This window comes from Bacillus sp. AFS040349, assembly GCF_002577655.1.
Taxonomy (GTDB): Bacteria; Bacillota; Bacilli; order Bacillales; family Bacillaceae; genus Metabacillus.
Map to the genome: position 1 here is coordinate 1 of NZ_NUMC01000042.1, position 43,969 is coordinate 43,969.

At 35.1% G+C, this 43,969-nt stretch carries 37 protein-coding genes and 1 pseudogene; 8 read left to right on the forward strand and 30 right to left on the reverse strand.

Going from position 1 to position 43,969, the window contains the following annotated elements:
• Positions 1-54 precede the first annotated feature (54 nt).
• From ppc to COD11_RS10125, 4 genes are all read right to left on the reverse strand, one after another.
• On the reverse strand, positions 55-2,817 hold the full coding sequence (gene ppc / locus COD11_RS10110; RefSeq protein WP_098796689.1) for a phosphoenolpyruvate carboxylase: 2,763 nt from the start codon (positions 2,815-2,817) through the stop codon (positions 55-57).
• Between the two features lie 228 nt (positions 2,818-3,045).
• Positions 3,046-3,831 carry an alpha/beta fold hydrolase gene (locus COD11_RS10115; RefSeq protein WP_098796690.1) on the reverse strand — a complete coding sequence of 262 codons (786 nt, stop codon included), beginning with the start codon at positions 3,829-3,831 and terminating at the stop codon, positions 3,046-3,048.
• Between the two features lie 138 nt (positions 3,832-3,969).
• Positions 3,970-6,174, reverse strand: a complete 2,205-nt coding sequence (locus COD11_RS10120; RefSeq protein WP_098796691.1) for a HAMP domain-containing sensor histidine kinase — start codon at positions 6,172-6,174, stop codon at positions 3,970-3,972.
• Complete coding sequence (locus COD11_RS10125) at positions 6,152-6,844, reverse strand: response regulator transcription factor (RefSeq protein WP_098796692.1); 693 nt, start codon at positions 6,842-6,844, stop codon at positions 6,152-6,154. Before COD11_RS10125 ends, COD11_RS10120 begins: the two co-directional genes overlap by 23 nt.
• 405 nt (positions 6,845-7,249) lie before the next feature.
• Here COD11_RS10125 and COD11_RS10130 point away from each other — a divergent pair, with 405 nt between their 5' ends.
• The 4 genes from COD11_RS10130 (at position 7,250) to COD11_RS10145 (ending at position 11,405) form a co-directional block, all read left to right on the forward strand.
• Positions 7,250-8,278 (forward strand): LacI family DNA-binding transcriptional regulator, encoded by a 1,029-nt coding sequence (locus COD11_RS10130; protein WP_098796693.1) that lies wholly within the window; start codon positions 7,250-7,252, stop codon positions 8,276-8,278.
• A 103-nt stretch (positions 8,279-8,381) separates the two neighbouring features.
• Positions 8,382-9,542 (forward strand): Gfo/Idh/MocA family protein, encoded by a 1,161-nt coding sequence (locus COD11_RS10135; protein WP_098796694.1) that lies wholly within the window; start codon positions 8,382-8,384, stop codon positions 9,540-9,542.
• 18 nt (positions 9,543-9,560) lie between these two features.
• The gene (locus tag COD11_RS10140; protein WP_098796695.1) at positions 9,561-10,298 is read left to right on the forward strand and encodes a ThuA domain-containing protein; all 738 of its coding nucleotides are present in this window, start codon (positions 9,561-9,563) and stop codon (positions 10,296-10,298) included.
• A 27-nt stretch (positions 10,299-10,325) separates the two neighbouring features.
• The gene (locus COD11_RS10145; protein ID WP_098796696.1) at positions 10,326-11,405 is read left to right on the forward strand and encodes a Gfo/Idh/MocA family protein; all 1,080 of its coding nucleotides are present in this window, start codon (positions 10,326-10,328) and stop codon (positions 11,403-11,405) included.
• 303 nt (positions 11,406-11,708) lie between these two features.
• Here COD11_RS10145 and COD11_RS10150 read toward each other — a convergent pair whose 3' ends face one another.
• The 5 genes from COD11_RS10150 to COD11_RS10170 all read right to left on the reverse strand — a co-directional run bounded on the left by COD11_RS10150 (position 11,709) and on the right by COD11_RS10170 (position 18,380).
• Entirely contained in the window at positions 11,709-12,743 is a 1,035-nt protein-coding gene (locus COD11_RS10150; RefSeq protein ID WP_098796697.1) for a SepM family pheromone-processing serine protease, read from the reverse strand.
• Between the two features lie 133 nt (positions 12,744-12,876).
• Positions 12,877-15,621, reverse strand: coding sequence for a GTPase domain-containing protein (locus COD11_RS10155; protein WP_098796698.1), 2,745 nt, complete (start codon positions 15,619-15,621; stop codon positions 12,877-12,879).
• 804 nt (positions 15,622-16,425) lie between these two features.
• A complete protein-coding gene (locus tag COD11_RS10160) occupies positions 16,426-16,830 on the reverse strand; it encodes a DUF350 domain-containing protein (protein ID WP_098796699.1) in 405 nt (134 codons plus the stop codon).
• A 147-nt stretch (positions 16,831-16,977) separates the two neighbouring features.
• Entirely contained in the window at positions 16,978-18,096 is a 1,119-nt protein-coding gene (locus tag COD11_RS10165) for a glutathionylspermidine synthase family protein (RefSeq protein ID WP_255301592.1), read from the reverse strand.
• Positions 18,096-18,380, reverse strand: coding sequence for a hypothetical protein (locus COD11_RS10170; protein ID WP_098796748.1), 285 nt, complete (start codon positions 18,378-18,380; stop codon positions 18,096-18,098). Before COD11_RS10170 ends, COD11_RS10165 begins: the two co-directional genes overlap by 1 nt.
• A gap of 172 nt (positions 18,381-18,552) precedes the next feature.
• Between COD11_RS10170 and COD11_RS10175 the strand changes: the two genes are divergently transcribed.
• On the forward strand, positions 18,553-18,999 hold the full coding sequence (locus COD11_RS10175) for a hypothetical protein (protein ID WP_098796700.1): 447 nt from the start codon (positions 18,553-18,555) through the stop codon (positions 18,997-18,999).
• 71 nt (positions 19,000-19,070) lie between these two features.
• Here the strand turns inward: COD11_RS10175 and COD11_RS10180 are convergent, their stop codons facing one another.
• From COD11_RS10180 to COD11_RS10195, 4 genes are all read right to left on the reverse strand, one after another.
• Positions 19,071-20,429 (reverse strand): cadherin-like beta sandwich domain-containing protein, encoded by a 1,359-nt coding sequence (locus COD11_RS10180; protein WP_098796701.1) that lies wholly within the window; start codon positions 20,427-20,429, stop codon positions 19,071-19,073.
• Positions 20,430-20,507: 78 nt separating this feature from the next.
• On the reverse strand, positions 20,508-21,677 hold the full coding sequence (locus COD11_RS10185; RefSeq protein WP_255301593.1) for an ABC transporter permease: 1,170 nt from the start codon (positions 21,675-21,677) through the stop codon (positions 20,508-20,510).
• Positions 21,625-22,365 carry an ABC transporter ATP-binding protein gene (locus tag COD11_RS10190; protein WP_098796703.1) on the reverse strand — a complete coding sequence of 247 codons (741 nt, stop codon included), beginning with the start codon at positions 22,363-22,365 and terminating at the stop codon, positions 21,625-21,627. The genes COD11_RS10185 and COD11_RS10190 overlap by 53 nt, the downstream gene beginning before the upstream one ends.
• A complete protein-coding gene (locus tag COD11_RS10195) occupies positions 22,365-23,354 on the reverse strand; it encodes an efflux RND transporter periplasmic adaptor subunit (RefSeq protein ID WP_098796704.1) in 990 nt (329 codons plus the stop codon). The genes COD11_RS10190 and COD11_RS10195 overlap by 1 nt, the downstream gene beginning before the upstream one ends.
• A gap of 331 nt (positions 23,355-23,685) precedes the next feature.
• Here COD11_RS10195 and guaC point away from each other — a divergent pair, with 331 nt between their 5' ends.
• On the forward strand, positions 23,686-24,669 hold the full coding sequence (guaC, locus tag COD11_RS10200; protein WP_098796705.1) for a GMP reductase: 984 nt from the start codon (positions 23,686-23,688) through the stop codon (positions 24,667-24,669).
• 71 nt (positions 24,670-24,740) lie between these two features.
• On the opposite strand, the gene COD11_RS10205 is transcribed toward guaC, so the two are convergent.
• The 7 genes and pseudogenes from COD11_RS10205 to COD11_RS10235 form a co-directional block, all read right to left on the reverse strand.
• Positions 24,741-25,106: an ArsR/SmtB family transcription factor gene (locus COD11_RS10205; protein ID WP_098796706.1), complete on the reverse strand. Its 366-nt coding sequence runs from the start codon at positions 25,104-25,106 to the stop codon at positions 24,741-24,743.
• Complete coding sequence (locus COD11_RS10210; RefSeq protein WP_098796707.1) at positions 25,107-25,526, reverse strand: SRPBCC family protein; 420 nt, start codon at positions 25,524-25,526, stop codon at positions 25,107-25,109. It abuts the gene before it with no gap.
• A 167-nt stretch (positions 25,527-25,693) separates the two neighbouring features.
• Positions 25,694-26,521 (reverse strand): DUF2935 domain-containing protein, encoded by an 828-nt coding sequence (locus COD11_RS10215; RefSeq protein WP_255301594.1) that lies wholly within the window; start codon positions 26,519-26,521, stop codon positions 25,694-25,696.
• 702 nt (positions 26,522-27,223) lie between these two features.
• Positions 27,224-27,772 (reverse strand): DUF3231 family protein, encoded by a 549-nt coding sequence (locus COD11_RS27860; protein WP_304362978.1) that lies wholly within the window; start codon positions 27,770-27,772, stop codon positions 27,224-27,226.
• A pseudogene (locus COD11_RS27865) lies at positions 27,767-28,156 on the reverse strand (DUF3231 family protein); the annotation flags it as partial. The gene COD11_RS27860 and the pseudogene COD11_RS27865, both read right to left, overlap by 6 nt.
• A gap of 206 nt (positions 28,157-28,362) precedes the next feature.
• A complete protein-coding gene (locus COD11_RS10230; RefSeq protein WP_098796710.1) occupies positions 28,363-28,557 on the reverse strand; it encodes a YwbE family protein in 195 nt (64 codons plus the stop codon).
• Between the two features lie 68 nt (positions 28,558-28,625).
• The gene (locus COD11_RS10235; RefSeq protein WP_098796712.1) at positions 28,626-29,477 is read right to left on the reverse strand and encodes an HAD family hydrolase; all 852 of its coding nucleotides are present in this window, start codon (positions 29,475-29,477) and stop codon (positions 28,626-28,628) included.
• A gap of 135 nt (positions 29,478-29,612) precedes the next feature.
• On the opposite strand from COD11_RS10235, the gene COD11_RS10240 reads away from it, so the two are divergent.
• Entirely contained in the window at positions 29,613-30,479 is an 867-nt protein-coding gene (locus tag COD11_RS10240) for a 3-hydroxyacyl-CoA dehydrogenase (protein WP_098796713.1), read from the forward strand.
• Positions 30,480-30,518: 39 nt separating this feature from the next.
• On the opposite strand, the gene COD11_RS10245 is transcribed toward COD11_RS10240, so the two are convergent.
• The 10 genes from COD11_RS10245 to COD11_RS10290 form a co-directional block, all read right to left on the reverse strand.
• On the reverse strand, positions 30,519-31,766 hold the full coding sequence (locus COD11_RS10245) for a glutamate-5-semialdehyde dehydrogenase (RefSeq protein ID WP_098796715.1): 1,248 nt from the start codon (positions 31,764-31,766) through the stop codon (positions 30,519-30,521).
• A 14-nt stretch (positions 31,767-31,780) separates the two neighbouring features.
• The gene (proB, locus tag COD11_RS10250) at positions 31,781-32,878 is read right to left on the reverse strand and encodes a glutamate 5-kinase (protein ID WP_098796718.1); all 1,098 of its coding nucleotides are present in this window, start codon (positions 32,876-32,878) and stop codon (positions 31,781-31,783) included.
• A gap of 379 nt (positions 32,879-33,257) precedes the next feature.
• Positions 33,258-34,610, reverse strand: a complete 1,353-nt coding sequence (locus COD11_RS10255; RefSeq protein WP_098796721.1) for an MATE family efflux transporter — start codon at positions 34,608-34,610, stop codon at positions 33,258-33,260.
• Positions 34,611-34,861: 251 nt separating this feature from the next.
• The gene (locus COD11_RS10260; RefSeq protein WP_098796724.1) at positions 34,862-35,434 is read right to left on the reverse strand and encodes a TetR/AcrR family transcriptional regulator; all 573 of its coding nucleotides are present in this window, start codon (positions 35,432-35,434) and stop codon (positions 34,862-34,864) included.
• Positions 35,435-35,458: 24 nt separating this feature from the next.
• Complete coding sequence (locus COD11_RS10265; RefSeq protein ID WP_098796727.1) at positions 35,459-36,172, reverse strand: MBL fold metallo-hydrolase; 714 nt, start codon at positions 36,170-36,172, stop codon at positions 35,459-35,461.
• Between the two features lie 156 nt (positions 36,173-36,328).
• Positions 36,329-38,002: a glycoside hydrolase family 13 protein gene (locus COD11_RS10270; protein WP_098796730.1), complete on the reverse strand. Its 1,674-nt coding sequence runs from the start codon at positions 38,000-38,002 to the stop codon at positions 36,329-36,331.
• Positions 38,003-38,207: 205 nt separating this feature from the next.
• Positions 38,208-39,230 (reverse strand): LacI family DNA-binding transcriptional regulator, encoded by a 1,023-nt coding sequence (locus tag COD11_RS10275; RefSeq protein ID WP_098796735.1) that lies wholly within the window; start codon positions 39,228-39,230, stop codon positions 38,208-38,210.
• Positions 39,231-39,332: 102 nt separating this feature from the next.
• Entirely contained in the window at positions 39,333-40,148 is an 816-nt protein-coding gene (locus COD11_RS10280) for a carbohydrate ABC transporter permease (RefSeq protein WP_098796739.1), read from the reverse strand.
• Positions 40,148-41,008, reverse strand: a complete 861-nt coding sequence (locus COD11_RS10285; RefSeq protein WP_098796754.1) for a carbohydrate ABC transporter permease — start codon at positions 41,006-41,008, stop codon at positions 40,148-40,150. The genes COD11_RS10280 and COD11_RS10285 overlap by 1 nt, the downstream gene beginning before the upstream one ends.
• 189 nt (positions 41,009-41,197) lie before the next feature.
• On the reverse strand, positions 41,198-42,508 hold the full coding sequence (locus COD11_RS10290) for an ABC transporter substrate-binding protein (protein WP_098796742.1): 1,311 nt from the start codon (positions 42,506-42,508) through the stop codon (positions 41,198-41,200).
• Between the two features lie 345 nt (positions 42,509-42,853).
• On the opposite strand from COD11_RS10290, the gene COD11_RS10295 reads away from it, so the two are divergent.
• Positions 42,854-43,702, forward strand: a complete 849-nt coding sequence (locus COD11_RS10295; RefSeq protein ID WP_098796745.1) for a dimethylarginine dimethylaminohydrolase family protein — start codon at positions 42,854-42,856, stop codon at positions 43,700-43,702.
• The last annotated feature ends 267 nt before the right edge of the window (positions 43,703-43,969 follow it).

Genomic DNA, 43,969 nt, shown 5'->3' on the forward strand with positions numbered 1-43,969 from the left:
GACTTTTTCAGTGGCCTCGATCTAAGATCGACAGCCTTTTTTTAACATTATAAATCAACCAGTATTACGTAATCCAGCTGCAATTCCACTTATTGTTAATAACACTTCCGTTAAGAGCTCTTCATTTGGTTCTTCTTGTTTACGAAGTTCCTTAATGAGTTCTACTTGTAGGAAATTCAATGGATCTACATATGGATTTCTTCGGTGTACAGATTCTTTAATATTTGGTGTATGATCTAGTAGCTCATCATCACCTGTAATTTGAAGAAGAATCGTTTTAGTTTTTTCAAATTCTTCAACGATATTACCGAAAATACGGTCAGCAATTTCCTTATCATTAACTAAAGATGTATATTCTTTAGCTGTTGTGATATCTGCCTTCATTAGAGCCATTTGCAGATTATCAATTGTAGAACGGAAGAAAGTCCATTCCTTGTACATACGTTGCAGAAGCTTTAAGTTATCTTCACTTTCTGAAGCAAAGCTTTCTAAACCTGTACCTGCTGCATACCACGCTGGTAATAATTGACGACTTTGTGTCCATGCAAAAACCCAAGGAATTGCACGTAAGTCTTCAAAACGATTACGGTTTTTACGTTTCATCGGACGTGAACCAATATTCAATTCAGCTAGTTCATTTAATGGTGTTGCTTCTGTAAAGTACGTTAGGAAATCTGGATCTTGGAAAACAAGTGATTGATACTTTTTAAGAGAAACATTTGAAATTTCTTCCATTGCATCTTCCCAAACTTTTTCACGTAAATGTTGTTGCTCTGAATTCTTTGAAAGATTAACAGATGCCTCAAGTAATGTAGATGTTGCTTGTTCTAGGCTTCGGTAAGCAATATCCTCAATAAGATAGCGAGAAGAAAGCACTTCACCTTGTTCAGTTATCTTCACACCATCTCCTAGTGTTTCAGCAGGCTGAGAAAGAATACTGCGGTTTAATGGACCGCCTCCACGACCTAGTGATCCACCACGTCCATGGAAGAATTTCAAGCCAATCTGATAACTCTTTGCCATATCATGAATTTCGAGCTGAGCTTTGTAAAGCTTCCAGTTTGCTGTAACCGTTCCACCATCTTTACTTCCATCAGAATAACCAAGCATGATTTCTTGGGAATCTCCATGAATTTTTAGGTGGTTACGGTAAACATCCATATTAAATAATGTTTCCATAATTTTTGGACCAGCAATTAAGTCATCTACTGTTTCCAGAAGTGGAGCAACATTTAAATGACTTTCCACTGTACCATCAGCATGAAGACGGTAAATACCTGCTTCTTTTGCAAGTACCAATACTTCAAGCAAATCACTTGCAGATTGAGTCATACTGATAAGATAAACAAGAATTGATTTTTTCCCAAATGTATCATGTGCCTTTTTGATCATTGTGAAAACTTTAATCATTTCTTGCGTTTCTTTTGAGTAATCTTCATTTAATAATAAAACAGGACGAGGATCTTTTAATACACTCTCTAATGTTTTAATTTTTTCTTCTTCACTAAGAGCTGAATAATCGTCTGTAACTTTTACTTTACGTAATATTTCTGTAATTGCTGCTTCGTGCTCCCCACTGTGGTTACGAATATCAAGTGTAGCTAAATGGAAACCGAACAGTTGTACTTGACGAATAAATTTTTTCAACATCTTTAATTCACGTTTTGCAGGCTGATGTGTATCTACACTACGTTGAATAAGATATAAATCCTCTAGTAATTCATCAGACGCTTTGTATCCGATATCTGATTTTCCTACTTCTTCAAGGCGCGCTAATATAATGGCAATTTTTCGACGATATACTTCTGTTTCAACAGGCCATTTTTTATCATTTGATAAGTATGCTTGTTCTTCTTTCTCTACATTTGAAAGAAGTTCTTCACTAACTTGGACCCGTGTACTTGAGTGACTAAAGCGTTTCATTACTTCTATTAATGATTCTTTATATTTCTTTAGAACTAATTCACGATGACTTTCTAATGTTTCCCAAGTCACTTCAGGTGTAACATTTGGGTTACCATCACGGTCTCCACCGATCCATGATCCAAAGCGAAGGAAGTTCGGCACATCCCAGTTATGTCCTGGGAATTGTTCAGAAAGACCTTCTTCCAGATCTTGATGAATCTCTGGAAGTACATCAAAAAATGTTTGTTCAAAATAATATAAGCCGTTACGTACTTCATCCATTACTGTTGGTTTACGATGACGAAGTTCGTCTGTTTGCCAGAGAATTGTTACTTCATTTAATAAGCTATCCTCAAGCTGTTTACGTTCTTTATTAGTAAGCATATTATTATCTAAGCTCTTCAGAATATTACCAATTCGCTTTTGAATTTCAATAACCGAGCGCTTTGTTGCTTCTGTTGGATGCGCTGTTATGATTAACTCTAATGATAACGTGTTCAATACATTTTGAATGGTATTCTCATCAATTTCATTATCTTTTAACGATAAAATGGCACTTTCAATTGATGCTGGTTGAACAACATGATCATCTTGGAGCTGATATTCACGACGGCGACGAATTCGGTGATTAGATTCTGCGGCATTAATTAGATGGAAATAAATTGAAAAGGCACGAATAACTTGTTTTCGCATAGGTGCATCCAGGTTTAAAATTTCTTCCTTTAGTTCCTTATATGTTTGCTCGTCAAAGTTATTTCGAAGCGATTTCGCCATCATCCTTAACTTTTCAACTTTATCAAGTAGCTCCGTTCCCCCATGATGAACAATAATTTCTCCTAGAATATGTCCTAGTGATTTCACATCACGACGTAACGGAAGACTGCTGTCATTTATTTCAGTTCTTGCTGTCATTATGTCACCTTCCCTTAGAATTTATTATTCTATTAAATATTAAGATAATTCTATCATATCATCTTTTTAATGGAATTTCATTAAAAATGTTTGAAATTGATATCTATATGAGATTAATCATATGTTTTTGATCTTATTTTCATATCATTGGCAGAAAGAAAGCGCCTTCTATTAGTATATGTCATTTTTTGTCGATTGGTAAGAATATATTTTTCATTCATAAAACACTTAACATGATGATATGATGTTAAGCATTTTTTGTTGGTTCGTTTTTTCCATTGTATGGTGAACTAAAAAGTTCTCGTATACCTCTCTAAAACAACTTGGTCTGAACAAATTTGCAGCATGACCAGCATGCCTTATTTCCTTATAAATCACGTGGGGAATAATACTTTTCAATTCAGTTAACGTGGATTTATATAAACTATCATGCTCACCCATTACCCATAACACCGGGATCGAAAAACCTGCTAATTGGCTTCTCAAGTCATAATTCAGGCGATGCCCTATAGCATTTCTTAAAATTTGATCATCTAACTTTAACCCGAACTTATAGTAGATTTTTTTAGAAATAGCTGAATAAGGATCTAGTATGCTTTCTTTAGGGTAAAGATCATTAGAATATTTTTTCAGCCATGTATCGTAATCTTCATTACGAGTTTCCCAATAAAATCGAAGAACATCTAATAGCCTGGAAGGTGCATTATAATGTCCACCTATAAAGCACAAGCTTTTCACTCGCTTTTTCCATTTGTTTGCAAATATAGCACTTGGATAACAACTATAGCTTAAGGAACAAATATGGGCTTCCTTTATGCCATTTTGATTATAAAATTCTTCTAATTGTTTTACTAAATTATCCAAAGTAAAATGAACATGTTTTCCTATATGTTCTCCATGACCAAGTAAATCATATGTATAAGTATGATAATCCTGATTAAAGTACTCTATTTGTTTCTTAAATGCACGCTTTGTGCCAGTTAAGCCATGGATAAAGATGATACTTTCCCGCATAAAACACCTCCAAAACAACATTTAGAAAAAGTGGGTACTTAAATTTTAATATATGAATGTAAAGAATAAGTAAGTGACCAGTTAAAATATTGTAAGGAAAAAAATTATAGTCAGCCCCTTTCCGGAGCTGACTATTTGTTATTCTATTTTTTCTAATAAAATGGTAACTTTAAACAAATCACCATCAACATCAATATCTAAATGTCCTTCATGTAAATCTATAATCGATTTGGCAATAGCAAGTCCTAATCCAGATCCATCTGTATGACGTGAAGTATCTCCTCGCTTAAAACGTTCAAATAATTCATCCACATCATCACTAAGCTCATATTTTGAGATGTTTTTAAAGCTAATGGTGATTTGACTATTAGCTTCTTTTATACCTATATAAGCACGAGTATGCTCAAGCGAATATTTAAGAATGTTACCAATTAAGTTATCAAATACCCTCCATAACTTTTGTCCGTCGATAAAAGCATAAACAGGTGAATCTGGATTTGAAATTCTAAAATGGATTGTAGACGCCTGGATTGTTTCATTATATTCTGCCAATGATTGTTGAAGAAGTTGAACAATATCCACCTTCGTTTTTGATAGTTCAATATTGCCACTTGCCATTTTCGATGCTTCAAATAAATCGTCAATTAACACTTTTAACCTTTTAGATTTCCGGTCAATGATTTCAATATATGTGCTACGTTCATCTTCAGTTAACTCTGGATTTTTTAACAACTCTGAATACGTAATGATGGAAGTTAGAGGTGTTCTCAAATCATGACTAACATTTGTAATTAGTTCCGTTTTTAACCTCTCACTTTTCGCTTGCGCTTTTTGTGATGTTTTCACTCCATGCTTCATTGTATTTATATCTTCCGCTAATTTTGCAAGTACAGATTTCCCAGCCACTTTTAAATCTGGTTCAAATTGACCAGAAGCAAGAGCACGTGCATTGCGGGTAATTTTATTAAAATATCCAACTTTTCTTACGATCATAATAAAAACAGGAATACCAATAATGAAAAATGCTGGAACATATGCAATCATAAATTCAGGTTCAATAAAAATCGGACCTGCTCCAAGACCAAACAGATAAACAAACCCTAAAAGAAGTAATACTTGAGTTCCAACTCGACGGTTATAAAAAGCTTCTTTTACAATTTTTAAAAGTCTCCCAGTCATTGTTTTTCTTAGGATTTCTCTGTTTTTAGATAAATCTTTTACAATTGGAAATAAGAAAATCAATTGGATAATTGTTAACCCAAGAAATACACTCATGATAAAGAGTTGATTTAATACATCTCTAAACGTGTAATAGTTGTATAAATTTGGAAAGTCTGTAATAAATACTAGTGAAATTATTACTGTGATTCCTGAGAGAGTAACTGCTAGATCAAGTGGAAGTCTATTATAAGTTTCTCGTAATTTATGAGAACTTATTTTATTTAAAATTTGTATTTTTCTACCTATAAATAAACTAACAAAAAATGCCACAATTGAACCAATTGTATAGATCCAAAATAACTTTCTTTGTTGATCATATTGCTCATATGAAACCATTATGGCATTAGAACTTGAAACTCCTTCTCGAAGACCGATTTTCCCTTCATACAAAGAATTTGCTTGATCTTCAGAAATAAGATCTTCGTATCCATATATAAACGAAAGCTCAGCTATATCTAAATAGCCATTACTTTTTGAAGGAAATTGATCAATATGAAGCATTTTATCTGATGACATATACTTGTCTACTTCTTCTTGATCCTTCGTAGGTAGATTTGTATAAATCTCTCCAGTTGAGGTATTTACCAAGTAATAAGAAAAAGCCTCATCATAAATACGAAAATCCTGCCGGTATGTTGCCAGCTCTTTATAGTACTCATCTACTCTTTGTGCTTTTTCTTTTCTAATTTTTTCTTCAACGTACTCATCACTTTCAAAATTTTTCGTAATGTCCGCTATTTTTGCATCTCTTTCTTTAATATACAAATCTGCTTGATCTTGATTATTATTAGCCTGTGCTTCTTGAATCCTTGATACATATTGTTGCTCTATGCTACTAATCTGATCGGACAATTCACCATACATGAAACGATGCTCATCTATTTCTTCCTTTGATACGGTAATAGCCTTTTTCATATCTTCCTTTGTTTGATAATCTATTTCAAACGCATGTAGATAGCTAACATAAGTGCCCACCGTATCTTTATATTGCGAGGTTTTAAAGTAGCTTGTTTTCATATAGTCTTGATCATTTAATAGTGCTGTTAATACACCACTTACTCCATAAGTAAATAAAACAAGCCATAAGATTAGGATGATCCTATTTTTCCATCTTGTATCCAATGCCCCATACCACCTTTAAATATCTAGGATTTTTAGGGTCGATTTCGATTTTTTCTCTAATTTTACGAATATGCACAGCCACGGTATTTTCCGCATTATAGCAAGGCTCCTGCCATACCTTTTCATAAATTTCAGAAATAGAAAACACTCGACCTGCGTTTACCATTAATAGTTCCACAATTTTATATTCAATTGGAGTTAATTTTACTGCTTCTCCATTTACCGTCACTTCTTTTGCTTCTTGATCGATCATTAAACCATTAAGATCAATTAATTGATTTCTTCCTTCAAAATGACCTAGTTTTACATATCTTCTAAGCTGTGATTTCACTCTTGCAATAAGTTCGAGAGGATTAAATGGCTTTGTAACATAGTCGTCAGCCCCTACCTGTAATCCTAAGATCTTGTCAGTGTCCTCACTTTTAGCACTTAAAATAATAATTGGGATATTTTTCTTTTCACGTATTTTAAAAGTCGCAGAAATTCCATCCATTCTCGGCATCATAATGTCTAAAACAATTAAATGAACTTCGTTTTCCTGTAAACACTCAATTGCCTCAACGCCATCCTTTGCCAATAACACAGTCATGCCTTCATTTCTCAAGTATATTTCAATTGCTTCACGTATTTCTTTATCATCATCTACTACTAAAACGGTATAATTATTCATCATTCTTTCCTCCTTTCCAAAGTATACCATGCGCTATCTGCTAAGGATGAACTCAGTATAAACAAAAGTTCTTAAATTAAAGGTAGGGAAAATATGAAGAAATTCTTAAGAATTTAAGCTATGTTTAAGTTGTTTAGCGTGAAAACGAGAATCCTCTACCGGAGGGTGAAAGAGAACACAAAAGAAAGGCACAAGAAAAAACCTCCATACTATGTATGAAGGCTCCTCAAGTTTTTCATATAGAAAGTATCAGGGGGGATACTGTCTTTTGCTATATACCCGACTAAAAACATGTTAAACCTAAAAATTTTAATTTTTTTATTTTTATTTTTAATTTCCTGGTTTTCATTGACATTTCACCTAAAAACAGAGAAAATGAACGCGTGTACATAATGTTTACAGGGGGTGAATAAATTAGCTAATAGAAAAGATGTTGCAAGGCTAGCAGGTGTTTCTGAGGCCACGGTTTCACGGGTCTTTAACAACATAGCTCCATTGCGAGAAGAAACTAAGCAAAAAGTATTGCAAGCTGCAAAAGAGCTTCATTATTATCCTAACGTAATCGCACAAAACTTTGCTAAAGGTAAAAGCAACAATATTGGAGTGATTGTACCTTATCTACCTAAGGTCAACTTAATGTCTACCCACTATTTTTCAGAGCTAGTTAGTGGAATTGGTGCAAAACTAGGAGAATCTGGTTATGGATTGTTACTATTATTTCAAACTCCTGATCAACCAAAAGATTATGTTCAGCTTTTTCAATCTCAGCGAGTAGATGGCTGCATTATTCTAGGAGCTAAAAATACTCCGAATGAAATAAAGGCACTTGAAGATCTACATCAACAACAATTGCCATATTGTTTAATTAATCAAACTTTTTCAGAACATACCTTTCACTTTATTGATGGAGATCATGTAGATGGAAGTTATCAAGCAACAACTTCTTTACTTAATAAAGGTTTTGAAAGAATTATCTTCTTAAATGGTCCAAAAGAGTTTTCAAATAGTATCGATCGACTTGTAGGCTATAGGAAAGCATTACAACATAAAGGCATACCATTTAGTAATGATCTTATTTTTGAAGGAAATTATAGCCGAAAAAGCGGCTATATGGTAGCTGAGCAAATTCACTCTTTCCTGCATACATCAAAAGCGATTTTTGCAGCAAATGACCGAATGGCTATTGGACTTATGCAAGGTTTGAATGAACGAGGTTTGCTCGCTTCACAGGATTATTTCATTATCGGCTATGATAACTCAGAAATATCGAGAATGACTTCTCCACCATTAAGTACTGTAAATGTACCTTTATATGAAATGGGGCAAATGGCTGCTGAAAAGGTACTCAACTGTATTTCGCACGGTGACAACAAAAATACTAGCCTAAGACTGCCTGTCACTTTAATTGAAAGACAATCCTCACGCAAAAACTAGTGTCATATAAACCTATGCTCCTTCTTTCACCTCAGAAATGACACTAAACGTTATCAAACGAAGTAACTTGTTTTCTACCAAACTTTAAAAAAGGGGAAATATTATGGAGACAATAAAAGTTGGGATGATTGGTTACAAGTTTATGGGGAAGGCACATAGTCATGCTTATCGTGATCTTCCTCTTTTCTTTCCAAACAGTATGCAACCTGAAATGAAAGTAATTTGTGGACGCAATCCAGAAGGTATTGCACAAGCTGCAAAACAATTCGGTTGGGAGGAATACTCAACAGACTGGAAAACTCTTATTGAACGAAGCGATCTTGATTTAATAGATATTAATGCTCCTAGTGATGTACATAAAGAAATAACCATTGCAGCAGCTAGAGCAGGAAAACATGTTTTCTGTGAAAAACCGTTAGCGCTTACATTGAAGGATTCACGTGAAATGCTTGAGGTTGTTGAAGCAGCAGGTGTTAAGCATATGGTCGGCTTTAATTATCGATTTGCTCCAGCTGTTATGCTGGCAAAAAAATTAATAGCGGAAGGAAAATTAGGTGATATCTATCATTATCGCGCATGGTTTTTACAAGATTGGCTGGTTGACCCTAACTTCCCTCTTGCCTGGAGACTTCAAAAAGATATAGCCGGCTCAGGTTCGCATGGAGATTTAGGAGCACACTTAATTGACTTAGCTCACTATCTAATTGGTGATATGACAGAGGTAATTGGGATGAGCGAAACATTTATTAAAGAAAGACCTCTCCCAACAAACACAACAGGGCTTTCATCAGGTGGTCAAACTCAAGAAGAGAAAGGAAAGGTCACGGTTGATGATGCTACTTTGTTTATGACGCGTTTTGCAAATGGAGCATTAGGTAGCTTTGAAGCTACTCGTTACGGCACAGGTCATCGCTGTACAAATTCCTTTGAGATTAATGGAAGCAAGGGTAGCGTCATCTTTGATTTTGAACGAATGAATGAATTACAAGTCTACTTCACTGAAGACAGAGATGATGTTCAGGGCTTCCGACGTGTGTTAGCAACAGACCCTTCACATGCTTATGCAGAAAACTGGTGGCCGCCTGGACATACAATTGGTTATGAGCACACATTTATCCATGAAATAGTAGAGCTAATGGATGCGATTAAGGGAGACCGTCAGCCTGTTCCAAATTTTCACGATGGTGTGAAATGTCAACAAGTTCTAGAGGCTGTTGATTTATCTATTGAAAAACGACAATGGATAACTGTTTCGGAAGTTTAATAGAGAGGAGAAAAAAGAATGAGTGATAAAAACGCATTAATCGTTTGGGGAGGCTGGGACGGACATGAACCTGAGCAAGTTGCTCAAATTTTCAAATCTATTCTCGAAGAAGAAAACTTCTCTGTAGAAGTATCTTCCTCCCTTGAATCTTACGCAGATCCAGAAAAATTAAAATCCTTTGACCTAATCGTTCCACACTGGACAATGGGTGAAATAGATAAGAAATATGTTTTCAATATTTCAGATGCTGTAGTAAACGGTGTTGGCTTAGCCGGATGTCATGGAAGAATGTGTGATTCTTTTCGCAATAATGTTGACTGGCAGTTTATGACCGGTGGAAATTGGGTTGCACACCCTGGTAATGATGGTGTTGAATATATGGTCAATATCAAGCATTCGACAAGTCCTCTTTTAGAAGGTCTATCTGATTTTAAGGTAGTAAGTGAACAATATTATCTTCATGTAGACCCTGCTGTTGAAGTACTGGCTACAACACGTTTTCCAGTTGTTGATGGTCCTCACGCAACAAACAAAGCAGTAGATATGCCTGTTGTATGGACAAAGCGTTGGGGACATGGAAATGTTTTTTATAATTCATTAGGTCATAAAGCTAATATAATTTCCATGCCAGAGGTTACTCATATCATGAGGAAAGGTTTCTTATGGGCAGCAAACGGCAAAAAACGTGCTGAAGAACTAGTTTTATCTAGTAATGAAAACAGTCGTAATTACACTGGAATGGGTGACAGTCAGTAGATTTAATAATTTCTGGAGGGTCTCTAAATGAAAAAGCTAAAAATAGGAATAATTGGCTGTGGAAATATTAGCTCCATTTACATGGAAAACTGTCAAAAGTTCGAACATCTTGACCTTGTTGCCTGTGCTGATCTAGATTTGGAACGCGCCAAATCACAAGCAACAAAATTCGGAATCCCCCATGCTTATTCTGTTCAAGAGTTACTTGATGACTCTGAGATACAATTAGTTATAAACTTAACGATCCCGAAAGCCCATGCCTTAGTCTGTATTAAAGTACTCGAGGCTGGCAAGCATGTTTATACAGAAAAACCACTTAGCATAACTCGTGAAGAAGGTAAGCAAATTTTAGAAACCGCAAAGAAGAACAATCTCTTTGTTGGAAGTGCACCTGATACTTTTTTAGGAGGCGGCATTCAAACAAGCATCTCTCTTATTGAGAAAGGAGAAATTGGAACGCCAATTGGAGCCTCCGCCTTTATGATAAGCCGTGGCCACGAACACTGGCATCCAGATCCTGGGTTTTACTATGAAATTGGAGGTGGCCCAATGTTTGACATGGGGCCGTACTATATAACTACATTGGTATCTCTTTTAGGACCAATTGAACGGCTTTCAGGTTCAGCCCGTATTAGCTATTCCGAACGAATCATAACAAGTGAACCAAAATCAGGTGAAAAGCTTACAGTCAAAACACCAACTCATATTTCCGGTGTTTTAGATTTTGCGTCTGGTGCTGTAGCAACTCTTACGACAAGTTTTGATGCAATGGGCGGCACCTCCCTTCCCCCAATTGAAATATACGGGAGTGAAGGTACCCTACTTGTTCCTGATCCAAATACATTTGGAGGGCCAGTGCGTATTAGAAAACGTGGTGAAAAAGAATTCACTGATGTACCAGTAACATCTGACTATATCAAAAACAGCCGAGGCCTAGGTGTAGCTGACATGGCAAAAGCCATTTTACATGGAGGTAAGTTCCGGGCAAATGGTGATCTAGCTTATCATGTGTTAGAAGCTATGCATGGATTCCACGATTCCTCTAACAGTGGTATTCATTATAAAATGGAAAGCACATGTGAACGGCCTGAATTGTTGGATTTTTAGTGTTATGGTTGTTTAAAACAATGGGACGCTCTGACTGTTCGTTAGAGCGTCCCATTGTTTTTATGAAGACGTTGAAGATGGTGGGGCTTGTTTGTATTTTTTTGGAGGCTGTGACGAGATTGCTTGGAATGTGGTGACGTGACCAACATGCGATTTGACTTGACCACAGGCCTTTTTGACTGGACCAATTGCAGTTTTGACGTGACTCCTCAAATTTGACGCAACCAACACACATTTCAACTTAACCACTAGTTTAAAAACTAAAGAAAGAAGCCCTAAACAGACTTCTTCCACAAAACATATTTAACTTTTCTCCTCTAGCCCCTCTAAATACTCAACAGCTTGAGACAATGTTGCTACTGGCACAACATCTACCTCATAGCCATTCTTCTCCACCTCTGCTATAACCTCTTGTTCATTTCGATCATAGGAAGTTATGTCCTTCGGAGCAAAGAAGATATCAGCTCCGTCTTCATAGGCTGCTGTAATTTTATGAGTGATTCCACCTATTTGACCTACATTTCCGTTATGATCAATTGTTCCAGTTCCGGCAATTTTATAACCTTTAGTTAAATCTTCAGCAATTAGCTGATTAAGAATTTCTAAGGAAAACATAAGACCTGCTGAAGGACCACCAATATCATCACTTTCAATTTCAACCTCTCTAGAAACCGTTGCCGTAAAATCTTCCTCAGGAACAATACCAATTCCTACTTTACTAGTTGATGGGTCCAGTTTCACCATTTCAACTGTTTTCTTTATTTCTTCTCCTCCGCGAGAGATTGTTAATGTAGCTGAATCACCTTCCTTTTTATTTTGTTCTATATACGAAATAAATTCAGTTGCCTCATACATTTTAATGCCATCAATACTTGTGATTACATCTCCTACTTGAAGAGCATTTTTTGCTGGAGAGTCTGTCAATATTGCACTAACAAAAATGCCATGATATTCAATCTTAACCTCTTCTCCAGCTTGCTTAAAACCGGCAACTAACGCATTTTGTTTTGAATTCTTCATCATAAATTCGAGTAATCTATTATACTCCTGATCTGTTAAGTCCCCTTTAACATCCTCTGCCTCTACAATATCAGTATGTGGAGCAACTAGCCCATAAGCCAATATATAAGGATTCATTGCCTTTATTGACAAAATAGTTGTTAAATGGAAGCTTCCGTCTTCCTTTGTGTACCCATCTTCCACCTTAATTTTTGGCTGCAATGCTTCGATCGAACCTGGTTGATATAGGTAGTAAGGTGTTGGAATGAAAGCCACAATAATTAATAAAAGCATGATTAGAAGGGGGATTTTCAAGTTAATCTTTTTATGTTTCACCATATATGTACTCTCCTCAGGTAGTTATGACTTACGTGCCTTAATCGTTATGAATTAATGTTACCCTCATTATATTCTTTTCTCAATTAACTTGCATAAAAAAGAGACCTTCCCTAAGGAATAGTCTCTTCTACATTCAACTTGTTCGACTGTAATCTTTTTTAGCTTGTAAGCTAAATTCCTGCTGAAGTAGGTTTACCTCAAATAATTTTAACGGATCATAAAAGACCTCAGGATTAGATCTCATGTTATCCAAGCTTTCTTTTCCATCTTGGATAATGTTTTCTGTTTCAGCAATCGTATCCTTTACCTCTTGAATTGCACCTTGGAAAAAGGATGAAACATCTTGACTTAAGCCCTTTTCAAATAATTCAAATGGTAAAAATAACTTATTCGCAATAGAGGCTGTTACTTCTTCATATGATTCATTTTCAACATATTTCTTGTATTGATTATAAAGCATATTGTTGCTTTGGTTCATTGTTCCTAATAGCCTGCCAGCACCTTTTAATAACAACTGAGCAGGTTTTTTCTTAAGCATTATGTTTTCTTTTTCAAACTGAATTCGACCTGTCATTCTGTCTAAATCTCTACGCCAATCATCTAATAGCGCAAAATCACACTGTAAAGAAAGCTTATTCTCTTGATAAATATCATTGAACGTTTCACTCATCTCAACTAAGAAAGATTGACTTTCAAGAAATTCATCGTGAGAAGCTGATACCCAGGTATCAAGCTGATTATAAACGGTTGGAAGTAATGTTCCTTCAATATACGTTTGTATTTTTTCATTCATTTTCTCATTTAAGTTTATATGAATTTGTTTAAAGTCACTATCTTCTTTGATATATTCTGAGCTTTCTTTTAACAATTTTGGAATGGTTTCCATCAACTCTGTTTTGCCTTCTTTTAGTAAGGACCTATAAGCGGCAATAATGGCCTCCACTTTTTCATGTTGAAGATCTGTTAGTTTTAAACTCAAGCCTTTTAATCTACCTAAAATATCTTCATTCCATTGAATAGAATAGATAAAGCCTTTTTCCATTTCTTCTCTTTTATGAAGCAATTCAGAGAGAACATTTCGAATTATCGCTAACACATTGGCTGTTCTTTTGTTTGGTTTTTCTTTCATATCAAAAGGATAATATGCGTTTACAAACGTGTTAAGTTTGCTGGATTGCTGACTAAATGGATGTAAAGAAGAATATGGCAGAATATCTGCTTCTGGATATATACTTATCACTTTTCTTTTTATATCATTAATCATTGCTTGTGTATTTGCATCACTTGCAATTAGATCTACCTTGTTTAGGATAAAATGAACTTTTATTTCTGGAGCAAATTTTTTCATTTGACTTAATACATTGTACTCCTCATCTGAAAGAGGATCGGCTCCGTCCAAAACAAAAAATACTCCATCGGCTAATAATAATTTGCTAAAAAATTCATTTCTATAACTGCTGTTTAAAGCTGGTGTATCAATAATTGCACATTGATTTTCGTGTAAAAAGATACATGGTTGCTTTACTTGAAATAAAGAAGCTTCCTCCATCTCCTCAAGCATTTCACGTTGGTTCTCAAGATAACGATGTCCTGTACTTGTAATCTGACTAATAGAAAGTTCGTCATCATCATGGTAAACGACCATAGAAGTTGTTGTACCTTTATACGGTTTTTCACCCAATAATGAGTGCATAAATGTTGTTTTTCCGCTTCCTTCGAATCCTGCAAGTAAAAAATGCTGCTTAATATTCGAATTTAGTAATTCTTCTAACCACCATACAGTTTTATAATCAACAGCAAGAGAATGTCCTTCCGCCCATTTTTTCACTGTTTTAAATAATTGTAGAGCTTGCTGCATTCCACTTTGGTTGTTCTCCACTTCAAAAATAATTGCTTCTGCACGATATATACTATCCTGATTAATATGGCCAGGGAAAATTTCATTCCAGGCTAATACCGTGGCAGCTGGAGTTAACCCATTTTCTCTTGTTGAGAGCTTCAACCAACAAGATAATAGATTAGGCATCATATCTTGAAGAATTTGTAGAAAATAGCGACCATCTGTTAATTCAATAAACGTTTCTTCATAAAGTTGAACAATTGAATTCCACTGAAACTCCTCTTCATGTTGGACAATCATAAACAACTCATTAATTGTATTGATCCATTGAAGATATGACTCTTCATTTCTATAACTATTCCATAATGCATGAGTAAAAGAGATGAAGGAATGTTTATTAACACCATGAATGGAAAGTAAAGCATCTGCAAAAAAATCTGGTGAAAAGTTTTTTGTGTTTCCTGCTTTTACATATGAGGTGATGACTGAAAACCATTCTTCTTTTTCGGTACGAATAAGTTCATCAACAGCTAGTTTAACAGCATTCTCTTCATCTTCATTTTCTTCGTAAAAATCGCGTGCAATTCTTGTTACATTTGGATAATCCGGATCCAGTAAAACAGCTTTTTTAATTGTTTCATATGCATGCTCCGTTTTTCCTCTTTCTTTATAAAGAAAAAAGAGCTTTAAAGCAACCTCACTTTTTAATGTATCTTCACTTGTCTCAATCGAATTATACATATCCTCTGCTGCAGATAATAATCCTAGCTGAGAGTAGGCATCGCCTATATTCATTTTTGCCCAAGGCTCTAATTCATTTTTAATATTTTCCCATTTAAAGATGGCAGCCTCATAATCCAAATCATGAAAATAGATTTCTCCTTGAGCAAAACGAATATATGATAAATCGAAGCTTTCTTCTCGATTTTGTTCCTCAAAATAGGCCTGACCAAGTATCCGTGATGGACGCCTATTATCACCATCAGATAAAAATGTTTCAAAAAATGTCTTTTCAATTAGTTGATCTTCTCTTGTCATATTTTCCTCCTGCAATCCTTTTAAATTTAAACTGAAGTAGAATTCGTATAAATTCGAAAAGATTAGAAAAATGTATACGAGTATTAACCTCATTATTAATGAGGCTTATTGGTTTATTTTAACAGAAAATGTTGTAAAAGAGCGAAACTACTCTTGTACCTTTCCCTCTATCTTTTATAGTAAAACACTTATCCTAACTTCGCTTCCTAATACGAATAAAAAAACAATCCCTTCACATAACAATACGCTTTGGGGCTTGGTTTTATTAGGGTATTTTTTTGACAATAAAGTGTCAGTTTAGGACATTTGCAAAACAACAAGAAAAAAGCGGTAAAAACCTTAGTTTAAGTAGTTCGGTTTTCGAGTACAATACTTAATTAGCAGCCTTTTGTTGAGGTTTTCTTGAGGGTATAGGATTTGATAGGCGGAGAAATTCCACTTAAGGTATATAGTAGGTGCTTAAATAGCCGATATAAGCGGATATATTCCGGTTAACTTCTCTATTCATAACTAAATCAAAAGATTACGTTCATATAAGCGGATAAATTCCCCTTATTCTGTGGGGAATGTTGATATTTCTCAATTTAAACGGAATTTTTCCGTTTATTTTTTAAAATTTAGTAAAAATTCAACTATAGAGTGCAAAATAATGTAAAAAATGCTTGGAGACACAATGTTCCAAGCATTTTTGCTAATCAAATGATCTGTTAATTTAAGTGCGAATTACCGTTCGAAAGTATGGCTATTTCTAATTTGCATTTTAAAACCGAACCTATAAAACCTTAGTTCCCCCGCTTTTTTCTATTAATATGTTAATGATGCTGCAATAATAAGTCCGATTGATATCGACAAAAATAATAAAAATAATCCAACCGCTTGGTTATCATCATCAATTGCTTTTGTAATATTAAACTTAGGAGTTAATAGCTCTGCTAAATAGAAAATAATAATTTGCATGACAATCGCAATGCTTCCCCAAATCACCATATCAAAAATATTGACAGAATTAGAGATTGATGAATAAAGAACAATCGCAAGCCCTAAAATTCTACCACCAAACGCATAAACAGCTGCTTTATTCCCGTTTTTAATTAGTTCAAATTCTTTGTTCTTTGTTGTTACTTCAAACAAAATAATACCAATAATCAACAAAACAATCGCCAATCCAATATAAGAAACCGTTGATAAAAATAAATCTAAAAATGTCATCTTCTCATTCCCTTCCTTTTTTAATTCCTAAAGGTAAAAAGTAGGCATTATTGTCTGTAATTTGCTTGCCTGCTCTTAGTCCTATTCCACTTGCTTTTCCGTTAATAAGAAAACTTCCTATTAATACTTTTCCTTCAAGAATACCATTCATCGTTTGATTTTTTGAGAGGGAAGGTCCACATATTTTTGATAAACTGGTAGTGATTTCTCATACGATTTATGTTTGTCCTCAAATAGTTTTTCAGTGCCTTGGAACACAGAAACCGTATCTCCTTCTCTACCAAAACTAGGTTTTTTTACATATTTCAATCCATTTTCAATAAAAATATCTTCCTCAAGGTATGTTGGTAAAAAATATTGAGAAATCCATTGTTTTTCTGTTTCTGTAAAATAAGGAGAATCAAGCTCCTTCATCCCCCAAATAGCTGCCTGAACTGCTTTTGATTGAAGGAGAAATGCCGAAATCGGATTTAACATAATCAACTTATTGGAACAAACAAGTTCGAGTAATTGCTCACCAATCGGATCTCCTGACTCTTCACTCACATCTTCAATTAAATGCTCCAACGGGTAGGTTTGACGATACAAGACATCGATTCTGTTTCCTTCGTCATCATATAGCCCTTCCCCTTCTTGAATCCTTAATTGATGTAATGGAACATAATTAGCTCCTACATTTGCAAGATCCTTTAGAAATATTGTTGTGAACTTATCTTCCTCATGTCCTTCATGGGAGGTAAAGACAATATATGGTGGTTCGTCATGTTTGCTGCGATGCAAGGCTTCAGCTAACGCCTTTCTCATTTCACTTCCAAGCTTTTCAGACAGCCCCTCATTTGGGTCACCCACTCCAAATTCTCGGCATAAAAAGCTATTCACATCAAAGACTTCTCTTTCAAATGTGGGTGTATCGCTATTTAACTCAAGTACCTTTAAACCTTCACTTGTTCTGACTAAATCAACCCTTGATATTACTGTATCAATTGGTAGAGCACGGTGGCGAATGAACGGAAGCATCTTCTTTGGAATATCAAGCTGAAGCAAAGATTCATCAGGTGAGCTTCTAAGCAAGTTCCCCATTTTCAAAAAAATATGGCCGATTCGATTTGTAGCTAGGCGTATTTCCTCGATTTCTTCACTTGTCATCAGGGCTATATCATATAATGCATATTCACTTTCATAAAGGTCATGCCAGAAGGAATCAAGTTTTTGATACAATCTTTTTCGGTTAATTTGATGTTCTGCTAGGTTAAATGTTTGAGACATTACCCCCCAAATCCTCCACTAGATCCCTTTCCAAAGCCCGAGCTAGAGCCCCCACCTTTATATGAACTGCTAGACTGATAGCTTTTATAAGCAGAGCTGGATTTAAGGCTGCTTTTCGTCGAGTAATATTTCCCACCATAATAATAATGGCCGTAATGTGAAGAATAATCATCATCACATTCCCAGACGCCTTCATCCGCTTCCCACTCCCAATCGCCACAATCTGAATCTTCTGGGACAGGCGGTAATGATTGATTATTTCCACAGCCTGCTGCCGTAATCATTGAAGCTGAAATAATACCAGTTAATAGCTTACTTGTTTTTCTCAAGAAAACACCCCTCCTTAAAAAGCATAAGAATTGTATCAATAATTTTTGGCAAGATTTTGGGAAATTTCCCCGTCATGAACTACCCTTTTATAGTATAGTAAAAACAATCACAAATTTGGAGGTAAATATGAAAAAAAGTTATAAATTGGAATATCGTTTAAATGATGAACGCAATGGATATCCAGCTTTATATCATTATGAGTTTTCTGATCCATACGAAATTTACTGTCGTCGTTTATGTGATTTTTTTATTAAAGGAAAAAAGGTTTATCAAAAAACCTCCGCAAGCCTTGAAGATGAATATTATGTCATTTATTTGGAAGAAGACACAGATGAATATGTTTTTGATCAAGCTGATCGTTATTCTCATGTTACACTTGAAGTTAGAGATTTCAAAGAGTTTAGTGAGTCACCTCTCATCTTTACATATGATTTATATTCCCATGAAGAAGCATTATCACTTATTGGAAATGATTATTTATGGATTCAAAATGAAGAGTATGAAAAGATTTCTACAGAAATAGATGAAGATCGATCTACATATGTGCTGTATATGAGTAAAACATCTTTATAGTTATTCTAAAAACCAACGGAAAAACCTCACAAACCTAGAAATTTCGTTTGTGAGGTTTTATTTATGATTTATTAAAAAGTAAATAAAGATTTAACCCAGTTCCAGAACGAATTTGATGATTCTGATGTTGTTTGATTCGTTGCTGTCATTTCTTTGTTGGCTCGATCACCTCCGATATCAGAAGGAGGTTCAAGGCCTGTTGGTGTCTCAGATAGCTCAACTTCTGAAGTTGTTTCAGCTACAGTTATTGCATCTGACGTTGTATCTTCTTCAATATCTTTATCAAACACCAATACATATGTTTTTCGATCATTATCGTTGCTCACTTTTATTGAAATAGCAGTTTTAGCTTGATCAGGAAGACTAACTGTCGTGCTTGTTCCATCCTCGATTTCAACTTTTGCACCACTATATTCTGCAGCTGCTGAAATTGTCACACTGCTAATATCTGTTGCCACTGCAATATGATAGGTATAAGTATCAGGATCAAATGATTTATTCCACGTACCTGATGTCACGCTTAATGCGGATAAATTTGCTGTTGTTGACGTGTCCTCTCCAGTACTTTCTCCTTTTAATGAAGAACTTGTGCTCCCTGTAATAGTCGAACCTGTCATATTAACTAGATCAGAGGAAGAAGAACGTGAAGAATTGGTTCCTGAAGTCGAAACGGCACTGAACCCTGTTTGTTGTTCCTTAGATGTTGAAGAAGTGCTTTCATTTGTGCTTGTATCGTTATTAGTTTCTTCTTTTCTCGTAATTGCAACAGAATAAGTTGTTTGGCTACCATCTTCCGCTGTAACCACAATCGAAATTTTTGATTCACCCTCTGGAAGATTAATAGAAACACCCTTATTAGAATCCACTTTTGTTCCATTCACATTAACTGTTGATGTGCCCACAGCTGTAGTTGGTGTAACAATTAATGAACGAACTGCATTTGCGACGTCAACCGAGTAGCTTTTAACAGCTGATGAAAAGTTTATTTTTCCTTCAGATAAAGTTAGATTAGATAAACTGCTATTGTCATTTTGTTCACGCACAACTGTTAAACTGTAAGATGAAACTTCACTGTCATTCGTTATAGAAATTGCAAATACATTTTCTCCTGTTTCAAGAGAATAAGCTAGTTGCTTGTTACTTTCAACTTCCTCACCGTTTATCGCAACAACCGCACCTTCTGTTTCAGTGTTTAACAGAATATTCATGGTTTTCATTTCATTTGATACCGTTGCGGTGTATTCACCTATATCGCTAGAAAAGGGTTGATCTAGTTTAAATTCAACGATTTCAAGTGCTGATAGTTTGGTAGAGTTTGCTATTAGTACATTTTCTTCGGCATAAACTTGTTCTAGAGGAAAAGAAGAAAATGTTGCGAAGGTGATCATTGATCCTATTACTATTATATTAATTCCTTTTTTTACTTGCATCGTCTCGCACCTCTTTTATTTCTTTTTTAATAATACACTTATTTCCCTAAGCCTTGATTTAAGAAATTAGCACTAACATTATTCCTGACGTAATGCTTGAATTGGATTTAATTTTGACGCTTTGTTTGCTGGAAAGACTCCAAAGACAACTCCAATTAATAAAGAAAACAAAAACGCAAGTGATGTAACTGACATCGAATACGAAATCGTGATACTTGTAAATAACTCCATTAGCTTTGAAACACCTAATCCTAAAACAACACCTATTAAACCACCAAGGGTACTAAGGACTACCGCTTCAATTAAAAACTGCAGTAAGATCGATTGACGATTTGCCCCAATTGCTTTTCGAATACCAATTTCCTTGGTTCGTTCAGAAACAGAAACCAGCATAATGTTCATAATGCCAATCCCCCCTACAAGCAAGGAAATACTAGCAATTCCCCCAAGCATCAGTGACATTGTATTTGATACAGAGCTCATCGTCTCCATTAAATCTTCTTGTGTTGACACAGAATAGTAATCACTTGAATTTGGGAATAGTGTGGTCATTAGGCCTTGGACTTGAAATTTGGCATTATTGATACGATCCTCACTCTCAGATTGAAAATAAATCGTACCAATAGTTGTACTCTTTATCACTCTCTGAGTTGTTGAAAGAGGAGCAACAATTACACTATCTCCACTCATCCCAAGCGACGTTCCGACAGATTCAAGAACTCCAACTACTTTAAATGATACTCCTTCAATCTGTATGCTTTGCCCTACTGGGTTTTGGTTTGGAAAAAGAGTGCTAGCAGTATCTGAACCAAGCACAACTACTTTTTGTCGCAATTCATCGTCCATATCTGAAATAAAGCGACCTTGACTAAGCGTTAGACTTCTAACAGATAAATAAGTAGAATTGGTACCTGTAATCGAAACTTGAGTAGAATTTTCCCCATTTTTAGCACTCACTCTACCAGTTACAACAGGAGCTACTTCAGAAATCCCTCTTAACTCTTCAAATTGAGTTAATTGATCTTCTTCCAGCTGTACTGATGTTGTATCATTAACACTCAAGGTAAGAAGGTTCGTCCCTAGGCTCCCAATATCTTCTGTTACCGATTGCGAGGAGCCCTGACCGACTCCAACAAGAGTAATCACCGAGGCAACTCCGATAATAATACCAAGCATTGTTAAAAGAGCTCTTATTTTATTGTTCTTGATACTCTTGAATGCCATCTTGATAGACTCGACTAGATTCAAACCAATCACCTCCATTTTCAAACAATTGTCCGTCCTGAATTCGAACGATACGGCTCGCTTCTCTCGCAACTTCTAGATCATGTGTGATAATAACAATGGTTTGTCCTCGTCCATTTAATTCCTTTAACATGTTTAACAACTCTTTGCTTGTTTTGCTATCAAGTGCACCAGTTGGTTCATCCGCTAGTAGTACAGGAGGATCTCCTGCTAATGCTCTGGCTATCGCAACCCTTTGTTGCTGCCCTCCTGATAACTGTGTCGGCAGATGATGAATTCGTTCACCGAGACCAACCCTTTCTAAGCTTTCAATTGCTTTTTTCCTTCGTTCCTTAATAGCTATTCCTCTATATACAAGTGGTAACTCTACATTTTCAAGTGCTGAAAGCTTATTTAGCAAATTAAAATGCTGAAAAATAAAGCCAATCTTACTATTTCTTATTGCTGCAAGCTCTTTATCCTTCATGCTGCTAACTACCTTACCATCAAGTAAATATTCACCTGAATCTGGTTTATCTAAGCAGCCGATCATATTCATAAATGTTGATTTTCCTGAGCCAGATGGTCCTATTATTGATAGGAAATCCCCTTCATTTATTTGAAGGGAGACCTCTCTAAGAGCTTTAACTGTTTCACCACCAAGTTCATATGTTTTTGACATTTGTTGTATTTCAATTACTGGTTTTTCCATTATTCTCCGCCTCTTCCCATTCCACTAGGACGTGTACCTGTCTCACCTGTACCACCTGGGAATCCACCTGTGCCACCGGTAGGGAATCCGCCTTCTCCACTACCTGGGAACCTTCCTGTTTCTTCAGTTGCTGAGCTGCTATCGGTAGAAACTGTAATTGCCAGTTGAATAATTTGTCCTTCTTCTAAACCAGAAACAATTTCAATGTTTTGATCATCATTAATACCTGTTTCAACAACTTGTCTAGTTGTTGTTGTATCCTCTTCGGTTGTAGTTTCAGAATCTTGAATTGTCACGTATTTTTCATTTCCTTGGATTTTTACTGCTTCAATTGGAACATATATAACTCCTTGTTTACTTTCTGTTGTAATACTAACCTCAGTTGACATACCAATTAGAAGATTTTTTGGATCATCAAATTGTATAGTTACCTCAAAGCTTGATACACCATTTTCAGATGTTCCTTCTTTTGAAACATTCGTCACCGTTCCTGTAAATTTATCATCAGGGAATGCACTAGCCGTTATTTCAGCTATTTGTCCTTCTTTAATACTAGCAATATCAAGCTCATCTACAGAAATTACTGTTTGAAGTGTTGCATAATCAGTGATGTGTGCCACCACTTGTCCATTTTGTACATTGCTTCCACTTTCAACATCCAGGGTGGTAACAGTTCCAGCATGTGGAGCTGTAATTGGATCACTTCCATCTGTAAAAGTAATAAGCTCTGTTCCTTCTTCTACCACATCGTTTTCACTTACAAGAACCTCGTCCACCTCTCCACCATAAGAAGACGTAACATCGTTGCTGTTAATAGAGACAACAGAACCAGAACCAGTCACTTGCACCTCAATATCACCTTTTTCTACTGTTGTCGTCATCACTTGTGCACTAGCAGTGGTTACTGTTTGATTACCTTTATATAGCCAAAAGCCTCCTCCTGCTAAAAAAAGAAGCACGACTACACCAATTGAAATCCACTTTTTCAATGTTTTTTCCTCCCTAAAATGAAAACATCATTTGATGGATTTATTATTACGACTCAACCTTAAAAAAACCTTAAAGAAAATCTCATTAATCTTTTTTCTAAGGTGTAGGAGAACTTACAAATGAATTGATAAGAACAATAATTAACATAATAAAGGAAGAGATTGAGAATATTTCTAAAAAAAACAACCAATTTATATAAAACTAACTAGATTTTAATGAAAATGCTTTAAAAAATCTTTGACATCCCTTTAAAAATGATGTAAATTACCTAAGGGACGAACAATTATATTAGTAAAAACTTTTAATATTCGTATTTAGGGGTGTTATACAATGGAAAACGTATTTGACTATGAAGATATACAACTAATTCCTGCAAAATGTGTGGTTAATAGCCGTTCTGAGTGTGATACAACTGTATCATTAGGGGGACATAAATTTAAATTACCTGTTGTTCCTGCAAATATGCAAACCATTATCGATGAAAAGATTGCCGTTTATTTAGCTGAAAATGGATATTTTTATGTGATGCACCGTTTCGAGCCAGAAAAACGTCAAGATTTTATTAAAGACATGCAATCGCGTGGATTAATTGCATCAATTAGCGTTGGAGTGAAAGAAGAAGAGTATGATTTCGTTCAACAATTAGCTGAAGAAAAGCTTATACCAGAATTTATTACAATTGATATCGCACACGGTCATTCTAACGCGGTAATCAAAATGATCAAACATATTAAAGAGCACTTACCACAAAGCTTTGTCATTGCTGGTAATGTTGGTACTCCTGAAGCAGTAAGAGAATTAGAGAATGCAGGTGCTGACGCTACAAAAGTTGGGATTGGACCTGGTAAAGTTTGTATTACAAAAATCAAAACAGGATTTGGAACTGGTGGCTGGCAATTAGCAGCACTTCGATGGTGTGGAAAAGCAGCAAGTAAGCCGATTATTGCTGACGGCGGCATTCGTACACACGGTGACATCGCAAAATCAGTTAGATTCGGTGCGACTATGGTTATGGTCGGTTCTCTATTTGCTGGTCATGAAGAATCACCAGGTCAAACAATAGAAAAAGACGGAAAACTTTTCAAAGAGTATTTTGGTTCAGCATCTGAATTTCAAAAAGGTGAAAAGAAAAATGTTGAAGGAAAAAAAATGTATGTAGAACACAAAGGGGCACTACAGGATACATTAACTGAAATGGAGCAAGACCTTCAATCTTCTATCTCATATGCTGGTGGTACTAGCTTAGACGCTATTCGTCACGTGGATTATGTTGTTGTGAAGAATTCCATTTTTAATGGTGATAAAGTTTATTAATATTAGAAAAACTTATGCTTTCTGATAGTATAAAGAAGAGCTAGTACAAATTTGTACTAGCTCTTTTTAACTTACTCTTTCCCATCTTTATTAAACATTTCATCTTTTAAAGTCACATTCTCACCATTTTCCACTACAGATTTAAGCATAGATAACTTATTTGTCCAAAACTGTTCAAAGTAAGAAAGCCAATCTTTTAATTCTGCTAATGATTCTGGTTGTAGTGAATATAGCTTTTCTCTCCCAACTTTTCTTGAACTAACTAATTTTGCTTCTGAAAGAACATGAAGGTGCTTAACAATCGCTGTTCTACTAACAGGAAAATGAGAAGAAATTTCTGAAATAGGCATATCATGGTGTGTCAGTAATCGCAAAACATCTCTACGTGTTGGATCGGCTATTGCTTGAAAAATATCATGCTTTACAGCAGCTCCCACTTATCCTTCAACAACCTTTTTAAGATTATGAACAATGCCTGTCCAACCATTGTCCATCCGCTCACGAATAACTGAACTCTTTTCATTTGCTTTTGAAATGACAGCTTCATCGGCTTTCCAACCACCATGATTGAGTGTGAATTCTGTCTTATTATCACCTAAATCTTTTAAGCTAAACGATACAAACCATCCATCTGTATCCCATGAAAAAGTTAACTTATTCGGTTCATCTACCTCTAAAACTTTGCAAGGAGAAGGTCCAAATGGGGATTGGATATGGAACTCGTGACCAACAATTGGTTCAAAATCATTAGGCATGAACCAAGCTTCAATACCTTTTGCTGTAGATACTTGGTTCCATACCTTTTGAATAGGTGCTTCAAAAATAATCGTTTTCTTAATATCTTGTAACATTTCCATGTCATTTTCTCCTTTATTATTAAGTATAACCATTTGGTGTCACTTTAATAATATAACACCATTTGGTTACATGTCAAATTCATTACGTTTACTGACCTACTATCTTCTAGTTAATGATTGTATACAATAGAAAGGTACGTTGTCTGCAACGTACCTTTTCTTGTCTATTATGAATAGGATGGTCTCTTTAGAGAGCATTTACTAGCTTCGTCACTTAATCCTGGTGCATAATAACTTAACTTTTTAATAAAATAACAGGTTTCGGGAAAATGATGTTCTAGAAAACGAAGTGTCGTTTTATTCAAAAGTTTGTTTTCCTTATATTTAATCACCATACTATATATAAACTTACTCATCTCAATTGTCGTTTTCCCTACATCCTTGGCAAATTCTCTTTGCCGTGCAAAATTTGGCTCCTTAAATCGTAAGTAACCTTTTAAATGCCGATTTTGCACAATAAATGCTTGGTACCTGTTTATAAAGGTTTCAGCCTGCTTAGTTGCAATTAATTCTATCGGATCTAGTAAATCTTCAAATAGAAGAACATGTCCTAGTTGATCTTCCAACCACAAATCCATTAAATCTGCTAATGGAAGAGGTTCAGGTTCTTTCCCTTGTACTAGGAAAGTCAATATACGTAAATATTCCTGATTTTCAGCAAGTGTACCATTCAAATAAGTTGGAGATAAATTTAGATTCACTTTATTATCAATTCTAAGTGATTGTAGATTCCCCTCAAACTCAAAATAGCCTTTTACCACTGGCCATGCTCTTTTAGCAAAAGAAACCATAATTTCATCATTATAAAGATTTTTTCGTGGGATTGAGTTTAATAAGGCAATAAGTTCTCCAAAAAGATAAATATACTGCTGAGATGTACGAACATATTCAACTTCGCTTACAGAAAGATGATCTCTAACAAAATAGGCATGATCTTGCAGAACCTCTAACCAAAACAAATGTTCATCCCACACGGGTATTATATTATCATTCATACTGCTCCCTCCCCTATTATGTATATATTTACGATAAGTAATTGAAAGAAATGATTTGATCTTCAAATATTTACATAATCTAATTATTTTTTGGAAAAATAATTCTATTCGAATAAGGAAAAGGATGTTTATAAATGCGGCACACGAGACTATACATCACCTTAATGACCATATTACCTTGGCTTTCAATACCATTATTAAATAAAAAAACATTTAAACGATTTCTCCCAGGTTCACTGTTTATGTGTTTATACCTTTTAGCAGAAGGGTCTTTAGCTCAAAAGAAAAAATGGTGGTGGTTTCCATTTTCGGTAAAGCCAAATGTTTTAGCCGAGCTTCCATTAATAATTGGACCTTTTTTTATAGGCTCGTTATGGGTACTTAAATACACTTTTGGGAAATTCAACTTATATATTTTTATAAATATAATCATCGACTCAATTTTTACTTACATAGCAATATCCTGGTTCAAAAAAATTGGATATGTATCTCTTGTAAGACTTTCGAGGATTCAACTTTCTCTTTTATTTTTAGCAAAATCTATCTTTATGTATGGATTTCAAGTGCTCTATGAAAAGTTATTCAATCGAAACCAATTGAATTCTCCCTCTGAATAGTTAAAAATCCCACTATCTTACTTCACACCAGATTACGATAAAAAAAAAGTCTTCCAAGTGATTACATGGAGGACTTTTTTTAAGATCAATCTTTATTTATTAATTCTTCCCTATTAAGAATTTGCGGTGGTTTTTCCAACCATCCGTGTTTAATCATGTTCTCAGCTAAATCCTCTGCATATTTACCCAGTTCTAGAGAAAGCCTTCCATAATGTATAACAAGATCTTTCCGTAGACTCGCCCCTACAGCTGTACCATAGTTACTCAAACCGATACTTATCATTGATGCTATATTATTTGTCATTAATTTATCAGATAAACCCGAGACTGTTGTACTAGTTATTGCACTGTCCCAATCTGCTGGTGAGTGAACTGTTTCTTTCCGAAGAATTGATGAAAAGATTTCAGCATGCTTCTTTGCAATTTCATATCCTCTAGCAAAAAGCTGACTTAGTTTATGATCTTTTGCAACCTGTGCATAGCCTAGTAGAGTAGTTGCTACAGTATAGCTAGCTTCAATATTTGTTCCTAAGTGGGATATTTCCACACTTAAAAGTGGTCGATCTTCATCAAGAAAACCATCTGTAAAAAGTTTTGCTTTTTGAACAAATTCGTTTTTTTCAGGATATGCCATAGACGGGCTTCTTACTAATATCCCTTTGTTTTCAGAAGCATCAATAACTAAATCAAAGAGATTGGCTGAATGGGTCAAACAATCATTAGCTAATTTTCTAATATCCTTTCGATATGTAGTAGATCTAGCCATTGCATAATTTGTTAATCCTGCGCGTGCCATATGTTCAAGCAATCTAAACATATACATATCTGGAAACAATCTTGGTGCATGACTATAAAGATCCACCTCCTCCTTAAAACCAATTGGAACAGGAAATCTCTCCTTTTCAAATATTAATCTTAGGTTCATAAGATGTTCGTTTGAAGCCTCTAGACCGTATTCAATACATGGGTCCAAATCCTGATCTTGTCTCGTTAATTTAAAATGCTTTAACAGACAGACAGCAAGAGAATCTTATATATATGTCGTCCATAAAAAAGATATCTCAGTTGATGTAAGCATTGGATTATGGTGGTATTTCATAACTTCACCTTACTTTTTTTATTTTTATAATGCCTGAACTAAATGTAAATTATTTGGAAAATGCTTAATTTACATTTTACAATATTTAACAGAGATCAGACTAATAAGAAATTTTCATATGATGTTTAATCAAGTATTTCTTTTACTCTTCCCACAATGCCATCTTCAAGCATTACTTTAATACCATGCGGATGAGACGAGGAGTTTGTTAAAATTTCCGCAACAACTCCTTCAGTTAATTTCCCTGTACGCTGATCTAGCTTTTGTACGACATTTACCTTTATTCCCGGTTTTATATGTTCTCTTATTGTTCCTGACATAAATATCAATCTCCTTTTATTTTCTTAAAATAGACGCATTTCAACTCTCGAAATGCGCCTATAACTTTTCATTCAAATTTACATTTCAGATAGTGATATACCCCATCTTCATCACAAGTGTATTCAGTTACATCTACAGCTAGCTCTTTAATGTGATCTGATGCATTTTTCATTGCCACTGGATATTTCACTAACTTTAACATTGGTATGTCATTGTCACTATCACCGATTGCAAGAGTTTCATCAACTAACACACCAAATTTCTCTAACATATTTTGAATGCCTGTTGCTTTGTTTACATTTGCCACCATTACCTCAACATTATGGTGAGATGAAATGGAGGTAGTAAAGTCTATTTCTTTTTTTATTTCATCAAGCTCATCTTTCCACTTATTAATTTGCTCTTTTGATTTAGCAAAAAAATAAAATTTAGAGAATTTTTCTCCTTCTATCTTCTCTGCCCATTCAATTTCTTCTTTGATCGCTTGTTGCCTTGAAAGCCACTCATTTATTCCGACACTTTCAGGCTTATCACCACTAATCTCAGCTTCTACATACTCTTGATCTTGTTTTAATGTAATACGAGAAGATCCATACGGAAAAAGTTCATAATATATTTTGTGATATCTTGCTCTTTCTATAATTTTTTCAACTAACTTACGCTCAAGTGAATGTTCAAAAAGAGATTCTTCACCTAAATATCCTGACATTCCATTAGATGTAACAACCCCGTCTACTTCAAACCCTTCTGGTACGACTCTTTCTATTTCATCAACAGCTCTACCTGTTGCAATGAAAACATAAATTCCTTTTTTTCTTATCTTATCAATGATTTCCTTTGTCTTCTCACTCACAAAGTTTTGATGGTTTAAAATTGTACCATCCATGTCTAAGAAAATTGCTTTTGGCTTGAAGTCCATACTGTTCCCCCTAATGCAATTGAGTTATTTGCTTAGTATACACTGAAGCTTGTAATCTGCTCAAATATATCATCCAATTTCAATTTTTGTTTATACTATATATAGCGTATAGGTTTAGAAAAAAGGAGGAGTACGATGGACTTTAAGCATATTACAATTGCTGGCGGTGGAGTTTTAGGAAGTCAAATTGCCTATCAAACAGCTTATAAGGGCTTTCAGGTATTTGTTTACGACATTAATGATGAAGCGACTCAACAAGCCAGGGAAAGAATACTAAAATTAACAAAACGGTACCAAGAAGATTTAGGAGCTTCTGAAGAAGAAGTAAATGCTGCATTTGACCGCATTTCGTTTAGCTCTAATCTATCAACAGCTGTTTCAAATGCAGATTTAGTTATTGAAGCCATACCTGAAGTTGTTAAAATTAAAAATGACTTTTACAAAGAGTTAGGAAAAGTGGCTCCAGAAAAAACAATTTTTGCAACTAATTCATCCACACTTTTGCCAAGTATGTTTGCAGAAGCAACTGGACGACCAGAAAAATTTTTAGCTTTACATTTTGCTAATGAGATTTGGATTAACAACACGGCAGAAATTATGAAGCATCCTAGCACGGATATGGATGTATTTCAACAATTGATTGAATTCGCAGAAGCGATTGAAATGGTTGCTCTACCACTACATAAAGAACAACCTGGTTATATACTAAATTCGTTACTAGTCCCATTATTGGAGGCTGCTCAGATGCTATTAGTAAATGAAGTGGCAGATCCTGAAACAATTGATAAAACATGGATGGTAGCAACTGGTTCACCAAAAGGACCATTCGCAATTTTAGATGTTGTTGGAATCAAAACTGCATATAATATTGCACAAGGAAAAGCTGAGGCTACAGGCAGTGAGCAATATGCTAAGCTCGCCAAACACTTAAAAGAAGAATATATTGATAAAGGAAAACTTGGTATTGAGACGGGAGAAGGATTCTTTAAGTATCAGAAATAACATAAGAGGTGCCATTTTTAGGCACCTCTCTTTTTTCTATTAATTCCGAATTTGACCTGTGCCAAAAACAAAAAACTTGCTTGATGTTAATGCCTGTAACCCCATAGGACCTCTTGCATGTAATTTTTGAGTACTAATTCCTATTTCGGCACCATAACCAAATTCTGATCCATCTGTAAAGCGAGTTGATGCATTATGGTAAACTGCTGCAGCATCCACTTTGTTAAGAAACTTTGTTGCATTTTCCTCATTTTTTGTGACAATTGCTTCTGAATGGTTTGTTCCATACTTGTTAATGTGAGAAATCGCCTCATCCACATGTTTAATGACCTTCACACTAACAGATAAAGCTAGGTATTCTGTGTACCAGTCTTCTTCTGTTGCTGTTTTCGCTGAGGTAAAGACACTTCGAACAGCTTCATCTCCATAAATTTCAACCTGAAGCTCAGCTAACTTTTCTAAAAGACTTTTGCCGTACTGTGCAAACCATTTTTCTTCTATTAAGATCGTTTCGATTGCATTACATACAGACGGTCGCTGAGTTTTTCCATTAACTACAATGTTTTCTGCCATTTGATAATCAGCTGTTTCATCAATAAACACATGACAGTTTCCTGCACCTGTTTCTAGTACTGGAACTGTTGCTTCTCTCACAACGGTATCAATAAGATTTTTCCCTCCACGTGGAATAAGAACATCTAAATATTCTTTAAGATGAAAAAGCTCTTTTGCTGTTTCTCTACTAGTGTCTTCTATAAGTTGTATTGCATTAATTGGAACATTACTTTTTTCAAGCGCTTTATGAATTGATTTCATTAAGGCTTGATTTGAAAAGCTAGCTGAAGAGCTGCCTCGTAAAATTACAGCATTCCCTGTTTTTAAAGTCAACGTAGCAGCATCAACTGTCACATTTGGTCTTGCTTCATAAATCATTCCAATAACACCAATTGGTACTCGATTTTTCTTTATAAGCAGCCCGTTTTCTTTTTCAATTGTTTCAATCGTTTCACCGACCGGATCTTTCAGCTCAATTAATAAACGAATCGCTTCTGCCATATCACCAATTCGTTTTTCATGCAACATAATTCTATCTAACACGCTATCATTCAATCCATTTTGCTTTCCTACCTCAAGATCTTTCTTATTTTCTTCAATAATAAAACCTTGATCTACAATTAATTGATCAGCAATTTTAGCTAATGCATCGTTTTTTTCCTTTGTTGAAATATCAACCAGCGCAAAACTAGCTTCTTTTGCAGCTTTCCCCTTTACTAATACCTCACCCATTCTTTTAAACCTCCCTATGCTTTTACCCATTTATTTCTGTGAATGACCACGATTGAAGATAGAACATCTTTACTTAGTTCTTCACTTCTTTTTCCCATTGCTGCTTTTAACTCACCTGATGAAAAAAGAACCTCTCCTTTACCAAGTAAGCCATTTGGGCCTACTACTTCTACAACTTCATTTTTTTGAAATGACCCTTTTATATCGTAAATACCTGCTGGGAGAAGGCTTTTCCCTTTATAAAGCAAGGCATCTTCGGCACCTTTATCAACATAAATAGTACCCGATATTTCAGAATGGAAGGCGATCCATTGACGACTGTTATTGATCGATTGCAATCCATCCTTACCAATGTAAGTACCATTTCCTTTTCCATTGATAATGTTTACAAGCTTGTCTTTCCCTTTACCTAACCCAATAAATACTTGAACACCGAGTGATATCGCTGTTTTGGCTGCCATTAGTTTTGATTTCATACCACCTGTGCCCACCTTAGAACCTGACCCACCTGCTGCTTGAAGCATCTCATCGGTTACTTCTGATAGAAAATCAATTCTTTTTGCGTCAGGATTTTTAGTAGGATTTGAATCATATAGTCCGTTAATATCAGTTAAAATAACTAGCTGATCTGCATGAACTAAGCCGCTAACTAGTGCCGAAAGCATATCATTATCACCAAAGGTAAGCTCCTCAACTGAAACAGTATCATTTTCATTAATGATCGGTAATATCCCACGTTCTAACAACTCTGTTAATGTTGCATAGGCATTTTTATAACGTTCTTGTTTTGAGAAATCTTTACGAGTAAGAAGAATTTGAGCTGGAACAATGTTGAATAGACTAAATTGCTCAATATATGATTGAACAAGCAAGCTTTGGCCAACAGCTGCAGCAGCTTGTTTTCCCTTTAATGTGGAAGGACGAGTTGGATAACCTAAACGAGCAAAGCCGGCTGCAACTGCACCTGATGAAACTAATAAAACCTCATGTCCTTCCTCACGTAAAGATGCGACAGCTTGAACATGATCAGTAAACTTTTCATGATCAATTTGCCCTTTTGAGTTTGTCAAAGAGCTGCTTCCAATTTTGACAACAATTCGCTTTTTATCCATGTTCTTCTCCTCCACTTTTCTTCGTTCAATTAAAAAAACTTGTCTTATCGCCAAATCCTAATGACGAAAGCTTCTAATCGTACAAAAAAGCCCCAATCATCCCTATATAATAAGGACGAAAGGAGCTTTGCTTCCGTGGTACCACCTTGATTGGATGTTTTTTCAACATCCCACTTACCCTATAACGCTAGGGATGCGCCTATGTTTGCACAGGACTCAAAAGGTAGGTTCTGCGGCTTTTCAATATGAAGTCTTTCAGCTACTAAACTTCACTCTCTGAATTGAAAAGGCCTCGCATACTGGTCCTCTTTTTATAACGTTCCATTTTATTTTAATTTATTATGCCGAGTATTTTTCGTGGTGTCAAGATGAAGATGAATTATTTTTGAGCTACTCTTGAAGGTTCCAGTTCTATTTTATTCCATTTCCCAAGCTTATAATATCCAAAAGCAATCACACTGCTTATCACAAAGCTAACCCCCATTCCAACGGCAATTCCTTTGTCACCCAGCCATAAGGAACAAAAATATGAAAGGGGGTACCTTAGTATCCAGAAAGAAATAATATTCAATATTAGTACTTGGAACATGGCGCCTGCAGCCCTCACAATGCCATTTAAAATAAAATTAATACCTAAAAACGGGTAGAAAAAGGCAATAATACGTAAATATTCTTTTCCGAATTGTAAAGCATCTTGTTCTTTAATAAAAAGTCTAACAGCCATTTCTGCGCAAAAAAATACGATTGTACTAATCATAATCATAATAAACAAATTAAATAAAACACCATATTTTGCTATATCATGAACACGGCTCCATTTATTGGCCCCAATATTTTGACCTGCCATACTGTTTACAGCTGTTCCAAGTGCCATTGCAGGCAGCATAATCACACTGTCTAATCGTTGTGCAGCACCAAAGCCTGCTACAACATCACTTCCAAACGAGTTAACAACACTCATAATTGCCATCACACCCGCTGATATGACAGTCATTTGCAATCCTGAAGGTAGCCCTAGCTTCATAATAGTTGCCACTTCATCAGCTGTAGGCAACTTAGGAAAAATAAATGGAATTAATCCTCTTTTTATTGTGTCAAAAACACCGTATATAAATGAAATCCCCTGAGATAAAATAGTCGCATAAGCAGCTCCCTCTATTCCCATATCAAACACATACAAGAAAAGTGGATCTAACACTGCATTTAATATCACAGCAATCATGACATATCGAATCGGTGTTTTACTATCTCCTAATGCTCTTAAGACGGTGCTAATAAGGTTATAACCAAATAGAAAAAGTATTCCAATAAAATTAATTTGGAGATAGGCAGTTGCTTCCGGAATCATTGCCGATGGTGTTGAAAGCCATTTTAAAATCTCTTCAGATAGAATGAAGCCGATTGCACCCAACAAAGCCGACATAGCTGTCAAGACAACGATAAAGGCGTTAATATAGTTTTTTAATCCTGCTTCATTTTGCTTACCTTTTTGTTGAGAAAGAATGGTCAATGTAGCATTATTTATACCAATAATAAACGATAAAATCGTAAAAATGACGGTTCCCGATACAGCAATTGCACCTAATGCAGTGGCACCAAGTAAATTCCCCACCCATAAGCTGTCGATAAATTGATAAGAAACCTGCAATAAGTTTGTCAGCATAATTGGAAGTGAAAAAATCCAGATTTGCTTAACAATATTTCCGTTCGTAAAATCATGCTGTTCCTTCATATTTACTAACTTCCCCTCGAAAGTGAATTTTAGCTAATACTACTATTCACTTTTTGATTGCTTTTATGTTATCACAGACCTTTGCTACCTTGCACAAGGTATGATTTGAGGTTCACGAGGAAGTTACAGTTTAGATTTTTATATTTATGACTATTAAAAAATGATGAACACCATGTTTACCTTCGATTATTGGAAGTTTATCTTCGATTATTCAAATTTATCTCCGATTTACTTTTTATCATTTCTAACACTTATCCCCCGTTTTTCATTTTATGAATACCAGCTAAAAAACTATCAATTAATAAATGTAGACTATTATCAAGATCAAGAGGTAAACCAAATCCTCCCTTTTGTTCAAGTGAAGAGAAGCCATGTAATATACTTCGGATACCACGAACAGCATGAATGACTTCATCATTTTCAAGTCCATACCCATTTAATACTTGAACAGTTAAGTCAACAATTCTTTTCCCTGCCAGTTGAATGTTTTGGTCATCTGGATCTGATGCACTTAATGTTAATTCATAAAGTCCAGGGTGTTTACGTGCGAATGCAATATATGCATCGGCAACACAATGAATGGCATCATCCTGTGACCGACCAATTGCAGCTTCGGCTAGCTTGTTATAGAGTAATTCCATACCATGAATAGCTAATTTTTTTCGAAGTCCTGTTAACCCTTCGATATGATTATATAAAGAAGGAGAACGAACATTAAGTTTTTTAGCCAAAGTTGCTAACGTCACGGCCTCTATTCCTTGTTCATCTGCTATTTCTGCTGCAGCTTGTAAAATTGTTTGTAAGTCAAGTCCCATTCTAGGCATACGTCTCTACCTTTCTATTATTTCTTAATTAGTTGCTAATCTCTTTTCTGCCTGATCAAGAGCAAGCTGGATAGATTCTCCTGGATTTTCAATCATTTCACCGTGACCTACAGCAAGTAAACGTGGTTGTAATGCTTTAACCTTTTTAACACTTTCAAGAGATGTTTCTTTATGCCATGTAGCCATTGCAGGAAACGGAAAGAACGGACGAATCTGACCACTTACTGCAATTCCTCCTCTAGTTTGCAGAGCATCTCCAGCAATAATTGCTTGATCACGCGTATCAAAAAAGGAAATAGATCCAGGTGTGTGCCCAGGTGTTGTAATAACAACTAATGAGCCTATTTGATCTCCTTCCTTTAAAAGCTGTTCAGGTACTAAGTTAATATTCTTTGGAATACCACCTTTTATAGGCGTTTGTGGCTCATTATCTTCTAAGGATGTATCACCTCTTAATAAACGGCAGTCGCGTTTCGAAACAGATATGGGTACATCAGGAAATTGTTTTTTAAGACTAACTAACGAACCAACATGATCTCCATGAGCATGTGTTAGCATGATGTTTTTAAGTGGCTTACCAATGGAATCAATTATCTTAACAATTCCTTTATAACTATTAGGAAGCCCTGTATCTATTAGAGTAAGGCTTGAACTTTCTTCAATCATATAGCAATTTACTGGAAAGAAGCCTGGTAAAAACGTTAATTGATAAACATTCCCTACCTTTGTTACCTTCATTATGATCCCTCTCCTTTACTAAATTAGGATTAAAACTAACACTATTAGTTTTATAATAAACTAACTCCATTAGTTTTACAACCATTATTTTCTAAATGATTATTCTAAAACAGAAAAAAAGACATATCACTAAAAGTAATATGCCTTCATTAAACATTAAACCCAATAAACTCTTGTTTCATAAGGTTTCAGTTCAAATTTTGATATTGCTTGATGTTCCTTTACTTCATAATTGGAAAGTAGCAGTTGATTTGATTCAACATTAAATTCTAAATCTTCTTCCCAAGTTGCTGAATCTCCCGTAAGGTTTGTGAGAATAACAACTTTTCCATCCTCTAATGTTCGTGTGTACGCAAAAATTTGTGGATGATCTTCTAAGATCAACTCATATGTTCCATACGTAAACACATCATTTTCCTTTTTAATCTTAATCATTTTCTTATAAAAATGTAGAATAGATCCTTTGTCTTGTTGTTGTACTTCAACATTAATATGATGGTAATTTTCATTTACACCTAACCATGGTGTACCCGTTGTAAAGCCTGCATTTGGCTCTGAAGACCATTGCATTGGGGTTCTTGAGTTATCACGACTGGATGACCAGATTACTTCCATAATCTCTTCATGTGGTACGCCTTCTTCACGCTTAATTCGGTACATATTTCGATCGGCAACATCATTATATTCCTCAATCGAATTGAACTTCACATTTGTCATCCCAATTTCTTGCCCTTGATAAATAAAAGGAGTTCCCTGCATGAGGAAGTACATAGCACCAAGTGCCGTAGCGCTCTCATACCAGTATTCCTTATCATTTCCCCAAGTTGAAACACGGCGTGGCTGGTCATGATTTTCTATAAAAAGGGCATTCCATCCATTATGTTCGAGAGTTTTTTGCCACTTTGTTAGAACATTTTTTAGTCCTAAAATATCTAAACTATTTTCTTTTGTTGCATTCCATAATGATAAATGCTCGAATTGAAACACCATATTAAATTTACCATTTTCCGTTCCAACCCATTGATCTAAATCTTCGTGATCTTCCACTTTGACTCCGTTTGCTTCACCAACAGTCATGATGTCATATTTCGAGAACGTTTCTTCTTTTAATTCTTGCAGGTAGGTATGGATACCTTTAACATTCATATGCTTATCAAAAGAAGGAACATATTTTAGTCCCTCTGGATTTGGCATATCCACTAATCCTTCTTCTTTATTAATATGACTAATTGCATCAACACGGAAACCATCTATTCCTTTATCAAGCCACCAGTTGATCATATCGTATAGTGCATGGCGAACTTCAGGATTTCTCCAATTTAAGTCAGGTTGTTTTGTTGAAAAAATATGCATGTAATATTGCTCTGTTTTTTCATCATATTCCCATGCTGAACCACTAAAAATACTTTCCCAGTTATTTGGCTCTTTTCCGCCTAGACCATCTCTCCAAATATACCAATCACGTTTTTCACTATCTTTAGATGTGCGTGATTCAATAAACCAAGGATGCTCATCACTTGTGTGGTTAATAACTAAATCGATTATTAATTTCATCCCTCGGCTATGAACTTCTTTTAACAACTGATCAAAGTCTTCCATCGTTCCGAAGTCTTCCATGATGTCTTGATAATCACTAATATCATAGCCATTATCATCATTAGGCGATTTATACATTGGACAAATCCATATAACATCTATTCCTAAGTCTTTAATATAATCTAATTTTGAAATCATTCCTTGAAGGTCGCCAATTCCATCACCATTTGAATCCATAAAGCTCCTAGGATACACCTGGTAGGCAACCGCTTCTTTCCACCATATCTTGTTCATGTTACTTCCTCTCTTATGCGAATTAATTTTGGGCTCATAGTTTTCATTACTGTTCATTTTCCTAGTTTTCTCCATTATCATGAGGCATACACATTTATTATTATGTGAATGCAGAACCGTTCATGTTATAAAAGAAAAGGACAAATGATCAAATGTATGTACACATTTCAATACATTGCGATCAATTATCCTTTTTACAATAAACCTATTTCTTTTTTTTACATGATTTACGTTCAATGAATTTAGTAGGAATTGTAATTCTTTTCGGCAAAGAATCTGGTTTGTTCATTTTCTCAATTAAGCAATTTGTTGCTTCTAAGCCTAGTTGATAAATGCAAATATCAACTGAAGTTAAAGGCGGTTTTGAATGTTCAGAAAGCATTAAATTGTTAAAGCTTATAATAGAGATATCATTTGGAACACTTACATTCATATCCTCTAAATGACTAATCATTTCATATGCAATTAAATCATCTTGCGTCACAAGTGCCGTTGGTGGAGAGTCTAAGGACATAAGAAGCCTGATCGCTTCTCTCCCGTTTTCCTTAATGTATTCTTCGTGAACCATATATTCTTCATTAAACGGAATATCAGCTTCCTCTAGTGCCAACTTATATCCATTTAAACGATCAATAGTTACGACAAAATGAAGACTACCTCCAACAAATGCAATATGACGGTGCCCAAGTTCAATTAAATATTTTGTGACTTGTTTTGTTATATAAATATTATCGTTATCAACAAATGAGATTCTTTCCTCATTTTCAAAAGGTCTGCCCACAACAACAAAAGGAAAATTTGAGTCATGTAAAAATTTCATTGTTTTATCGTTAATTCTTGAATATAGAAGGACAATGCCATCAACACGTCTACCTTGGACCATCGATACAACTTCATTAAAGATTTCGTTTTCATCCGATCCTGTAGATAAATAAATTCCATATTTATTTTCATGTGCGCTTGTACTAATCCCTCTTAATACTTCCGGGAAAAAGGGATTTTGAAAGGCATAGTACGCTGAATTTGGCATAACGACACCGATTGTTTGAGTACTTTTTGCAACTAAGCTGCGCGCCTGAAAATTTGGATGATATCCTAGTTCCTCCATTACTTCTCGAACTCGTTTTTTTGTTTGCTCACTAATACGAGGACTGTTTGCAATAACCCTCGACACAGTTGAAGGAGCTACATTCGCTCGTTTTGCAACATCTTTAATTGTTACGATCATTGCTGCCTCCTTACTAATTGCAGGTGTTAGAAACACCGATTCTTATTTCTATCATAATACGTCGAGAAGGATAATGGAAACGCTTTTCTACTTTCACTTCAATTATTTTACTGCACCTTCAGAAATTCCTTTAATAATTTCACGTTGTGCAAAGAAATACACGATAATAACAGGAATAATCGCAATTGTTAAGCCTGCAAGAGCTAAGTGCCATTGCTTTGTATATTCACCAAAGAAGAAAAACATTTTTAATGGTATTGTTTGAAGTCCTTCTTGATTTATAACTAATGAAGGCAATAGGTAATCATTCCAAATGTAAATGATATTTAGAATTGCGACTGTTACAGTAATAGGCTTCAATATTGGGAAAATGATGTACCAGAAAACCTGGAACTTATTACATCCATCAATTGTTGCAGCTTCATCCAATGATTTAGAAATTCCATTTAATGAACCGTGGAATAAGAAAATCGATAAACTGCTACCAAAACCTAAATACATGAAGATTAATCCGACTCTGTTTAACATTTCGATTTGTCCAAACACAGTAACAAGCGGAATCATTACAGACTGGAAAGGAATTAACATCGCTGCTACAAATAGCATAAAAAGAATGGTACTTGTTTTGCTCTTGTTTCTTGAAAGTGCATAGGCTGCCATTGACGAGAAAATAATGATAATCGCAACACTAATCACAGTAATAAGTAATGAGTTGAAAAATGTTTGAATAAAGTCAAGCTCTTCAAAGGCTTGAAAATAATTATCAAGTGTAAACTCTTCCGGTAACTTCAATACATCAGTAAAGATTTCTCTCTTTGTTTTTAACGAGTTCACGATCATTAAGTAAAAAGGTGCTAACCAGATAATCCCTAAAACAACACCCAAGATTTCAACAGGAAATTGATATTTACTTCTCATTATACTTCAACCTCCTTCTTCTTGTTCATATACACCTGAGTTAATGAGATGACGGCAACAATAATAAAGAAGACAACTGCTTTTGCTTGAGCGTAAGCCATATCTCTTTCACCAAAAGCTGTTTTAAAGATTTCCATCGCAACCATTTGTGTTGAATTATACGGTCCACCACTTGTTAAGGATAAGTTCTGATCGTATAGCTTAAACGAGTTTGATAGAGTTAAGAACATACTTACTGTAAATGCTGGTGCAACAAGTGGGAAAATAATATATCTGAATCGTTGGAAAGGTCCTGCTCCATCAATCTCAGAAGCTTCAAGTAACTCACTTGGCAGACCCTCTAAGTAAGCAATATAAATAATCATGATATACCCTGACATTTGCCAGCTCATTAAAATGACTAATCCCCAGAATCCAGTTTCAGTCGTTGATAACCAGCCTTTTAATGATTCTATACCTAATACATCTCCAATTCCGGCAAAAACCTTAATGAAAATAAACTGCCAGATAAAACCTAAAATTAATCCACCAATTAAGTTCGGCATAAAGAAAATAGTTCTTAAGAATTTACTTGATTTAATTTTTGTTGTGACAATTAACGCTAAACCTAATCCAATAGCGTTTGTTAATAAAACAGATACAATGGAAAACTTCGTTGTGAACCAAAGTGATGCTAGAAATTCTTCATCCTTAAAAGCATCAATATAATTCTCAAGTCCAACAAATGAACCAATCTTAATTCCGTTCCAATCTGTAAATGAATAATAAACACCAATTATTAAAGGTATGATTATAACCATTGCCAATGCAAACAGGACAGGTGCTAAGAATAACCAATATGATAGATCCCGAGTACGCATCATGTGAATCCCTCCAACACTTTTTTGCTTTTTTAATGTAGTAGTCAAGCGCTCAATCTATAAGTCGCTCCATAAACGAAGGTTATAAGCACCTTTGTTTATGGAGCAGCTTATAACAAAGCCACTCCTTACATGGATTAATAAAACAAAGTAGCAACAATCTGCTACTTTGCTTTATCCATCTCCACCTTATTCTTTAGACTCTGCCCAAGCAGCTTTTGAATCTTCAACAATCTCTTCCCAAGTAGCTTCTTCAGCTAAATATTTTTGGACATTAGCACCAAGCTCATTTTGACCCCAGTTTGCTGGATAACCCATAAATACCCATCCAATTGTTTTACCTGCTTCTGCATACTCATAGACTTGTTTTGAAAGTGGATCTGTAATTTTTGAAGCATCGTAGCCTTCATAAGCTGGAACGAATTTGAAATCATTAATTACAACTTCTTTACCTTCGTCAGATGTATATAACCAATCTAGGAATTTTGTAGCTTCTTCGATTACTTTTTCATCTTTGTTCTTGTTAACAGCCCAGTACATTGGAACTCCTACTGGAATCGCATCTTCTTTGTATCCTGGAACAGGGATAGGTAAGATCCCAACCTTGTTGTTTGCTAGCTCTTCGTCAATTCCAGCAATTGAACCATATACCCAGTTACCTTGTTGAATCATCGCTACTTTTCCAGTTGAGAACAATTCTTCAACTTGTTGAGAGTAATCAAGACTTACAACAGGTTGAACTGAGTGTTTATTTTGAAGATCAATAAAGTTTTTCATTGCATCGCCATATTTAAAATCAACTGTTTTAGATTCAAATGCACTTGTTACGTTTCCATCAAATTCTGGAGAAATAAATGCGTTTGATAAGTGTAAACCTGTTACCCAAGTTTCTTTTGCAGGTAATGCAAATACTGCTTCTAAACCTAGGTCTGATTTCTTTTCATCTAAAGTTTTAACAGCTGCTTCTAAAGAAGCCATATCTTTAATATCTGCAGGGTTAATTCCCGCTTTCTCAAAAATTTCAGTGTTATAAATTAGACCATAACCTTCTTGGTTGAATGGTAAGCCTAGTACTTGATCATCTTTCGTTACACCGTCAAGTGTACCTTCAAGTGCCGCACCAGCTGCAGCAGAATCAGTTAAATCAGCTAAACTATCTTCCCAGTCAATGACGTCAGTCGGACCACCAATATTGAAAATTGCAGGCTCGTCACCAGATGCAAATTTAGATCTTAACGCTGCACCATAATCTTCTCCGCCACCTACAGTTTGGATATTAATCTTTACCCCTGGATTAGCTTCTTGGTATTGCTCTGCTACTGCTTCAAACTGATCTTTGAATTCTACTTTAAATTGGAAAATATCTAGAGTTACTTGATCTCCTTCAGAACCTGATCCTTCTTTTTCAGAAGAAGAGTCACTGCCGGAACAACCAGCTAATACAACGCTTACAAGAAATAGAATCGAGAAAAAGCTTAAAAATATTTTTTTACTTCCCATTGTTTTTACCCCCGTTTTATTTATTTGCGCTCTTGCGCTGTTTCAGGCGAGTGAGGAAACGTTTGCACAAACCCTTTTAAAAAAACATAGAGATCCTTACTTACAACCTCTTAATCTACTATTTCATAATGACTAATAAGGCTACCGTGAGAATTTTCCTATGATATATTGTGCAACAGCTTGCAAAATCGTTTGCACTAACCTTGCATAAAGAAATATATCATAGATTTTTTATTTGTACAACAAAAAATTATTATTTTTTCTAAGCTTGATTAAATTGCAGACGTTTAATAATTTTCTGAGTTAGGGAATATTACACATTAAGAATGAAATGAGGAGGAAAACATGGAAAATCTTGATTACATAAAATGCTCTTGTAATTCTGAATATAACACTCTTAAAAAAGTGGTTTTATGTTCACCAGAATTTATGACGATTAAAGAACCAATAAATGAAATCCAAAAAAGATTTTTAGAAGAAAATATCGACACAAAACTTGCTCAGCAGCAACATAAAGACTTAGTTAATACATTAAAAGAAAATGATGTGGAAGTAATCTTACTTACACCTAGAAAAGACTTTCCTGAACAGGTTTTCACCCGTGATATTGGATTTGTACTAGGTCATCAAGTTTTTGCGGCAGACATGGCTCATGATGTGAGAAAAGGAGAAGAAACATCTTTTATCGATTACCTAGAAAAGGAGAAAATTACCTACACAAATTTGATTGGAGATAAAATCGAAGGTGGCGATGTTTTTATCGATCAAAACACAATTTACGTTGGTGTAAGTAATCGAACAAACGAAAATGCTATTTCGCATTTACAAAGCCTGTTACCCACTTTTGACGTTATTGAAGTTCCATTTACAGATAAATATTTACACTTAGATTGTGTTTTTAATATCTTATCACCGGAAGATGCTTTAATTTTTCCTAACGAAATAGAAAAGAATAAGGTAGAACTGTTATCATCTCGCTATAACTTAATTGAGGTAACAGAGGAAGAACAAGCAACTTTAGGTACTAATGTTTTATCGATAGGAGAAAAGCGAGTATTGAGCTTACCAATTAATAAAGATGTAAATCAAAAGCTTCGGGAACGAGGTTTTCATGTTATAGAGGTTGATATTACAGAGATAATTAAATCTGGTGGGGCCTTTCGTTGTTGTACTCTTCCATTAATTAGGGAATAGAAAAAGCTTCAGTTCCTTTTATAGGAATTGAAGCTTTTTTTGTTAGGATTAACATGATGAATCTTCTATTTAGTTACTCTTTCTAACACCGCCGCTGCTGTTGATTCATCAATGATAATCACATCAAGATTGTGGCTATTAAGTGCTCCTAAAACACTTTCTACAACAACAGCATCTCAAAGTTCAAAGGTATCCTCTAACTGCTTTTCTAATTCCTTGTCCCGATTCCCCTAGTATCCAGACACATATTTGCTCTTAGGACCCTTG

What these genes read in the sequence shown, in the direction of transcription:
- ppc (WP_098796689.1), bottom strand. Translation starts at nt 2,817, where the DNA reads ATGACAGCAAGAACTGAAATAAATGACAGCAGTCTTCCGTTACGTCGT.
- COD11_RS10115 (WP_098796690.1), bottom strand. Translation starts at nt 3,831, where the DNA reads ATGCGGGAAAGTATCATCTTTATCCATGGCTTAACTGGCACAAAGCGT.
- COD11_RS10125 (WP_098796692.1), bottom strand. Translation starts at nt 6,844, where the DNA reads ATGAATAATTATACCGTTTTAGTAGTAGATGATGATAAAGAAATACGT.
- COD11_RS10135 (WP_098796694.1), top strand. Translation starts at nt 8,382, where the DNA reads ATGGAGACAATAAAAGTTGGGATGATTGGTTACAAGTTTATGGGGAAG.
- COD11_RS10140 (WP_098796695.1), top strand. Translation starts at nt 9,561, where the DNA reads ATGAGTGATAAAAACGCATTAATCGTTTGGGGAGGCTGGGACGGACAT.
- COD11_RS10145 (WP_098796696.1), top strand. Translation starts at nt 10,326, where the DNA reads ATGAAAAAGCTAAAAATAGGAATAATTGGCTGTGGAAATATTAGCTCC.
- COD11_RS10150 (WP_098796697.1), bottom strand. Translation starts at nt 12,743, where the DNA reads ATGGTGAAACATAAAAAGATTAACTTGAAAATCCCCCTTCTAATCATG.
- COD11_RS10155 (WP_098796698.1), bottom strand. Translation starts at nt 15,621, where the DNA reads ATGACAAGAGAAGATCAACTAATTGAAAAGACATTTTTTGAAACATTT.
- COD11_RS10160 (WP_098796699.1), bottom strand. Translation starts at nt 16,830, where the DNA reads ATGACATTTTTAGATTTATTTTTATCAACGGTTTCTTATATTGGATTG.
- COD11_RS10165 (WP_255301592.1), bottom strand. Translation starts at nt 18,096, where the DNA reads ATGTCTCAAACATTTAACCTAGCAGAACATCAAATTAACCGAAAAAGA.
- COD11_RS10170 (WP_098796748.1), bottom strand. Translation starts at nt 18,380, where the DNA reads ATGATTACGGCAGCAGGCTGTGGAAATAATCAATCATTACCGCCTGTC.
- COD11_RS10175 (WP_098796700.1), top strand. Translation starts at nt 18,553, where the DNA reads ATGAAAAAAAGTTATAAATTGGAATATCGTTTAAATGATGAACGCAAT.
- COD11_RS10180 (WP_098796701.1), bottom strand. Translation starts at nt 20,429, where the DNA reads ATGCAAGTAAAAAAAGGAATTAATATAATAGTAATAGGATCAATGATC.
- COD11_RS10190 (WP_098796703.1), bottom strand. Translation starts at nt 22,365, where the DNA reads ATGGAAAAACCAGTAATTGAAATACAACAAATGTCAAAAACATATGAA.
- guaC (WP_098796705.1), top strand. Translation starts at nt 23,686, where the DNA reads ATGGAAAACGTATTTGACTATGAAGATATACAACTAATTCCTGCAAAA.
- COD11_RS10210 (WP_098796707.1), bottom strand. Translation starts at nt 25,526, where the DNA reads ATGGAAATGTTACAAGATATTAAGAAAACGATTATTTTTGAAGCACCT.
- COD11_RS10215 (WP_255301594.1), bottom strand. Translation starts at nt 26,521, where the DNA reads ATGAATGATAATATAATACCCGTGTGGGATGAACATTTGTTTTGGTTA.
- COD11_RS27860 (WP_304362978.1), bottom strand. Translation starts at nt 27,772, where the DNA reads ATGGCATATCCTGAAAAAAACGAATTTGTTCAAAAAGCAAAACTTTTT.
- COD11_RS10230 (WP_098796710.1), bottom strand. Translation starts at nt 28,557, where the DNA reads ATGTCAGGAACAATAAGAGAACATATAAAACCGGGAATAAAGGTAAAT.
- COD11_RS10235 (WP_098796712.1), bottom strand. Translation starts at nt 29,477, where the DNA reads ATGGACTTCAAGCCAAAAGCAATTTTCTTAGACATGGATGGTACAATT.
- COD11_RS10240 (WP_098796713.1), top strand. Translation starts at nt 29,613, where the DNA reads ATGGACTTTAAGCATATTACAATTGCTGGCGGTGGAGTTTTAGGAAGT.
- COD11_RS10245 (WP_098796715.1), bottom strand. Translation starts at nt 31,766, where the DNA reads ATGGGTGAGGTATTAGTAAAGGGGAAAGCTGCAAAAGAAGCTAGTTTT.
- proB (WP_098796718.1), bottom strand. Translation starts at nt 32,878, where the DNA reads ATGGATAAAAAGCGAATTGTTGTCAAAATTGGAAGCAGCTCTTTGACA.
- COD11_RS10255 (WP_098796721.1), bottom strand. Translation starts at nt 34,610, where the DNA reads ATGAAGGAACAGCATGATTTTACGAACGGAAATATTGTTAAGCAAATC.
- COD11_RS10260 (WP_098796724.1), bottom strand. Translation starts at nt 35,434, where the DNA reads ATGCCTAGAATGGGACTTGACTTACAAACAATTTTACAAGCTGCAGCA.
- COD11_RS10265 (WP_098796727.1), bottom strand. Translation starts at nt 36,172, where the DNA reads ATGAAGGTAACAAAGGTAGGGAATGTTTATCAATTAACGTTTTTACCA.
- COD11_RS10270 (WP_098796730.1), bottom strand. Translation starts at nt 38,002, where the DNA reads ATGAACAAGATATGGTGGAAAGAAGCGGTTGCCTACCAGGTGTATCCT.
- COD11_RS10275 (WP_098796735.1), bottom strand. Translation starts at nt 39,230, where the DNA reads ATGATCGTAACAATTAAAGATGTTGCAAAACGAGCGAATGTAGCTCCT.
- COD11_RS10280 (WP_098796739.1), bottom strand. Translation starts at nt 40,148, where the DNA reads ATGAGAAGTAAATATCAATTTCCTGTTGAAATCTTGGGTGTTGTTTTA.
- COD11_RS10285 (WP_098796754.1), bottom strand. Translation starts at nt 41,008, where the DNA reads ATGCGTACTCGGGATCTATCATATTGGTTATTCTTAGCACCTGTCCTG.
- COD11_RS10290 (WP_098796742.1), bottom strand. Translation starts at nt 42,508, where the DNA reads ATGGGAAGTAAAAAAATATTTTTAAGCTTTTTCTCGATTCTATTTCTT.
- COD11_RS10295 (WP_098796745.1), top strand. Translation starts at nt 42,854, where the DNA reads ATGGAAAATCTTGATTACATAAAATGCTCTTGTAATTCTGAATATAAC.